The organism is Gluconobacter cerinus (assembly GCF_002723935.1).
GTDB lineage: Bacteria > Pseudomonadota > Alphaproteobacteria > Acetobacterales > Acetobacteraceae > Gluconobacter > Gluconobacter cerinus.
In genome coordinates, this window is the sequence record NZ_BEWM01000007.1 from 1 (window position 1) to 57,671 (window position 57,671).

Annotated in this window: 50 protein-coding genes and 8 pseudogenes (1 of these 58 running past the window's edge); 38 read left to right on the top strand and 20 right to left on the bottom strand. The window is 53.6% G+C overall.

Going from position 1 to position 57,671, the window contains the following annotated elements; all coding sequences use genetic code 11:
* The 3 genes from GCE01_RS14160 to GCE01_RS14170 form a co-directional block, all read left to right on the top strand.
* On the top strand, nt 1-1,360 hold a 1,360-nt coding region (locus GCE01_RS14160; protein ID WP_099213363.1), incomplete at its 5' end, for a Y-family DNA polymerase.
* Complete coding sequence (locus GCE01_RS14165) at nt 1,336-1,593, top strand: PDDEXK family nuclease (protein ID WP_244591234.1); 258 nt, start codon at nt 1,336-1,338, stop codon at nt 1,591-1,593. The genes GCE01_RS14160 and GCE01_RS14165, both read left to right, overlap by 25 nt.
* A 3-nt stretch (nt 1,594-1,596) precedes the next feature.
* Nucleotides 1,597-4,737 (top strand): error-prone DNA polymerase, encoded by a 3,141-nt coding sequence (locus GCE01_RS14170; protein ID WP_099213365.1) that lies wholly within the window; start codon nt 1,597-1,599, stop codon nt 4,735-4,737.
* Between the two features lie 190 nt (nt 4,738-4,927).
* On the opposite strand, the gene GCE01_RS14175 is transcribed toward GCE01_RS14170, so the two are convergent.
* On the bottom strand, nt 4,928-5,332 hold the full coding sequence (locus GCE01_RS14175; protein ID WP_244591235.1) for a hypothetical protein: 405 nt from the start codon (nt 5,330-5,332) through the stop codon (nt 4,928-4,930).
* 219 nt (nt 5,333-5,551) lie between these two features.
* Between GCE01_RS14175 and GCE01_RS14180 the strand changes: the two genes are divergently transcribed.
* The 5 genes from GCE01_RS14180 (at nt 5,552) to GCE01_RS14195 (ending at nt 10,169) form a co-directional block, all read left to right on the top strand.
* Nucleotides 5,552-6,496 (top strand): TraB/GumN family protein, encoded by a 945-nt coding sequence (locus tag GCE01_RS14180; protein WP_099213366.1) that lies wholly within the window; start codon nt 5,552-5,554, stop codon nt 6,494-6,496.
* Between the two features lie 278 nt (nt 6,497-6,774).
* Nucleotides 6,775-7,131, top strand: coding sequence for a hypothetical protein (locus tag GCE01_RS17165; RefSeq protein WP_244591236.1), 357 nt, complete (start codon nt 6,775-6,777; stop codon nt 7,129-7,131).
* On the top strand, nt 7,128-8,051 hold the full coding sequence (locus tag GCE01_RS14185; RefSeq protein ID WP_244591237.1) for a hypothetical protein: 924 nt from the start codon (nt 7,128-7,130) through the stop codon (nt 8,049-8,051). The genes GCE01_RS17165 and GCE01_RS14185 overlap by 4 nt, the downstream gene beginning before the upstream one ends.
* Before the next feature lie 350 nt (nt 8,052-8,401).
* Entirely contained in the window at nt 8,402-9,382 is a 981-nt protein-coding gene (locus GCE01_RS14190; RefSeq protein ID WP_244591238.1) for an MFS transporter, read from the top strand.
* Between the two features lie 391 nt (nt 9,383-9,773).
* Nucleotides 9,774-10,169: a hypothetical protein gene (locus GCE01_RS14195; protein WP_244591239.1), complete on the top strand. Its 396-nt coding sequence runs from the start codon at nt 9,774-9,776 to the stop codon at nt 10,167-10,169.
* 1,074 nt (nt 10,170-11,243) lie between these two features.
* Here the strand turns inward: GCE01_RS14195 and GCE01_RS14200 are convergent.
* The 8 genes and pseudogenes from GCE01_RS14200 to GCE01_RS17455 all read right to left on the bottom strand — a co-directional run.
* Nucleotides 11,244-12,185: a replication protein RepA gene (locus GCE01_RS14200; protein WP_099213368.1), complete on the bottom strand. Its 942-nt coding sequence runs from the start codon at nt 12,183-12,185 to the stop codon at nt 11,244-11,246.
* A gap of 365 nt (nt 12,186-12,550) precedes the next feature.
* On the bottom strand, nt 12,551-13,333 hold the full coding sequence (locus GCE01_RS14210) for a segregation and condensation protein A (protein WP_244591240.1): 783 nt from the start codon (nt 13,331-13,333) through the stop codon (nt 12,551-12,553).
* Nucleotides 13,326-14,111 carry a hypothetical protein gene (locus GCE01_RS14215; protein ID WP_099213370.1) on the bottom strand — a complete coding sequence of 262 codons (786 nt, stop codon included), beginning with the start codon at nt 14,109-14,111 and terminating at the stop codon, nt 13,326-13,328. The genes GCE01_RS14210 and GCE01_RS14215 overlap by 8 nt, the downstream gene beginning before the upstream one ends.
* 3 nt (nt 14,112-14,114) lie before the next feature.
* Nucleotides 14,115-15,113, bottom strand: a complete 999-nt coding sequence (locus GCE01_RS14220; RefSeq protein ID WP_099213371.1) for a site-specific integrase — start codon at nt 15,111-15,113, stop codon at nt 14,115-14,117.
* Between the two features lie 151 nt (nt 15,114-15,264).
* On the bottom strand, nt 15,265-15,789 hold the full coding sequence (gene scpB, locus GCE01_RS14225; RefSeq protein WP_244591241.1) for an SMC-Scp complex subunit ScpB: 525 nt from the start codon (nt 15,787-15,789) through the stop codon (nt 15,265-15,267).
* A 591-nt stretch (nt 15,790-16,380) separates the two neighbouring features.
* Nucleotides 16,381-16,688: pseudogene (locus GCE01_RS17170) on the bottom strand (transposase); the annotation flags it as partial.
* A 287-nt stretch (nt 16,689-16,975) separates the two neighbouring features.
* A pseudogene (locus GCE01_RS14235) lies at nt 16,976-17,956 on the bottom strand (aminotransferase-like domain-containing protein); the annotation flags it as partial.
* A 279-nt stretch (nt 17,957-18,235) separates the two neighbouring features.
* A pseudogene (locus GCE01_RS17455) lies at nt 18,236-18,460 on the bottom strand (GntR family transcriptional regulator); the annotation flags it as partial.
* Between the two features lie 139 nt (nt 18,461-18,599).
* Between GCE01_RS17455 and GCE01_RS14240 the strand changes: the two are divergent.
* The 12 genes and pseudogenes from GCE01_RS14240 to GCE01_RS14285 form a co-directional block, all read left to right on the top strand.
* On the top strand, nt 18,600-21,014 hold the full coding sequence (locus GCE01_RS14240; RefSeq protein ID WP_145995804.1) for a TonB-dependent receptor: 2,415 nt from the start codon (nt 18,600-18,602) through the stop codon (nt 21,012-21,014).
* Nucleotides 21,015-21,028: 14 nt separating this feature from the next.
* Complete coding sequence (locus GCE01_RS14245; protein WP_099213375.1) at nt 21,029-22,105, top strand: amidohydrolase family protein; 1,077 nt, start codon at nt 21,029-21,031, stop codon at nt 22,103-22,105.
* The gene (locus GCE01_RS14250) at nt 22,102-23,121 is read left to right on the top strand and encodes an ABC transporter substrate-binding protein (RefSeq protein ID WP_099213376.1); all 1,020 of its coding nucleotides are present in this window, start codon (nt 22,102-22,104) and stop codon (nt 23,119-23,121) included. The genes GCE01_RS14245 and GCE01_RS14250 overlap by 4 nt, the downstream gene beginning before the upstream one ends.
* A 50-nt stretch (nt 23,122-23,171) precedes the next feature.
* Nucleotides 23,172-24,407 (top strand): MFS transporter, encoded by a 1,236-nt coding sequence (locus GCE01_RS14255; protein WP_167386173.1) that lies wholly within the window; start codon nt 23,172-23,174, stop codon nt 24,405-24,407.
* Nucleotides 24,408-24,435: 28 nt separating this feature from the next.
* The gene (locus GCE01_RS14260) at nt 24,436-25,701 is read left to right on the top strand and encodes an acyl-CoA dehydrogenase family protein (protein WP_099213378.1); all 1,266 of its coding nucleotides are present in this window, start codon (nt 24,436-24,438) and stop codon (nt 25,699-25,701) included.
* A 100-nt stretch (nt 25,702-25,801) separates the two neighbouring features.
* A pseudogene (locus tag GCE01_RS17020) lies at nt 25,802-26,139 on the top strand (transposase); the annotation flags it as partial.
* On the top strand, nt 26,122-26,466 hold the full coding sequence (locus GCE01_RS17175) for an MBL fold metallo-hydrolase (protein ID WP_348537191.1): 345 nt from the start codon (nt 26,122-26,124) through the stop codon (nt 26,464-26,466). The pseudogene GCE01_RS17020 and the gene GCE01_RS17175, both read left to right, overlap by 18 nt.
* A complete protein-coding gene (locus GCE01_RS17025) occupies nt 26,466-26,759 on the top strand; it encodes an MBL fold metallo-hydrolase (protein ID WP_211516781.1) in 294 nt (97 codons plus the stop codon). Before GCE01_RS17175 ends, GCE01_RS17025 begins: the two co-directional genes overlap by 1 nt.
* Nucleotides 26,760-26,946: 187 nt before the next feature.
* A pseudogene (locus GCE01_RS17425) lies at nt 26,947-27,450 on the top strand (FAD-dependent oxidoreductase).
* A gap of 4 nt (nt 27,451-27,454) precedes the next feature.
* Nucleotides 27,455-27,886, top strand: a pseudogene (locus GCE01_RS17365) (FAD-dependent monooxygenase); the annotation flags it as partial.
* Nucleotides 27,887-27,925: 39 nt separating this feature from the next.
* Nucleotides 27,926-28,537, top strand: a complete 612-nt coding sequence (locus tag GCE01_RS14280) for an aromatic-ring hydroxylase C-terminal domain-containing protein (protein WP_099213381.1) — start codon at nt 27,926-27,928, stop codon at nt 28,535-28,537.
* Nucleotides 28,538-28,731: 194 nt separating this feature from the next.
* A pseudogene (locus GCE01_RS14285) lies at nt 28,732-28,965 on the top strand (IS3 family transposase); the annotation flags it as partial.
* A gap of 404 nt (nt 28,966-29,369) precedes the next feature.
* Here GCE01_RS14285 and GCE01_RS14290 read toward each other — a convergent pair.
* Nucleotides 29,370-30,077, bottom strand: a complete 708-nt coding sequence (locus GCE01_RS14290; RefSeq protein ID WP_099213382.1) for a hypothetical protein — start codon at nt 30,075-30,077, stop codon at nt 29,370-29,372.
* Between the two features lie 385 nt (nt 30,078-30,462).
* Nucleotides 30,463-31,359 (bottom strand): class A beta-lactamase, encoded by an 897-nt coding sequence (bla, locus tag GCE01_RS14295; protein WP_099213383.1) that lies wholly within the window; start codon nt 31,357-31,359, stop codon nt 30,463-30,465.
* A 460-nt stretch (nt 31,360-31,819) separates the two neighbouring features.
* Between bla and GCE01_RS14300 the strand changes: the two genes are divergently transcribed.
* Nucleotides 31,820-32,800 (top strand): IS110 family RNA-guided transposase, encoded by a 981-nt coding sequence (locus GCE01_RS14300; RefSeq protein ID WP_167386175.1) that lies wholly within the window; start codon nt 31,820-31,822, stop codon nt 32,798-32,800.
* A gap of 105 nt (nt 32,801-32,905) precedes the next feature.
* Here GCE01_RS14300 and GCE01_RS14305 read toward each other — a convergent pair whose 3' ends face one another.
* From GCE01_RS14305 to GCE01_RS14315, 3 genes are read right to left on the bottom strand one after another with little or no spacing between them, the layout of a single operon-like run.
* Complete coding sequence (locus GCE01_RS14305) at nt 32,906-33,646, bottom strand: NAD(P)H-dependent oxidoreductase (RefSeq protein WP_099213385.1); 741 nt, start codon at nt 33,644-33,646, stop codon at nt 32,906-32,908.
* On the bottom strand, nt 33,643-34,572 hold the full coding sequence (locus tag GCE01_RS14310) for a DMT family transporter (RefSeq protein ID WP_099213386.1): 930 nt from the start codon (nt 34,570-34,572) through the stop codon (nt 33,643-33,645). Before GCE01_RS14310 ends, GCE01_RS14305 begins: the two co-directional genes overlap by 4 nt.
* A 28-nt stretch (nt 34,573-34,600) precedes the next feature.
* Nucleotides 34,601-35,023, bottom strand: a complete 423-nt coding sequence (locus GCE01_RS14315) for a MerR family transcriptional regulator (RefSeq protein ID WP_099213387.1) — start codon at nt 35,021-35,023, stop codon at nt 34,601-34,603.
* A gap of 104 nt (nt 35,024-35,127) precedes the next feature.
* Between GCE01_RS14315 and GCE01_RS14320 the strand changes: the two genes are divergently transcribed.
* Nucleotides 35,128-35,748: a cation transporter gene (locus GCE01_RS14320; RefSeq protein ID WP_244591242.1), complete on the top strand. Its 621-nt coding sequence runs from the start codon at nt 35,128-35,130 to the stop codon at nt 35,746-35,748.
* A gap of 17 nt (nt 35,749-35,765) precedes the next feature.
* Here the strand turns inward: GCE01_RS14320 and GCE01_RS14325 are convergent, their stop codons facing one another.
* On the bottom strand, nt 35,766-36,683 hold the full coding sequence (locus GCE01_RS14325; protein WP_099213388.1) for a LysR family transcriptional regulator: 918 nt from the start codon (nt 36,681-36,683) through the stop codon (nt 35,766-35,768).
* Between the two features lie 99 nt (nt 36,684-36,782).
* On the opposite strand from GCE01_RS14325, the gene GCE01_RS14330 reads away from it, so the two are divergent.
* The 4 genes from GCE01_RS14330 to GCE01_RS14345 all read left to right on the top strand — a co-directional run bounded on the left by GCE01_RS14330 (nt 36,783) and on the right by GCE01_RS14345 (nt 39,749).
* A complete protein-coding gene (locus GCE01_RS14330) occupies nt 36,783-37,760 on the top strand; it encodes a nitrilase-related carbon-nitrogen hydrolase (RefSeq protein WP_099213389.1) in 978 nt (325 codons plus the stop codon).
* Nucleotides 37,757-38,482 (top strand): glutamine amidotransferase, encoded by a 726-nt coding sequence (locus tag GCE01_RS14335; protein ID WP_099213390.1) that lies wholly within the window; start codon nt 37,757-37,759, stop codon nt 38,480-38,482. Before GCE01_RS14330 ends, GCE01_RS14335 begins: the two co-directional genes overlap by 4 nt.
* A 320-nt stretch (nt 38,483-38,802) precedes the next feature.
* The gene (locus GCE01_RS14340; RefSeq protein WP_099213391.1) at nt 38,803-39,168 is read left to right on the top strand and encodes a PadR family transcriptional regulator; all 366 of its coding nucleotides are present in this window, start codon (nt 38,803-38,805) and stop codon (nt 39,166-39,168) included.
* On the top strand, nt 39,165-39,749 hold the full coding sequence (locus tag GCE01_RS14345; protein ID WP_099213392.1) for an HAAS signaling domain-containing protein: 585 nt from the start codon (nt 39,165-39,167) through the stop codon (nt 39,747-39,749). Before GCE01_RS14340 ends, GCE01_RS14345 begins: the two co-directional genes overlap by 4 nt.
* A 144-nt stretch (nt 39,750-39,893) precedes the next feature.
* Here the strand turns inward: GCE01_RS14345 and mazF are convergent, their stop codons facing one another.
* Nucleotides 39,894-40,226: an endoribonuclease MazF gene (gene mazF / locus GCE01_RS14350; RefSeq protein ID WP_099213393.1), complete on the bottom strand. Its 333-nt coding sequence runs from the start codon at nt 40,224-40,226 to the stop codon at nt 39,894-39,896.
* Nucleotides 40,227-40,469, bottom strand: coding sequence for an AbrB/MazE/SpoVT family DNA-binding domain-containing protein (locus tag GCE01_RS14355; RefSeq protein ID WP_099213394.1), 243 nt, complete (start codon nt 40,467-40,469; stop codon nt 40,227-40,229).
* Between the two features lie 372 nt (nt 40,470-40,841).
* Here GCE01_RS14355 and GCE01_RS14360 point away from each other — a divergent pair.
* Nucleotides 40,842-41,600 (top strand): annotated as a pseudogene (locus GCE01_RS14360) (IS5 family transposase).
* 68 nt (nt 41,601-41,668) lie between these two features.
* On the opposite strand, the gene GCE01_RS14365 reads toward GCE01_RS14360, so the two are convergent.
* The gene (locus GCE01_RS14365) at nt 41,669-43,210 is read right to left on the bottom strand and encodes an ATP-binding cassette domain-containing protein (RefSeq protein ID WP_099213395.1); all 1,542 of its coding nucleotides are present in this window, start codon (nt 43,208-43,210) and stop codon (nt 41,669-41,671) included.
* A gap of 260 nt (nt 43,211-43,470) precedes the next feature.
* On the opposite strand from GCE01_RS14365, the gene GCE01_RS17185 reads away from it, so the two are divergent.
* The 8 genes from GCE01_RS17185 to GCE01_RS14395 all read left to right on the top strand — a co-directional run bounded on the left by GCE01_RS17185 (nt 43,471) and on the right by GCE01_RS14395 (nt 51,605).
* Nucleotides 43,471-43,707: a nucleotidyltransferase domain-containing protein gene (locus GCE01_RS17185; protein WP_244591243.1), complete on the top strand. Its 237-nt coding sequence runs from the start codon at nt 43,471-43,473 to the stop codon at nt 43,705-43,707.
* Between the two features lie 102 nt (nt 43,708-43,809).
* Nucleotides 43,810-44,220 carry a hypothetical protein gene (locus tag GCE01_RS17190; protein ID WP_244591244.1) on the top strand — a complete coding sequence of 137 codons (411 nt, stop codon included), beginning with the start codon at nt 43,810-43,812 and terminating at the stop codon, nt 44,218-44,220.
* A gap of 515 nt (nt 44,221-44,735) precedes the next feature.
* Nucleotides 44,736-45,008, top strand: a complete 273-nt coding sequence (locus GCE01_RS16720; protein ID WP_145995805.1) for a hypothetical protein — start codon at nt 44,736-44,738, stop codon at nt 45,006-45,008.
* Between the two features lie 37 nt (nt 45,009-45,045).
* The gene (locus GCE01_RS14375) at nt 45,046-46,290 is read left to right on the top strand and encodes an SfnB family sulfur acquisition oxidoreductase (protein WP_099213396.1); all 1,245 of its coding nucleotides are present in this window, start codon (nt 45,046-45,048) and stop codon (nt 46,288-46,290) included.
* A 239-nt stretch (nt 46,291-46,529) separates the two neighbouring features.
* Nucleotides 46,530-47,399 carry an ABC transporter substrate-binding protein gene (locus tag GCE01_RS14380; protein WP_244591245.1) on the top strand — a complete coding sequence of 290 codons (870 nt, stop codon included), beginning with the start codon at nt 46,530-46,532 and terminating at the stop codon, nt 47,397-47,399.
* On the top strand, nt 47,392-48,390 hold the full coding sequence (locus GCE01_RS14385) for an ABC transporter permease (protein WP_099213398.1): 999 nt from the start codon (nt 47,392-47,394) through the stop codon (nt 48,388-48,390). Before GCE01_RS14380 ends, GCE01_RS14385 begins: the two co-directional genes overlap by 8 nt.
* Nucleotides 48,384-49,187, top strand: coding sequence for an ABC transporter ATP-binding protein (locus tag GCE01_RS14390; RefSeq protein WP_099213399.1), 804 nt, complete (start codon nt 48,384-48,386; stop codon nt 49,185-49,187). Before GCE01_RS14385 ends, GCE01_RS14390 begins: the two co-directional genes overlap by 7 nt.
* Before the next feature lie 93 nt (nt 49,188-49,280).
* Nucleotides 49,281-51,605, top strand: a complete 2,325-nt coding sequence (locus GCE01_RS14395) for a TonB-dependent receptor family protein (protein ID WP_244591246.1) — start codon at nt 49,281-49,283, stop codon at nt 51,603-51,605.
* A gap of 308 nt (nt 51,606-51,913) precedes the next feature.
* On the opposite strand, the gene GCE01_RS14400 is transcribed toward GCE01_RS14395, so the two are convergent.
* Entirely contained in the window at nt 51,914-52,756 is an 843-nt protein-coding gene (locus GCE01_RS14400; RefSeq protein WP_244591247.1) for a MetQ/NlpA family ABC transporter substrate-binding protein, read from the bottom strand.
* The gene (locus GCE01_RS14405; RefSeq protein ID WP_099213419.1) at nt 52,749-53,792 is read right to left on the bottom strand and encodes an isopenicillin N synthase family dioxygenase; all 1,044 of its coding nucleotides are present in this window, start codon (nt 53,790-53,792) and stop codon (nt 52,749-52,751) included. Before GCE01_RS14405 ends, GCE01_RS14400 begins: the two co-directional genes overlap by 8 nt.
* 192 nt (nt 53,793-53,984) lie before the next feature.
* On the opposite strand from GCE01_RS14405, the gene GCE01_RS14410 reads away from it, so the two are divergent.
* The 3 genes in view from GCE01_RS14410 to GCE01_RS14420 are tightly spaced (at most 44 nt apart) and all read left to right on the top strand, a layout consistent with a single transcriptional unit that may run on beyond the window.
* The gene (locus GCE01_RS14410) at nt 53,985-56,441 is read left to right on the top strand and encodes a TonB-dependent receptor plug domain-containing protein (RefSeq protein ID WP_099213401.1); all 2,457 of its coding nucleotides are present in this window, start codon (nt 53,985-53,987) and stop codon (nt 56,439-56,441) included.
* Nucleotides 56,442-56,485: 44 nt separating this feature from the next.
* Nucleotides 56,486-57,508, top strand: coding sequence for a methionine ABC transporter ATP-binding protein (locus tag GCE01_RS14415; protein WP_099213402.1), 1,023 nt, complete (start codon nt 56,486-56,488; stop codon nt 57,506-57,508).
* Nucleotides 57,489-57,671, top strand: partial view of a methionine ABC transporter permease gene (locus GCE01_RS14420; protein ID WP_099213403.1) — the beginning only. 477 nt of this gene lie beyond the right edge of the window; only the first 183 of its 660 coding nucleotides appear in the window; the start codon lies at nt 57,489-57,491; the stop codon falls past the right edge of the window. The genes GCE01_RS14415 and GCE01_RS14420 overlap by 20 nt, the downstream gene beginning before the upstream one ends.

The following is a 57,671-nucleotide window of genomic DNA, read 5'->3' on the forward strand; positions in this document are numbered from 1 at the left end:
GGGACTGCCGCTGGCACAGGCCCGCTCCCTGGTGCCGGATCTTCTGACGGCAGAGGAAGACGCAGAAGCACAGAGGGCAGCGCTGACCGATCTGTGCTCCTGGCTGATCTGGCTGTCGCCGCTGCCCGCGTTCGATGCTCCGGACGGTCTCTACAGCGACACCACCGGATGCGCCCATCTTTACGGCGGCGAGGCGGCCATGCTGGATCTCGTCAGGGAACGCCTGCAGGCGAGAGGGCATTCCTGCTCCGTGGCGCTGAGCGATACGGCCGCTGCCTCACGCGCCCTGGCCCGCTCGGGGATCGACCGGATCTGTCTCGTGCCTCCCGGTCAGCAGAAGCAGGCGCTGCATCCTTTGCCCTGTTCAGCGCTTCCGTTACCCGAGAAGACGCTGTCCAGCCTTACCCGGCTCGGCCTGACCACCATTGGCGATCTTGCGGACCTCCCTCGCGCGCCTCTGGCCAAGCGATTTGGGGCGCAGCTTCTCACCTGTCTCGATGAGGCTCTTGGGCGGCAGGCCAGCCCGCTCAGCGTGTTTCAACCTGCGGACCGCATTTGCCTGACCCGGTCCCTGGTCGAGCCCATCAGCACATCGGACGCCATTGCCACGGTGATTGCCGCACTCGTGCCGGTTGTCTGCGAGAAGCTGACGGCGCGCGGGGAGGGGGCGCGGCAGCTCGACTTTCTCTGCGTGCGCGTGGACGGATCCATTCAGGCCATCCGCGTGGGGACATCCGATCCGACGGCTGACGTGACACGTCTGATGCGCCTGCTGGGAGACCAGATCCCGCAGATCGCGCCCGAGTTTGGAATTGAAACCGTCATCCTGACCGTCAGCGCGAACGAACCGCTCGAAACCGGACCCGAGCGGTCTGTCCTGCCGGACGTCGGGGCATCCTCGGAGCGCGCGCTCCCGGCCACTCTGATCGACCGGCTGTTGAACCGTCCGGGGGTTGTTTCTGTCCACCAGCTCGCGCCCCGGTTTGCCGCCTGGCCAGAGGACGGGCAGTCTCGCATTTCTCCAGACGACATGGCAAAACCGCCTCTCGCGAGCCAGATGCTCTGGGCGCGGCCGAACATCCTGTTCGATCTGCCCGTCCGGGTGCAGGTCACTGCCCTGCTCCCGGACGGTGCGCCACGCCAGTTCGTCCTCAAGCGGCAGACGCATCGCATTGCGGCGGCCGATGGCCCCGAACGTCTGCTAGGTGAGTGGTGGCAGACGACCGACAGCTACGGCGCGATCCGCGATTACTGGCAGGTTGAGACCACGACCGGCCTGCGCCTGTGGCTGTTTCGCAAAGGCGACGGAACCCACGACTGGTCCGGGTCGGGCGCGTGGTTTCTTCAGGGGGCGTTCTGATGGAGCCCCATGATGACCTGATCCCGGCCAGCACCTCGGACGTGGCCGAAGTCCTGATGCACGCGCTGTGCTATGACGGACGCAGGCGCACGCATGACGCCGCCGAACTGATGGCCCGTCTCGTGGCCGAACGGCTGGTCGCCTATCTGGAACGCTCCGGATTTGTCGTGATGCGCGCGCCAACCAGCAACGCTCCCGACAGCAGCCGGCACCCGCATCCGCACAGACGCTGAGCCGTGAGCGCGCCTTACGTCGAATTGCAGGTGACGTCTTCGTTTTCGTTCCTGCGTTCGGGCAGCCAGCCGGATGAACTGATGTTCCAGGCGAAAGCGCTCGGGTATGGCGCCATCGGTCTGACCGACTGGAACTCTGTGGCCGGGGTAATCCGCGCCCATCTGGCGGCGCGTGAGGCCGGTCTGCGGCTTCTACCGGGATGTCGTCTAACTCTGCGCGATGGCAGTGCGCTCCTGGCCTATCCCCGCAACCGTGCGGGCTGGGCAGGTTTGTGCCAGCTCCTGACCCTCGGTCATCACCGGAGCGAGCGGGACGTTTTCCTTCTAGGGTGGGAGGATCTCGTCGCAGCAGCACCGGACCTCCTCATGATCCTGTTGCCGCCCGAGGATCTGGTAGAGCTTCCCGGGCACGTTGAGAGCCTGCTGGATCTGCCGGGACAAAGGGCAGGCGAAGAAGAGAGCCGGTTTCTCGCGCTGACCATGCTCCGGCAGCCGGGAGACCTTGCGCGGCTACACGCGCTCTCGGCGTTCAGTGCGGCACAAGGTCTGGCCTGCGTTGCGACGGGAGACGTTCTCTACCACGATGCGCGCCGACATATTCTTCAGGACGTCGTTACGGCGATCCGGGAAGGCTGCACCGTCGATAATCTCGGGAACCGCCGTCATGTCCACGCCGATCGCCATTTGAAGGCGCCAGAAGAGCAGGCACGCCTGTTCGCCGCCTTTCCGGACGCTCTGGCCAACACGCGGCGGATTGCCGAGGCCTGCGCCTTCAGCCTCGATGATCTCACTTATCAGTATCCGACCGAAACCGAGCGCACAGGCGAAAGCGCGCAGGACACCCTGACACGCCTGGTCCAGACCGCACTGCCGCGTCGCTACCCGGCCGGGGCGCCGCCTGACGTCGAGACACAGATCGCCCATGAGCTGAGGCTGATCGGCTCTCTGGCCTACGCGCCGTATTTCCTGACCGTGAATACGATCGTGCGTCATGCCCGCTCCCTTGGGATTGTCTGTCAGGGACGGGGATCGGCTGCGAACTCGGCCGTCTGCTATGTTCTGGGCATCACGAGTATTGATCCGGTCCGCTCGGGCCTGCTGTTCGAGCGCTTCATCTCGGCCGAACGGCAGGAGCCGCCGGATATTGACGTCGATTTCGAGAGCGACCGCCGAGAAGAGGTCATCCAGTGGATCTACCGACACTACGGTCGCCACCGCGCGGCCCTGTGCGCGACTGTTCAGCGCTATCAGCCCAAAGGGGCGTTGCGGGAAGTCGGCAAGGTTCTGGGCTTGCCGGAAGATCTGACCGGCCAGCTTTCCAAACATATCGCCTCCTCTCTGGCCGATCCCGATCTGTGCAAGGCCCGTGCGGCGGATCTTGGCCTGAACCTGAAGGATCGCCGCCTCAGTCTGACCTTCCATCTCGCGCGCCTGCTTCTCGGCTTTCCGCGCCAGCTTGGCACCCATCCGGGCGGGTTTGTGCTGACCGAGGATCGCCTGAATGAACTCGTCCCTCTGATGCCGACCGCCATGGACGGGCGGCAGATCATCGTCTGGGACAAGGATGACATCGACGTCCTGCGCTTCATGAAAGTGGACGTTCTGGGACTGGGGATGCTGGGCTGTCTGCGTCGCGGGTTCGAGCTGCTGCACACCGTGTATCAGACCCGGATGGATCTCGCCGCGATCCCGGCCGAGGATCCGCAGACCTATCGCATGATCCAGAAGGCGGACACGCTCGGCACCTTCCAGATCGAAAGCCGGGCGCAGATGTCGATGCTGCCGCGCATGAAGCCGCGGACCTTTTATGATCTGGTGATTCAGGTGGCGATCGTGCGGCCGGGGCCGATCCAGGGCGATATGGTCCATCCCTATCTCCGCAGGAGAGAAAAGCTGGAGCCTGTCACCTATCCGTCCGAGACCCTGCGCGGTATTTTGGGGAAAACACTGGGTGTCCCGCTGTTCCAAGAGCAAGCCATGCAGGTCGCGATTCACTGCGCAGGCTTCACGCCAGGCGAGGCGGACCAGCTCCGCCGCGCGATGGCGACGTTCAAAATGACCGGTGGCGTGTCGCCGTTTCGAGACAAGCTGGTGAACGGGATGCTGGCCAATGGCTATGAGCAGGAGTTTGCTGAACAGACCTTCGCGCAGCTCGAAGGGTTTGGCAGCTATGGGTTCCCCGAAAGCCACGCGGCGTCGTTTGCCCTGATTGCCTACGCCTCGGCCTGGATGAAATGCCATTACCCGGATGTGTTCTGTGCCGCCCTGCTGAACAGCCAGCCGATGGGATTTTATGCCCCCTCGCAGATTGTTCAGGACGCACAGCGCCATGGGGTCGAGGTCCGGCCGATCTGTGTCAACGCCTCACGATGGGATTGCACGCTGGAGCGCGGCCGGAACGGATGGCACGCGGCCGTCAGGTTGGGCTTTCGGATGGTGAAGGGGCTGGCAAACGGACACGGGGCGGCCCTGATTGCGGCCCGGATGCCGGACTATGAGAGTATTGATGATGTCTGGCGCCGTGCGGATGTGCCGGTCTCGGCCCTGGAATGTCTGGCGGAGGCTGATGCGTTTCGGGTGTTCGGGCAGATGCGCCGTGCTGCCCTGTGGTCAATCAAGGGACTGGCGGACACGGCGCTGCCGTTGTTCGAGGCAGCGGATCGGGGGCGGAACTTTCCGCTGCCGGAAGTGATCGAGCCGGAGATTACCTTGCCACTGATGTCAGAGCGGGCCTCAGTGCATGAAGATTACCGGGCGACAGGACTCAGTCTGGACGGGCATCCGGTCGCGTTTCTACGGGAGGGCTTATGGGAAGAAGGGATCGTTCGTTGCGGGGACCTCCCTTATCTGCGGGATGGACGCCGGATCCAGCTCACCGGACTGGTGTTGATGCGGCAAAGGCCAGGGACGGCCAACGGCACCATGTTCGTGACCATCGAGGACGAAACCGGCACGGCCAATCTGATTGTCTGGAAGGATGTGCAGGAGAAATACCGCCGTCCTCTTCTCGCGTCCCGTCTTCTGGCCTGTCAGGGCCGGCTTCAGAAAGAGGGCGATGTGATCCATGTCGTTGTGCTGAGCTTGGAAGACCGCACGCTATTGCTTCAGGGATCTGAGCTGCTCAAAGCACGCGATTTTCGTTAGGAGAAAACGCCGGATCGGCCGATTTTATTTTAAGAATGAAGATATTGTTGTTGGTGTTGAACCTGTGGAGTTGTGGGCAGAGCCGCGCCTGTGGTCAGCCTGCAGGGCTGTCCATCAGGACGCGAGCGACCGTAAAACGGCTGTCCATAAATCCACAGGCTTTACGCGCGTCGAAAATCAAATCAGCACATCAATCGTGCGGCTGTGACGGCCCCTCGACCTTTACGACTGAGACCCGGGCGTTCGAGTAGGGTGTAGCGGACGGATCAGGATGCGTAATGATGTCTGAACCGGCAGCGGCGGCGAGCAACGTGCCAAAATATGGATCGTTTTCTTTTGCGATCGAGAGGATCTCGTCCGCGCTGACGGGCGCGCCAAACTCTTTCCCGAGCTTGCTCAGGATATAATTGTCCAGCACCGCATGAATCATGAATGGTTGGTTCCGGAGAGACAGCAGAGCTAACAAATTCTCTGGCATGTCTTCGTGAGGTTCCGCCTCCATAACGGCGTCCACGTTATCGAGCAGAACGTGGAGCACGACACCGTAGATCGTGATCTCCAGCACACGCTGCTCACCGCTCTCTGTATCAGTCATTCCTGGCTCTCCTGTTTGGTGACAGGAGGATAGTCGGGCTGCATTGTGCGACTGAGAAGTGACGTATCAATGATAGGATGAGAATCCTGTCTCGAAAGAGACACTGTGCTCCAGCGGCGAATTGTTTCAGCAGGGCGCTATTATTACTTTTCTTCGGATGGCCTTTTAACTTTCACGAAAAGAGCGGAAATCCAGCGTGTAATTTGGGGATGACTGAATATGACTGACAAGCATACGACCATAAGGAAAATTTGCGTTCTGATCACTCTCGGCGCGATCATGGTGCTTCGTTGTTCTGTGGCGTTAGCAGGCGTCGAAGCTATTCAGATCGAAAAATCAGGTATCAAACCAAGTATTATCGTACCAGGCGTTCATGCTCCTGTCTTCGGTATCGAGGCGCCAAGTGCAGCCGTTTTCGTAGGAAAATCAGTCCTTCTTTCTGAAGGGACGGAAGCCAACCAAGACGCAAAGACCCAACCTGAGAAACTCGAACATTCCGTACCTGAAATCGTACTTAATCCTACCGTGGTCGCCTCGTGGGTCAACGGCATAGATATCGAGAAACTTAAGTCCAGACTGCAACTACATCTCGCATGTTATACTGGACAGGAAATGCTTCGAGCACGTAATACAGATATGTACTCGCGTGTACTGTTGAACATGAAGACAGCACAAGCAGCAGAATTTATTCTCGAAATGCCATGCCCGCAGCCAGCAGGTCTATCCCGTGACGACCTCGTGCGCACTGAAGCGCAAGAATCAGGCGTCACGATCAAGCGGCTTGAACATCTCAACGAGTGGGAGGCGGTCCAAAAGGAAATTCCGGATGACTACTATCGTGACTCAATCGTTGAGATGCTCAAACGACCTGAGGAGAACCTTTCGTCGCCCCCATTCGTGTCCTTCGTCCAAAACGGACAGTACGATGAATTCGACGCCTGGATCAGAAATCGTAACGTCACGGTAAGCCAGAAGAAAATGTATGAGTACGATGTCACCAAACGAACCAGCCAGATGTATCGAGCTATGACCCCATATGTACGATCTGGCGGTGCAGTCATTTTAATCGGAGCTGCTCATCTTGGCGGCCCAGATGGATTGGCGGCTCTACTGCGACGCGATGGGTATTATTTGCGTCCGATCACACTGCCCGAGCATAAATAGACTATTCACGCTAAATGGCCGCCTTCGAGCCGATTAGGGGGGTAAACGGACGGTCGGCTTTGTACAGGGCGATCGATAAAACCGGACATTCATATGGACGATACCCGCGAAAGTTTTCACTCTATTCCGATCGTTCAAATAACCCTTAAGACTCTAGTGTAAGCTGATGACATTATGGTTCTATCTTGCCGCTGTAGTATCCGACGATATCATCTAGTTTGGTCGTCGACCGTGGGCGGTGAAATTCTGCAACGCAACCCACTAACCCGGAGGCGTATATGCTGACTGTCCTGCATCCTGAAGTGAGGTCGCTTGTCGGGCAGTTTGCGGGCGGCCTGATGCCTATTCGACTTGGCACGGACGAAAAATATTCTCTGATTGTAAAAACGCAGAAAGAAGCAATATTAGCGGCGAAGATGAATGGTGGATTTGCCCTGTACCTGCCGGCACTGCCATCCACGACGGCCACGACCACTGCACTAGTTACAGCCTTTTTTGATGATGATGATCAGCCATTGATTGTCCGCTCCCCTCTGTTTAGAGACGACTCATTCTCCCGCGAGATACTTACCATCCTCAAAAGTATAATGAGGTCAATATCTACTTCTTCGATGACCAGAACTATGAGTGGATGAGCTTCAGGACGGCTCTAGAGGACGGTGGGAGCTGCCTCACAGACAAGGAGGAGATTCATCTGCTCACCTACAATCCTGAAACGGCTAAAAGCGTTCATCAGGGCTTAATAAACTGGTTCGGACAGCGAACGCGCGATGACGATGATCGTGCCATTCAAGCGGTGTTTAAGAGTGAGCTGGCGCCCAATGATATCCTTGTCCTCGACATGACGCCCGAAGTGAATGGCTACCAGGGAAGTACAGGATTCCGGCACGACTCTTTGACGCGTACTAATCCGGGCTATTTTCAGGAACGCGATATCTCGGTTTGCTTGTTACGTGCATTCAACCCAGAGAGCATCATGATGAATCCGCTACGTAAGGATACGTCCAAGGAGATACTTGACCATCTCGTGCTGACCGACTCCGTCGCCATTCTCATTCAGGCCAAGGACAGTCCGATTACAGAAGCTGGTCTTAGTCGCTCCCTTGATCGCAAGAGACGTGCGACCCGTAAGGAAGTCGACGACGCTATCCGCCAGATCAACGGTGCGGCTCGGTATCTTGGTCGCGAAGCGGTAGCGAGACTGGTCGTAGGCGGTGAAGACGTCGAAGTCTCCATCGGACAGCGTCAGATCATCGGGCTAGCCATCGTAAAGGAGCTTTTCGATGATGAGGGTGACGTCTATGCGACGGCGTGCGGGAAGCTCGCAGGGTTGCGCGGCGGCGGGCTCGTTATGGATTACAACTCTTTTCATGCTTTCACCCATCATTTCACAGCAGCGGATGCCTTTATCAGTGCGCTTCATACCCTTATCGCACGCATGAGAACTGGAACTTGGTTTCCCGTGAAGCACGCCGTGCTCGACGGAATTCTGGATTTGATTGACAATATCTCTGGACAGAAATCCGACACGCCAACGTTGCCTTCGCCAAGATGAGGGCAACTGCCGCCTCTCTGCTTCATATTCCTTGAGCCGATAGGCAGTTTACGGGGGCAAGCAGACTGTCCGATATCTGGCTTGACCTGCGCGACTTTTTTGATTGTGGCATATGTAGGTGTGACAAGAGTGCACAATGCCTTCAAAGGAATTTTCATTTGTTCTCGCTGAAAAGCCCTCAAGCCGATTCAACTCGTGCACAATATTCCACACGCATAGCATTTCTGATTGCAGGATTCGCGGGGGCCGCGTGGGCACCGATTATTCCTTATGTAAAATTTCGATGTGGTTTGAGTGATGCCCATCTAGGACTTTTACTGCTGTGCCTTGGTGCAGGCTCGATCGTATCCATGCCGGCAGCTGGAAGTCTGGCGGGGCGCTACGGTTGTCGTTGGATCATTGCCATTGCAACCCTCGCTATCTGTGCTGCTCTTCCGGTTCTGGCCTCTTCTGCTTCGATACCTCTTTTGGCGACTGCACTGGTCATGTTTGGAGCGGGCGTTGGAACCATTGATTGCGTCGTTAATGTTCAGGCTGTCATTGTTGAGCGTGCATGCAAACGAACAATGATGTCCGGTTTTCACGGCCTTTTCAGTGTGGGAGGTCTTCTTGGAGCGGTAGCTGTCAGTAGCCTGCTCAGTCTTGATTTCTCTCCAGCAATCACGTCTGTATCTGTGGCAGCCTTGTTAGTTCTGAGCGCCATTCTTGCTCTGCCAGGCCTGCTTACAGGGCGGACCAATGCAGAAGAAAGTGCTTCGTTTGTATTGCCCCATGGCGTCGTTCTCGCGATCGGCATGATGTGTTTCATTGTTTTTCTGACTGAAGGCGCAGCCATAGATTGGAGTGCTGTTTTTCTTGCGACCGCCCGCCATATTGATGTGCGATACACAGGATTAGGATATGTTGCATTTGCATGCACCATGACTTTGAGTCGACAGTTTGGAGATTATCTTGTAAATCGTGTTTCGGGGCGTTTCCTAGTTACAGGCGGAAGCTTATTAGCTGCGCTTGGGATGATCCTGATTACAGTCGTACCTATATGGCAGATCACTTTATTTGGTTACGCCCTTGTAGGAGCAGGATGTGCCAATGTTGTTCCAATCCTTTACTCAGCAGTGGGACGACAGCGTTATATGCCCGAACACCTTGCTGTCTCTGCCATCACAACCCTTGGATACTCAGGAATTCTGACCGGTCCTGCCGCTCTCGGGTTTATCGCTCAGATCACTGACCTGTCACTTGCACTTGCCATTGTGGGAGGTCTTTTGGCTGTCGTTTCTGTGATGGGAATGCTGATCCCTCCGACACTGCTGCAAAACAGGTCGTCTTAGTTCTCCGCCCGAAATCTAAATGATCCAGTCCGATCTTCATGACGATATGTCTCATTCCAAAAGTTCAGGTTGAGATCGCCAAGCGTAAATTTGGTCATTTTTGATTATCAGATCATCGTCGTGAGAAAGGTGTTCCCTTGCAAGTCTTGACGGTCTGCATCGGAACGTCGTCTCCGCGGTCTTGGTGGGCCATCTATATCCAATCTTGCAATGTCTGCTTTGCAAACAGGAGCACAGAGATTTTGTACGCCCGATATGACGGCGCAAGCGGATACGAGAGCCGTTGAGAGAATAATCGAAAGCGTATGCTAAGCTTTTCCCTCATTTGAAAAAAACGGAATATCCTCATTCTTGAGAGCATGCGTCACGCAAACGAGAGACTTTCGAAATAATGCTTATAGACAAATATGTTCCGAGCTTTCATTTCCGTGAACGGCACACGCTGGAAATAAGCGCACAGGCTTCTGATGTGTTTCGGGCCGCCATAAATTATAAGCCAGACAATGATCCGATCATTCGTGCTGCTATTGTCATTCGGGAATTTCCCAACAAGATCATTGACCGAATTGAAGGAAATTCACTTCCGGCCAAACGCCCATTCAGTCTGAGAAACTTCACTCTTCTGGAGCATTTAGAGGACCGCGAAGTGGTGTTTGGGCTCGCTGGCCGCTTCTGGCAGACAGACTACGGGCAGGCTTCCTTGCAAGACAGTGAAGACTTCGTGCGTTTTAACGCCCGTGGTGCAGCCAGGCTGGCTCTAAACTTTTCCTGTCGAAAGTCTCGGTAACAACCGGACGCGCCTCGCTACCGAAACGCGCGTTTGTTGTCTCGACGTCGAGGCAAAGCGAAAATTTACGCCTTACTGGTATCTGATACGCCCGGTCAGCGGATTGATAAGACAAAAGATGCTTGCGACCATCGCGCGCACGGCCACGGTTTCGTAGTCCGGTGGTACAATAACTGTACCATGGCCCAGATTGTAGCTTTGGCGCGGCAGTCGGCCAGATAGTTTGCTATGCCGGTTACGGTGATACATCGCCCCCACCAGCATGCGGCGGCTCTTACGTCACATAAGCGGCGCCAATTGTCCGCGCCCAAACAAGAACGCCACAGCACAGACATAATGCGACACGGAAATTGAATTTTAAATCCAACATGTCCGCAATGAGGAAATTAGCGTGGCCATCTGAACGACTGACATGAGGCGTAAGCCGACATGCGGCTAGTCCTTTCTGTTGGGGACAGCATAAGTTCCATATCCCTGTCGTAAAACAGATGTTTTCCGACAGGCAGGCTGCACCTGTGACGCGCCACTGTGTGTCCTGAGCAAAATCTTAAGGAGAAGTGGCAACAAACCCTGTCGGGTTGGCGTAAGCGGCGAGAACGTGGAAAATAGGGTTTTCCGACAGGCTTATCGGCTATATGTGCGTTTTTCTTCTGTCGATGTGCGCCAATTAGTGGACCTGCTTTCGGCTCAAGGTTAGTCGTCGGGCAAATACAACAAGTCACACTATCCTCGCACTTGGTGCTACATTTAGCCGAGCGCCGGATGTAGGCTTCACGTGGCAAGGTCTTGATAGTCTCGCGAGCTTTACTAACGTACGTTACATCGTAACACCAGAAGTGGAACCAGTGATTAACGTCCATACCCAGCAGGAATCCGTTCCCGACTCTATAGACTTTGTTAACGCCATCTCAGTGCGCGCCGATTGGGAATACCTTCTGCCGCCACTGTCTTGGATCAAGACTGCTTTTTACTTCCATCTGAATAGCTTAGAGTCCTTTTCAAATCAGGGCTAAACACCTCAAAGTCCATGCTGCAGGTAAAGGCTTCGAGCCTTCCAAATTTTCAGTGGGAACTTTAGCGACTTTCTCGCTGTCGAATTTGAGAAGATTTAGGCGTTTTTGGAGATATTGGCGGCTTTGACGGGTACAAGGTTAGTCCAGCTGATGTCACATCAGTCTTAGCATCTGGGTATACAGCTTGAGCTAATTTTAAATTATCGATGAATTTTGCTTTAAAGTGGCCCATGCGAACGACACCCGTCCCAAATTGGGCTTTAATAGCAATCCAAGATATAGGGGTAGGGCGATGTAAAACATGTAGTCGATAAGCTAGCCAGCAATAAATATCGAGGGCTTGAGAGTGCCCATTTAAAGATCTAATCGCAGCTTCCTCAATTGGAACGGGGTGGCGAATTAGTTGTTCAAAAAATACTTCTGATAACTTCACACGTTCTAAGAATTGTGTCTTATTTTGCGGATTATCATCGAAAAACATCGCTGTGTCGACAATGTTTTGATTGATTAGGCCGCTAGAGTTCCCACCATGAAATTCGAAGTTAATTCGGCATCTAGAGATGCGTTCAGCTTGTTCGCGTACGTCGGCAATGGATTTTCCGCCTTGTGGAATACCCATTCGTTTGAGCCAATCTCGGAGGCTTCGGCCTAATTCAACCTCTCGATTGTTAGTTTTTAGCGCCTCGGTTTGTAAATAGAGCATAATTAGGCGCGCTTTAGATCCGTATGGAACTCCGACATAAACTGGCTGGCCTGAGGGTGATGCCTTTCGACCAGGTTCTACAACCATCGTCACTCTGTCGGTCGTAACTTGCCATGCGGCGTCATCAGAAAGCCTTTTATGTGGTAAGCCTACGTGAGTGAAGCCGCTGTAGAGAAAGCCAATAGAGCTTTCTTCCATTGCCATATATTCCGCCGCAATTTTGATAATGCGACGGTCATAATCGAAGGAGAGAGCGCCTTGGCGGCCTTCGTTCTCGATAAGGTCATGGATAGTTCCCATGAAGCAAGTTTTACACCGTTGATCGAGTTTGTCTCCGGGAACTTTAGCGACACTTTGGCTACTAGGAAAAGATATTAGGAATTAGATATTAGTATGTGCCGCTAAAGTTCTCGGGATAAGGCATTTTTTCCGAGTCTCAGGTCGCTAATGTTCCCGATATCGGCCCCTAGAGTTCCCATAACGTCTCTAGAGTTCCCAAAGATCGCTAAAGTTCTCGGGAACGAATGTGCCGCTAGAGTTCCCGCACAGATCATCGAAGATGGGAACTTTAGCGACACCAGGTCGACTCGAGGCCCTGAACTAGTGAGCGTGCGAATAAAGAATATGTTTTTTAAGAGGCTGAAAAGAAACGTTTTAATTATCTCTTAGATGTTTTTTTCGGTGTGAAATATCAACGTGGATATTACGATTGCGATCGATGGTTCTTGCTTCTGGACATATATGTCTCCTTGTCTTTCCAGCTCCAAAATTGCTGAAAAATGAGCAGCCCACGTGGCCTTGCGCTGCATTAGGTTTTGAGGGCTCGCGCCAAGAGAAAAATGAATCACGCCTTCGACGAGGTCCCACGTGCTCCCCGGATAGTCCCGAACTTTCCGCTGCCACCATGCCAAAGCGTCCTGAACAGAAACACGCGGTACTAAAGAAGGCTGGAAGATACTCTCTGGGGGCCGCAGCTTTGCCCTCCGACGAGATGCTGACAAAAGCGCGTCCAGTAGATCTTGGGTGAGGATTGAAGACGCTGTCTCAGCAGCAGAAGGCGAGGGGGGCAGTTTCCCGCGTCCAAAAACACTTTCGCCCAGCACAGGCCGAGTTTCAAAGCACTCCACGGCTTGCAAAAGCGTGTCCTTTCGAAGCAGGACGCGTTGGAGCTGCTCGGCTGCCGAGTGGGCGGCAAGGTGCTCTTCAGTATCTTCCCGAAGCAGAAGAGCCGAGCGCATTTGAAGAAGGGTTGCAGCCAGAACAAGATCGTTCGCAGTCTGTTCGAGGGGACGGTTTTTAAGCCCCTCTTCCACGCAGATCAAAAACTGTTCGATCAGTTCTCTCAGCGGAAGCGTCCCAAGATCTATCGCACGACGACGGACCGCCTGCAGGAGCGCCTCCAGCGGGCCCTGCCAGGCACCAACTTCCAAAAGCAGTCCCTCAGACATCGTAAAGCGGGCGTATGGCAAAGGTGAGGTCGGGCCATCGGGTCGCAATGGTTTGAAGAGCCGCCCAGGGCGTCCAGTCCGCCGACCAGAACGAGACGCTCCAGCAGTTGGTGCGCTTGTTCGGATGCCCGTCCATGACGTCGACCTGCTGCAGTGGCCGCGACGTTCCCCAGTGCTCCCACAGCCACGCTTGTGTCATGGAGGAAGCGGGGCCGAGGGAGAGAAGATCCAGAGGGATGGGACAAAGGGCATTAAGGTCAAACGGAACTGAGCCCGATCCTGCCTCCCGTTCGAGAAGGACCGTCTGGCTCTGGACAATCTGGCCGATCAAAGCGGCTGTCCGGGCGTCTCCAACGGGAAAGATCCGGCTCAGATCTTCGCGGTTGGTGACATCCGGCCCCCACGATAGACTGCCAGTCCCTGCTGCTGTCGCCCGGAACTGGGCCAGCACGGCTTCTGACCCTGTGACGGTCAAGACATGTGCCAGCCAGTCCGGTTGAGGATTGAATAGCGGACGACAAAGAGGGGTCTTCCGCTCTAAAAGTTGTGACCTGGAGATTGAAAACGCCGTGCCGCTTGCCGGTGGCCTTGGGGTGTGGCGGGGGAGTGCCGGACGGGTGGAGAGACGAAAGCCGACCCCCGGTTCATCTTCGTCACTGGGGCCCGGTTCGAGATACCCGTGGGCAACGGGTCGCGCTTCCAGTTCCAGACGATAGGCTTCCAGGCGCGCGATTGTCTCATCAACGTCCGCGATGATTTCTGCCGTCGTCTGTGGCATGGGCTACAGGTCCAGAAGATGGGCGGGGGAATCCAGGTCCAGACGGGCCCGACGGACATAGCGGCGCATGCTGCGCAGGTCCCGGTGGCGGGTATGCGCCATGATCTGCTCGTCCCGGGCATTGGCCCGGAAGGCCTCGGTAACGAAGCCGGCGCGCAGTCCATGCGAGCTGAGGCGTTCCCCGGAGGGAACCTTGAGCCCGGCCACCCTAGCACGACGCAGCAGGATCTGCCGGACCGCATCCGGATGCAGGGCATCACGTCCGACCTGCTCCCAGCGATTGATCGACCGGAAGAGGGGACCATCCGTAATCTCGGCTTTCTTCAGCCAGCGCTCCAGAGCCAAAACCGGGCAGGTGTCGCGATGCTTGCCGCGAGGAAGAAACACCTCTTCGCCGCGATGCTCGGGATCCGTCTTGCTGTGGGCGATATGAAGCTTCAGGCCGGTGCCGATGATCCGGACGGCCTCTGTCGTGAGGGCGACAAGCTCAGAACGGCGCAGCGCCCCGGCAAAGCCGATGAGCAGAAGGGCCCGATCTCGCAGATCCGCCAGCGCTTCGACTGTTTTGCTATGCTCGGGGGCGACGAGTTTGCGGACTTCCTGGGAGGTGAGGGCAGCGGCCTGCTTCTGCGGCGCGCCATACACACGTCCTGCAGCGCGAAGGGTGGTGCGGATGGCCGCATGGCCGGAGCTCCACTCCAGCCCCCGCATGCGATGCTGATAGCCGATGGCAGCCAGGCGACGGTTGAGAGCCGAGCGGCTGAAACGTGGTGCCAGACTGTGCAGCCAGGCCGCAACGACGGGAGGAGCGGCCGGAAGAGGAGACGTTCCATGTTCGTCGCACCAGTGACAGAAGGCCTGCCAGTCATGGGCATACGCTCGCAGGGTTTCGGGTGCATAGGCCGCGGTCCGGGCACTGTCTTTTGCTGCGTCCAAGGCACTTTGCAGAGCAGGGGAGGACGCTTCGGAGAGACGCTCTGCGGGATCTGTCGGGACTGTCATGTCGGTGATCTTCCCTCTGAAATACCCAATGAGTCTGCCGTAGGACACCAATTAAGGCAATCTTAATTTAATACGCGGTAAGAGAACATTACCACGTGTTATGATGACAAAAAGCAGTCCTAGAATTCCCTTAGAACGAGCCCAAAAAGGCCTAAAGCGGCCCTCTGAGGCCTTCCAGCAGCGGATCCAGCTCCGCCAGGGACCTCAGGCCGTAGGTCACGAGGAAGGTCTCGGTCGTCCCCCAAAGCTGCGGCTGGCCTGGCACTGGCTTGCGACCGAGGCTGCGAATGAGATCCTTTTCCTGCAGGAGGGCCAAGGTCTTCTGCGACAGGGCGGCATCCCGGAAGCTTTCGATTTCGGGTCGGGTGATCGGCTGACGCGCAGCGATCAGCAGGAGCACTTCTAGCACGGCCCGGGGCAGGCGTTCTGGCGGTCGCTCCAATACCGCCCTCAGGGCTTCCGCCAGGTCGGGGGCGGTGCGGAACATCCAGCCGTCTCCAGCCGCGACCAACTCAAACCCCAGCCCCTCGGTGCGCCTGGCCACTTGGCTCAGGATCTGGGCAATCTCTACGTCCTCTCCCAGAGCCCGCGCCAGCATCATTCGGGACACAGGACCGCTGCAATGGAAGAGGAGGGCTTCGGCAAGACGGACCGGATCGGGGACAGAGGATGTCATGACGAGGAGGATAAGGCTGCATTGCCGCTTCCGCCAGATCTCGGGATTATGTTGGGGGTGGATCTTTTGGGAGAGATTAGAAGGCCAGGATCTGCAAGACGTCGTTTTTGTGCTAAAAAACAGAAATGCCAATCCGACCAGAACTGAAAGCGCTTTATCCGCCCAACTGGTCCGAGTTGAGCCGACAGGTGCGTTTCGAGCGAGCTGGGGGAATGTGCCAGCGGTGTGGCCGACCTCATGGACAAATCCTGCAGGTCCTTCCCGGGGGGCTTTGGAAGCATCCGGAGACGGGGCATTGGTTTAATGGAAGGGGACGACCTGTCGCGCCTCCGGATTTGATCGCTTTGCTTCAGAGCCGGCAGACTAAGGTGGTTTTGGCCGCTGCGCATCTGAACCACGACCCCACGGTCAACCGGTTGCGCAATCTTCGGGCGCTGTGCCAGCGCTGCCATCTGCTGCATGATCGCGTGTACCATTTGGCGCAACGGCGGCTCACGTTCCGGCGACGCTTGGCGCTCGGGGACTTTTTCGAAGGACCTTATCAGATAGGAATGATGCCTGGATGAAGCCAGAACGTGCTTGGCTCAGGACTCATAGCCAGAAGATTGACGGTTACGGCGAGGCAGATGGCTGAGAAGAAAACGGTGGCATCTATCGTAGCGGGTTGCGCTCCCGCGCCAATCCCTGAGCCTTCCAAACGTAATCTTGCTGCAGTTGCGACGTTTGTGTTTTTGTTGAGGTCTCTATTTTGGAATGCAGGACTTTATCCCTTGCTCTTACTGGGTATCTCTAAACCAGTCAGCATTATAGCCCCGGTCCGCCAGTATTCATTGTGCTGCAGGAATACCGTCCAACAGGGCTGAGAGACCGGTATCATCACCGATCTGTTCCGCAGCCATCAAAAGGCGGCGCAGAAATTCCTATTCAGAATCATCAATACCCGTTCGTTACACAAACAAATACGTAAAAATTTCAATCGGCACGTTTTCTATCTCTCGAAATGGTTGTTCAATGACTGGCTCCTTACTCAGGGTGTGTTACAGTACGTTTCTGTGAATGTTATTTTAGAGGAACGTCGCCATCATTGGCTGCCAAGAGCGGATCGTGACGCGTAATCAGAAAGCAGATAATGAATTAGAAAACTTTCAATGTTTTTTAAGTCATTTATACATGAAACGCTTTAGGTCTATACAGTATTAGACTGTATCATACGGTGGACAGCTTTATCGATGTCACTCTCCGCTAATTCGCCATACCCATGAGAAATAAGCCGATCAAGATTGGAGATGCTCGTGGGGGACCTGGAGTGGAGAGGATAATCCCCAGGGATATGAAGATTTAATTTTCGGGCATTATCTATATAAGCTGCACTGTCAGAAATGGGGCCAGGAAGGAACCAGCTCATTCTTGGCGCGTGACTGGCATTAAAAATCGAAAAGTCACCCCACTGACGTTTCATGGCACTTACAAGATGCTCCTGACGCCTCATCAGAGACATCCGGCGGCGTTTGAGAAAATCGTCCAGATCACCGGAATCAATAAACCTCGCCAAAGCTTCCTGCTCGAGCCACGGGAGTCCATTGTCCAGAATCAGCTTGGCATCGAGTATCGCAGGTAGAAGGGGCCATGGAACAACCATGTATCCAAGCATCATGCCGCCACCCAGGGCCGGGGCGAAGAGGCCCGCGTGTATGACATTCTGGCCGCCAGAAAGTGACAGCAGGGAAGGGATGGATTTTCCCTCCAGCATCAGCAGGTCAAACATTGATTCTTCAAAGATTGGCGTTTGGGTCTGAGCAGCCAGTGTCACCAGCTTGCGTCGGCGCGGCAACGACAAAGGCGCATTTGTTGGCACCTGACAGCCCGGATTAACGCAGATGAGCTGAACATTATCAAATGTCGCGCAAGAGAGCTTAACGCCTTTTTCATCCACCGGGAGGTTCAGGATATGAAGCCCAAGCTTCTCATACAGTAGCCTCTTCCCAATATAACACGGGTCTTCCAGCGCTACGGTCATGCCGGGTGCAAGCAGTGCCTGAGCGACCAGAGAGTGTGCCTGCTGAAGACCTGCTACGATAATGACCTGCCTTTCATCTACTGAGACGCCGTGGCGGGCCGTCAGCCAGCGGGCAATGGTCTCGCGAAGAAACGGTAGTCCAGCATTGGACTGATACTGACCACCGCGTTTCCAGTTCTCATAGTGAAACAGTTTTTGAAGGGTCCGTTTCCATTCGAGCGATCGGTATACGGGCTGATCGTTTCCGAACCCAAGGCTTATTGTAGAAGGTGAATCAATCAACGAATTATTTTCGTTGTTTTTACTCGCAAAAGCCCGATTGTGAAGAGGTTCCACTTTAAGATGGGCAGCTTCTCCGACCTCCGTAACACCAATTATGTTGGTGACTGCGCCTGCATCCCGCGGTGGCGTTCGATGCACATAAGTCCCTTGTGAAGGGCGCTTTTCCACATAGCCTTCAGCTTCCAGGTGTTCCAGCGCGTGCATGACGGTATTACGTGAAACTCCCCAGTTCGTGGCGCATTCCCGTATTCCCGCAAGGGCTTCCCCCGGCCGTAATGTGCCGTTTGTGATGGCGCTCACCATCTGCCGAACGATCTGTTTCTGCAGGCTTTCGTCAGATTGACGGTCCAGAAATGGCAGGAACATCACCATGGGATTTTCTCCAGAACTTTATATAACTTTATTAACGCGTTATATCTGTACCCATAAAAACGATACTATCTGTATCTATCGTGATATCTAAATATCACTCTATCACTTCGTTCTGTCATACAGCAAGAAAGCTCACGTCGTGGTTGGTTTCGTCCGTTGCGCTACAGTTCGTACCGTGCACTCCCTGTCCTCAGGTGCGCAGACCTGCGCTTGCCGTGGCAAGTGGAGCATGGCATCCGCACTCTGCGGGCAGACGCTTGCTTTCGTGACTGTTGCGATGGGCGTCTCCACGGCATCTGGTCATGCCAGTGACTTACCTCACAAGGAGAAAGCTGCAGGGCACACTCAGGCCAGCAAGCAGACTTCGTCGGTCGGTCGTCCGGCAGGGCTGGAGACGGTGATCGTCACAGCAAACCGCCGTTCGCAGGATATTCAGAAAGTCCCTGCCACAATCACGGCGATCAGCGCGGAAACGATTGCACGCCAGCATATGGACAGTGCAGCAGACGTCGCGGCTTTTGCGCCCAATGCACTGGGGTATAATTTCGATGGGCGTTTGCGTCCCCGGTATTATATCCGCGGAGTTGGCAACGGGAATGTCGCCAATAATGCAGTCGGTGCCGTCGCGCTTTATGCAGACGATGTTTACCTGAACAGCCTCGCCTTTCAGGGATTTCCACTGTTTGATCAGGCGCAGGTTGCCGTTTTGAACGGGCCTCAGGGTACGCTCTGGGGGAAAAACGCTACGGCAGGTGCAATTCAGTTCACGTCTCTGCGCCCAACGTTTCGTAATGACGGTCATGCACAGGTCGATTTCGGGAATTATGGACAGAAGCGCGGGGAGCTGGTTCTTAACACGCCGATTATCAAGAACGAGCTCGCAACGCGACTGTCTGTGCGTTACGAAAATTCCGACGGATGGGCCCGCAACCAGCAGACCAACAAGCGTGTCGGAAATTTTGGCGATTTCGCAACCCGGTTCCAAACTCTCTGGCGTCCAAACGAGAGGCTGGAGTTCCTGCTCAACCTGCATGTGCGGGACATGCAAGGCACGAACGTCCCATATTACAGCGCGCCCGGCACTTCAGTTTATTCCCCTTTGAAAACCGGTAGCCGTGACCTGACGAACACCAACGTCAACGGGCGGCAGGCGCTCGTCTCAGAGGGAGCCTCCCTGCATACCACATGGCGTCCGGGGGCAGGGCTTGCACTAACGTCGATAACGGCGTTCGAAAATGCCCAGCGTCGCCTTTCCGGGGATGGTGATTACACACCTCAGGAGTTCAGTCGCTCGTATGACAAACTGCACCCGACGCAGGTTAGCCAGGAATTCCGGCTGGCATCCGACGCACAAAAGCGGATTTCCTGGATTGCTGGTGCTTATTACTTTCATGAAAACCTGAATGACACGAATGCAAGCGTGACGCTTCCGCCGGGTGCAGTGACGACACCGGCAATCATTGGTCAACCGGGTTATTCAGGAACGAGCTATACGCAGACAACCGATAGCGTCGCGATTTTTGGAAACACGACAATTCACGTCAATAAATGGTTCCAGATTGCAGGGGGTGTCCGCTGGACGCACGATTACCTGCATCTGGATTTGGAGAGCAGGCAGGGGCTGTCACCAGTCTCGTTCTCGTCTAACTCTGCGAACTGGTGGAATGCGGCAAGCGTCGCATCCCCTCTCGTCGGGATTGATAGCTACCATGGTGGGCGGAGCTGGTCGAATGTCAGCTACGAAGTCGAGCCTCAGGTTCTGCTTGGCAAAAACCAGATGGTCTACGTCCGTATTGCCGATGGTTACCGCTCGGGATTGTTCAACACGCAGATTACCCCCAATCCGGTTAATCGAGGGGGAACGCCGCTACAGAAGGCCGCGCCAGTCAATCCGGAAACCCTGTCGTCCTATGAAGGAGGCTATAAGGGAAGCTGGTTTGACAAGCGCTTTACCCTGAGCGCGGATGGCTTCTACTCCAAGTACGACAACATCCAGGTTTCCTGGACGGCCACCGATGCCGCAACGAAATCGACCATTATCTCGTTGACGAATGCGGCATCGGGTATTTCCTACGGTGGAGAGTTCGCGTTTCAGGCACGCCCCCTGAACGATCTGACCGTATCCGGAAACGTCGGTATTCTGCGCACGAAGTTTACGAACTTTACGGCTCCGACAGGCGCAACGGATCTGACAGGGAATGAATTCGCCCGTGCCCCGCACCAGACGGCCAATATCTCCGTCGATTACAGCTACCATACCCGCATTGGTGATGGCTCGGTCGGCACGCGCTGGAACTACACGGGGCACTATTTCTACCTCGTTTCAAATGAAAAAGCCTCGGCATTGCAGCAATCCGCCGTTTGGCTCGGAGACGTGCATGCATCCTTCCGGCCGTGGAACAGTCGCTGGGAGTTGAGCGGAATTGTCTCGAATATTACCGGCAACAGGTACGTCGTTCAGGTTCTCCCATACTCCGCAACAAGTCAGACTTTTACATATCAGTATAGCGCTCCGCGAATGTTTCTACTTTCTGCTCGCGTAGATTTCTTTTGAGGAGGGGAACACCCATGGTTCAGTCTTTTCCAGTTATTGATCTTCACGCTCATTGGTTTTCACCTTCGACCCTCCACATTCTGGGTAAGCGTACGGAAGCGCCTCGTATTGGACAGCAGGGCGATAGTCTTGCCATCTGGCGTACCGGCGCTGGAGCAGGGAAAGGAGGGGCATTCCCCCTTGGCTCACAATGGACAGACGTCAATACGCGCCTTGCCCATCTGGATGAGGCAGGCATAGCTCACCAGCTTATTTCCTGGCCCACCACTCTTGGTGTTGATGCTGCATTGCCCGCGGCAGAAACGTTGGACCTCTGGACTGCATGGAATGACGAAACATCGTCACTGGTTCGTCAGCACCCCGATCGTTTCAGCGCCGTAGCCGCATTGAGCACGAGCGATCTCGCATGGTCTGCACGCGAACTGGCGCGAGGCCATGAGAAACTTGGTCTGATTGGCGGTGTTCTACCAGTTAATGGGTTCTTTTCCCGTGCCTCGGCAGAGCAGTTCAGGTCCCTGTTTGAAGTGGCGCAGGCACATCACAGTCACATCTACCTGCATACAGGATTTGCCAATCCCGTCATCGCAGGGCAGCCGCCGAATATCATCTACGACGATAACGAAGCGATCCGCTGGGTTATCGATAACGGCTTTCACTTCGCCTCAGCCATAGCAACACTGGCGTTCACGGATTTTCTTGATCCGTTTCCTGATGTCACGCTTCAGATTGCGATGCTCGGAGGCAGTGGACTGGGTGCGTTGGCCGCAGAACAGGCGGAGGTGTCCCCCCGTATTCAGGTCGGCTCACTGCGTCATCACTTCCGTCAGATCTGGCTGGACACCGGTGCGGCCGGGAGTGGAAGTGCTGCCGTGGCTGCTGCGATCCGTGTCTTGGGTTCGGAGCGGGTCGTGTTCGGCTCCGATTACGCGCCACTGCCAGATGTCAGATCCACCCTTGAGCGTGTTCGTGCCGCTACATCTTACGATCCGGACGGTCAGCGCTCCGTGCTTTCTTCCAATGCCCTCTCGCTGCTCTCCCGCCATGGCGGTTTTCCCGTACATCTGACGGCTTTCAAGGACACTGCACCATGATGCGCCCTGTTGTTCACTATACCCGTTGCCCCTCCGTTCCGACCGTAACGGCGCTTGCGCAGGCACAGGGCCTTTTGCAGGAAGAGTTCCGTGATGAGCCCGATGTAGATTTCGAATTCACGTCCGTCGGTTTTTCACCCAAGCTGAAATATGAGGGAGCAGACCGCCTGTGGCTCCGCAATGCCGGGCATGCACCAGCGGTGTGGAAGCGTAGTCTGGGTGTCGCCTGCAAGGTCGTTGGCCTTGCCTTCCTTGAAGGTCGTTACCCTGTACTGTCCCTTCACAGCAAAGGTGTCGCCAGTCCTGCATCACTGAAAGGCCGTCGCGTCGCGATCTTTCATAATCCGGACAGTCCGTTCGATCTGATGGTCGCACAGCAGTTCAAGATCTATCAGACGGCCCTGCAATCAGTCGGGTTATCTCTTGAGGACGTGGAGCCTGTTTACCTCCCGCGTTTTCATCCCGGTGCCGTAAAGGGCAGCTTTCTTCTCTCGCTTTTTCATAAGGGACTGGAAGCGCTTGAGGCGGGAGAAGTAGACGTAGTCGCCGCCTCAATCCCCCCAGACAGCGGCTTCTACCCGCAGCTTAACGTAGTTTATGACACGCGCCTTGCGCCAGACCGGGTCTCGCGTGTTCATCCATCTGTCCTGCGTGGTCTTGTTGTCAGTCAGCCGCTTCTCGATGAACGCCGTGATCTTGTGGTCCGGATTGTTGAGCGCCTGATTGAGGCGTCGGAACTAGCCGTACAGGCACCGTTGGAAGCCATCCGTACCCTGGCCAGTGATCTGGGACAGGCACCAGAAGCTCTGGCGGCAGTGTATGAAAATATTCCTCAAGGCGTACGTCTTGAGTTGAACGATGACTATGTTGCGTCTCTGGCGGCCCAAAAAGAATTCCTCCTGCGCCACCGTCTTATCGAACATGATTTCGATCTGGAAAGCTGGATTGATCGCTCCATCCTTGTCGATGCCACGGCTCTTCATCGCCAGCGGCAGGCACAGAACGTGAAGGTCTAGTCGCCATGTCTGATGCGTCATTGATCCTTTCTTCCGAGACTGGAGCCGCCATGTCGACAGTTGGTCCTTCTGCCCGTGCGTCGCGGGGACGGGCGCTTGCACTGCTGCTGGCGACGGGAACAGCCTGCGCCATGGATGGCATGATCCTTGCCGGGCTTCTGACACCAATTAAGGCGGATCTTCATCTGTCGGATGCTGCTTTTGGAAGTGTTGCGTCCATCTCGACGATTGCCGGTGTTGTCGGTGCCCCGCTTTTCGCGGCTCTGGCATCACGGTTCAGTCGCAAGAGCGTTCTGATTGGATCAATCATTCTCTGGAGCCTTGCATCTGCGGGGAGTGCCTTGGCATCAGGCCTCGCAACGCTGGTGTTGTGGCGTACGCTGACAAACTTCGGCATCGCGGCATATCAGGGCATTGCTCCCGGATGGCTGGCGGACTTGTATGATCGCCGTGAACGAAACTTTGTCTTTTCCTTGTTCATGCTGCGGAACAAGCTGGGATCTGCTCTGGCATTCGGGGTTGGAGGCTGGATCGCAGCCCATGCCGACTGGCATCGGGCTTTTCTGTTGACCGGGCTTCCGGGGCTTGTTTTGGCACTGTTACTGCTTCTGATCGCAGAGCCAGCGCCGGGACATGCCGATGGGCATATCGTGACCGAAAAAGTCTTTGGAGGGTGGAAGCATCAGCTCTCCGTTCTGAAGATTGGCCCGTATGTGACGCATCTGGCCGCACTATGCCTGTTTTTCTCGGGTATGATGACGGCACAGATGTGGCTTCCAGCCTTTCTGCACCGGGCGCATGGGCTGGATAACCTTCACGCCACGCGTTTTGCTTTCCTCGTTCTGATAGCCACTTTGCCAGCGGGTCCCCTCGGCGGGTGGTTGACCGGGCGTTTTCTAGCTGATCGGGTCTGGGGCATTGCCGCATCTCTTGCCGTGAGTGCGCTATTGGCAGCGTCCCTGTTCCTCGTCGCTTTTACCACATCCAGTCTGTCACTCTGCGAAGTCTTTAGTCTGCTTGCGATTGCTACGTTTGGGGCAACGGCTGGCAGCCTGACGACCTTGCTGATCGAGACGGTCCCGGTATCGCTTCGTACGATTTCCGGATCGTTTGGCGCAATGGTTGCCGGCGGCATCTCCGGATTAATCGCTCCATGGCTCCTCGGATTGCTGTCGGACCGTTTCGGGCTGGCCCACGCCATCCTCGTCGGTCCGGCTTTCTATGCTCTGGCGGCAATCTTTTGGATTGGCCTGACCCTTCACACATTCCGTACCCGCGCATCCTGATCCTTCACATCATTAAGGCTTGGACACCATGAACGCCATCAATACTCTGTCTCCGGTTACGGCTGCCCGTAATGCTCTTGTTGCGGCTACACGGCCCCAAATAGCCGAAGTATATCCTGAGGATTGGGTGGCACGCGCCCGTGAACTCGCTGCGGAGTTTCAGGTTGACGCCATCGACCGTGATCATGAAGGAAAGCGACCTGTTAACCAGATCCGCCGTCTGCGGGAGAGCGGACTGGTGAGCCTGCTCTATCCAAAGGCGCTCGGCGGTGGTGGCGGGACGTTGCAGGATGCCGCCAATAGCGTGCTGGAAATCGCCAAGGTTGACGGCTCCACAGCCGCACTTCTCGGGTTTCACTTCTATAATTCACTCGTGCCATTGCTGGCCGACTATACGGATAAAAATGCTGATTTTGTAAAACGCTCAACACAATTACGCTGGCTTTGGGGGAACGTCACGCAATATGTAAACAAAGATTTCGTGGCGCAGCACCATCCTGAAGGTGGCTTCACAATCAGCGGCATAAAGAAGTGGAATACAGGCGCTCCACTGGCAGAAATCACGACCGTTCTTGCGATTCACCCTGATCGTGACCGGTATATCTATTCGGTCATTCCCACCAATCGTGAGGGGCTAACGTTCCACGATGACTGGAATCCTATTGGTTTGCGAGGGGCTGATTCCGGAACGATTGAATTCGACAATGTCAGAATTCAACCTGAAGAAGTTCTTCACTGGTCCCATGGGCCGGGTCAGACTGGCCCTCTGCCGCTTTGGGCGAGTTTTGGAGCCATCTTTTACTCGGCCGTTTTCATCGGGCGAACGTTGGGAGCTCTGGAGCGCGTGCGCGATTACACTCTGAGCGGCCGACGTCAGGGCACGTTTGCCGGTGCAGTAGTATCAGCAGACGACCCGTTCATACAGGCGGAATTTGGTCAGTACTGGGTAGAAGCCCAGGCGGCTCGCGCCTATTTCGAAACCACGATCCAGACAGTTCAGGCTGCGTGGGAGCGTCGTCGTGAACTAACGGACGATGAACGTAGCAAAATCGCCATCGAGACGCTCTCATTGCGGACTTTCGCATCCCGAACAGCTCTTGAGATTACCCCGCGTATTTTTGAGCTCGCAGGAGGCCGGGGGACGGCATGGGCTGCCGATTTCGACCAGTACTGGCGCGATGCTCGCACTCTGTCGTCACATGATCCGGAAGTTCTGGCTCGACGCGTTATCGGGCAGCACACACTGCACGGCACATCACTGGTCTTCCCAACGCATTTCAAAAATGAAAATTAGAGCATGATCTGATCAGTCAGGGGAAGGGTTCGAAAAACCCTTTGGCTCTGAACTGTAGGCTGTGTTTCCCTACCTTGTGTGATGATTGGGGGGATGGCTCATGAAGCAGCCGGGGTTCTTTGGTGTGACGAGCGGCTTGCCCGGTTAAGCGGCCTCGGCGACCAACTCGAAGCTTTTTCCCCGACTGTGGATTTTGAGGCGTTCCGCCCCGATCTGGAGAAGGCTCTGGCCTATTCAGACCGCAGCAAAGGCGGCCGTCCCCCGTTCGATCCGGTGCTGATGATCAAGATCCTGGTGATCCAGACGCTGAACAATCTCTCCGACGAGCGAACGGAATATCTGATCAACGACCGACTGTCCTTCATGCGTTTCCTCGGTCTGGGACTGTCGGACCGGGTGCCCGATGCCAAAACGGTCTGGCTGGTTCGTCATGTTATACGGCCGGTGCTTGATCCGGAGGAGACCGCCATCCGGCAGGTCGAACGGTTGGGTTTCTACCCGACTGATGTGCGACACATCCTGCTAACGCATTTCGATATTGATCATATCGGGGGCCTGTCGGATTTTCCTCGGGCACAGGTCCATCTGAGTGCAGCCGAGGCCCAAGGTGCGATTCACCACCCATCCTTTACCGAGCGTCAGCGCTACCATCCTCTGCAATGGGCCTATGGTCCGGCCATCGTCGAGCATGTACTAGGCAATGACGTCTGGCGTAGTTTTAGCGGTGTTAAAGCGCTACTGGAGACATCGCGCCTGGTCTGCTGATGGTGCCGCTACCCGGGCATACACGCGGCCATTGCGGCTATGCCATCGACACGGGGGAGCGTTGGCTTCTACATGCGGGCGACGCCTTCTATTACCTTGGAACACTGGACGGGCTTTCAAAGGTGCCGTTGTTGGCACGTATTCAGGAAAAGTTGCTGGCCTTCGACTTCGGGCAGGTCCGGAGTAATCATGCACGGCTGGCAGCACTTTATGCTCGCGCTGAACCCGACCTCGACATTATCTGCGCACATGACCCGGCCCTGTTTTATAAATTCGCTCCAACGGGACAGTGATCGGAAGAGAAAATTTTGTATCACGTGGCGCCGGTGACGGGGGCGTAGAGCCTCGGCGCGGCGACCGCGCGTACGTTTACCGCCGCTGCTCCCAGAAGCTGCGTTGCAGATCTGAACTCCGAAAAGGCCCTGCAACTTGCGTTAGGCTCAGGACCTTTTTATTCAAAGAAAGTGAAATATGCCTATTATGACAGATCCAATCTTGATCATAGGCGCCGGTCCAACTGGCTTGACAGCAGCTTTGGAGCTATCGAGATTTGGTATTCCGGTACGCCTTATAGATCAGGCTTTGCATGTTGCGACCACCTCAAGAGCGATTGGCGTGCAGGCACGAACGCTGGAATTGCTGCAGCAGCGCGGTCTTGCACAAAGATTGATAGAGCTAGGCAACCCGTGTCTAGGGGCCCGCATCTATGGCAACGGCAAATAACTGTTCAGTTTAGATCTCAGTCAACTACAAAGTCGTTATGCGTACCAGCTTTTTGTGTCTCAGGCAGACACTGAGGCCGTACTCCGGGAGGCTGTTGAGCAAAACGGCGTTGTGATCGGGCGTGGTGTAGAATTAATCGCCCTGTCGCAGGATGCATTCTCTAGAGATCCCTCTCCTGTTCGGATGATATTACGCCACTCAGACGACCACCTCAAAGAGGTGAAAGCTCCATGGATAATCAGCGCCGAGGGCGGCGCATAGTACCGTACGCGCTACGCTCAATCTTCCTTTCGAGGGAAAAAGCTTCAAGGATCAATATTTGCTGGGCGATGTGACCGTCGATGGCAATCTGGGCAATAGAGATTTCCATGCATTTTCTTCCGCGCAAGGGCTTGTCGCGCTTTTCCCGATGGGAGGTAACAAATTTCGGGTGATCGCGAATAATCCCCTCACTCCTTCCGAAACAGGAGTGGCTCCATCACTTAACGAACTACAAAAAATTTATGATGAACGCTCACGCATTCCAGCATGTTTCCACGATCTCGGCTGGAGCTCATGGTTCAAAATCAATAGTCGGATGGTATCGCGGTTGAAAATTGGGCGCCTCTTGCTAGGCGGGGATGCCGCCCATATTCATAGCCCTGCTGGTGCACAAAGTATGAATACCGGCATACAAGACATGATCAATCTGTGCTAGAAACTGGCTTTTGTCGTAAGAGGAAAGGCGCAGCCGAGCTTGCTCGATACTTACGAAATTGATTGGCTTCCAGTAATACGCAACGTTCTTGCGAAGACCGAAGAACTTAGCAATGTTGTTGAATCTAACAACATGATTCTTCGGCACTTGGGTGATCATATCGGTCCGTTCATCGCTGGCTTCAAACAGGTGCAAGATACAGCTGCCCTGCAGATGAACGAGCTATCCATCAGCTATCGTGATACTCCGTTATCCGCGAGCAAGACGCACTCTGGAGACCTCCGCACCGGAGATCGGATGCCGGATCTTTTGGCGCGTCATCAAGACAATGGTCATTGGAAAGAGGTGCGCCTGATCGACATTCTTGATCCGTCGCGCTTCACGCTTCTGGTATCTCAAGACAATGACGAAACTGTAAATGATAACTATTTTGATACGTTGATGGAAGAGTGGGGTGACCTGATACGGATCGTCAGAATTAAGCCGCCCTCTGACGCGGATACAGCCCTTCTGTATAACAATTTGATAGGACAGAGAGAGAGTATTTTTCTCGTGAGGCCCGATGGTTATATCGGGATCATTGTCGGACGCCGTAATGCAGCAGAAGAACTCACATCCTACTACAAAAGCTGGTTTAGCCAGAAGGCATGAGCACCGCTGATCTGTATCCTTGAAGCTAGCCCGTTTCATTACCCATTCACTCCAATCAAAGTAGGAGACATGGACTCACACAGAAACAACCCCGAAAAACTCTCCAGTTTTGAGAATTGCTTTGTGATTCCATTCTTCTGCGTTGATTGGAAGGATATACACGAGCTTAAAGCCAGAGTGTTTTTCGAACCCTCCAGGTTAAGCGGATGAACCGGACAATCAAGGAAGCGACCGTCAAATGCTGCCATTACGACAGCCATGAGCAGTTGAGGACGCAACTCAATGACTTCATCGCCGCGTATAATTTCGGGCGACGGCTCAAGACACTCAAAGGTCTTACACCCTATGAATACATCTTCAAGATATGGACTTCAGAGCCAGAACGATTCATCATCAACCCAACCCATCAAATCCCGGGACTAAACACCCAGACCTATCCGGCCCGTGCGGCGAGCACACTGACGGCGGCGCAAGTGGGGGGCTACGTCGTTTTCCTGAGCCCATCCTGCCGCCGAGGGTCGCGCAGTGGCTTTACGGACTGGCACGGCGACTGTCTCAGACTGAACGCTGGATGCGAGGACGCTGTCGTAGAACGTGCCTCCCCGGACGGTCCAAAGGACTGACCGGAGAGATTGAGGGCCGTCTCACAAAACGATCCCCCAGACCAGGACCCGCCACTTATGGAAAAGGATGCGGGTGAATCGTACCCGAAAGGGACAGACCCGAGGGTCAGACTTCCGCCTGAGGGCGGCTGGACGTCGGGGCTAGGCGAAGAGCTTGGTGACGAAGGAGATAGCGCAGTAGGGCGAACGAACCCGTCAGGGCCGCCCCGTTATAGCAGTCGCTCACGAATGATTTTTGCGGCCTTTTCGATGGATTCATTGCTGTTGAGACCACCCGCGCTGCTCAGATGCGGAATCACTGCGAGCGGCGTTTCACCGGGATAAAGTCTGATGCGCTTGGTGTGATTCCCAACCTTGAACTCAGCGAGTTCGCACTTGATCTCTGGCTCTGACACGATGTCTACGAAATCCCGTTCGTGCGCCACGCCGACGCCGATAAACAGTTTTGGTTTATGTGCTTTGACCTGTGCTCTCATCGTCTTGAAGCATACATTCCTCACGTAGGCGATGTAATCGATCTTGCTTGCGAAGCCTGTGCGCTCCTGAGCCTCAATGGACCATGTATCGACCGTGAGACAGTTTTCCGGAAATAGATTTGTCAGCATGTAGTCGCAATCCGGCGATGCAAAGATGCTCCGCGCTTTTGCGAATTCGAAAGCCTCGCTGATCGGGTGCCCTTCGATGCAGCAGAGAAGCTTATGGGCCTTCTGATTGTATCCCCATCCCCATTGTTTTTCGACCGAGAACCCTTCTTCTGCGGCCAGAGCGGGGTTTGTATTTTCGGACTCACCGAATTCAATGCCACATAGCCAAATGGAAGGCTTATCAGGGGTGCCTATATTTCCCGGACCGTCAAATTTGTAGTCGTCCAGACTCATTGTGTGGCCTTTAACGAACGACGCATTTCTTGAAAGCATTATAATCTCTTCTGGAAGCTAATGCCGGCGAGATTAATGCAACACTTCCCCACGGGCAATTTCACTCTTTTATCTGCCGTAGGCCCCCTATGGCAGATAGCGCTGGAAGTATGACACCTCGCGTTTTTTCTTTTCGTTTGCCTTCCAACAAGCTCGCAGAGCATGACCTTACCCCGAACGTGCCCTCAGTTTTGAATTAGGGTCTTGTGCGTTGCTATATGACGTTTTGGCGTGTTGAGCAAAAGCCTCTGGGGTCATGCCATTGAGGCGATCGGACGGCCTATGGCGCGTCTTCCCAGTCATTTAACCGCTTGGCTCATGACGAAAGTTTCCCACTCCTCCATCTTTGATCGACAGTTTCGGGAAGAGATTTCCGCAAACGGACTCAGGGTCTCCAAGCTACGGCAACTTCACCAAACGCCTTGAGGACAGCCTCGTCCCCCGGGCGGACATCCTCGGAGAATAAGGGATTTTCGAAGTAGCCAATAACGACCAGGGAGCTGCGATCACCGGGTGGTACTAGAACAGCCAAGTCGTTCGTCTTGTTGCCGATGTTTGGGCGCATGCCCGTCCCTGTCTTATCATAGCCACGCCAACTGGCCGGAATGCCTGCTCTTATACGTTGCAGTCCACTCTGCGTTACCGCCATCCTGCCCCGCAGACGATCGCTGCTGAGCGAGCTGAGCACATCACCAAGTACGATCCGTCGCACCGTTTCAGCCATTGCTCTCGGCGTCGTACTATTTTCTTCTGTATCGGGTGCGATTACATTGATAGCTGGCTCGTAGCCATCAAGCCGACTCTTGTTATCCCCAATTTCACGCCGGAACCGTATCATCGCACTAGGCCCCCCTAGTCGACGCATGAGCACATTTGCCGCTGCGTTGTCGCTCGTAACCTGTACTGCCTCGACAAGAGTTATGATTGGTAAGCGACCCTTGGCCAGATTCCTTTCAACAACAGGAGAATAACCTACGATGTCAGCCCTGCTAAAGGTCAGGGTCTCCGCCAAGTCGAGGCGATTGGCATCGCTTTCGCGGAGTGCCATCGCTGCCAGAGACAATTTGAACGTCGAGCAATGGCAAAAACGCTCGTCGGCGCGCCAACCGACACTTTGTCCGCTGCCGGTATCAAGAACAAACACCCCCAGTCTGCCCCCTGAAGCTCGCTCGATGGCCTGAAGGCGTTCAATCGGATCGATCTGAGATGCCCGCGCAACCGCACACTTGGACAGGATTACGCTTGCACCAAAGCCGAAGGCAAAATCACGACGCTCAATCATATGATCTCGATAAGCCTAGTTTTCCCAATTCACCGTAGTTTTCGGCCGGACTGCTTACGCCTCATGCCAGTCATACATTCTCCGAAAGAGGGTTCCACATAGCCGACATCAGTCAGCCGAATCAGAGCTTGATTAGAAATGTGCGGTGGTGGGCCAGAACCACCCACAATGGTTAAGACTGTTGTGTGTTTTTGATTACAGGAATGCTGGAAACGCACGTCGGACCGTCAGTCCATGTACATTTCCAAAACAGGCTTGTCTTATGCATTTGGGGTCGCTGCATGCGACAAAGGACTGATTTTGCCGGGGTGACCACCCCGGTAAAATCAGGAAGGGGACGGGTCGGTAACAGGCAGACCATAACGGGTCGGCTTAGAGTATGACCGCGCCTTCTTTTCCTTGTGCCCTGAACGGATACCCGAGGTTCGGCCTCGGATGACAAGCATAGGGCATGGAAAAGATGACGCATAGAGTTGCGGCTTCCAAGGCCGAATTGCCACCCGCATCGATCACAATCGGGATCGACGTCTCCAAGGACTATCTCGACGCTGCCCGTCACCCCGGCGGTGATACCGTCCGTATTGCCAACACCCGCAAGGGCCAGACTGCGCTCCTGTGCTGGATCGGCAACATCAAAGCCGTTGCCCGGGTAGTGTTCGAGCCAACCGGCCCGTATCACCGCACACTGGAGGAACGCCTGGCGGCCGTTGGCATCCCGCTGATCAAGGTTAATCCACGACAGGCGCGGCGTTTCGCCGGAGCCACCGCCAAACTATCGAAGACAGATTGCGTCGATGCGTCGATGCTGGCGCGCTATGGTGCCTTGTTGGAGCCTGCTGCCCGTCCAGTCCGCACGGATCTACAAAACCGCCTGGCCGAACTGGTGGCCGCGCGCCGCAGTTTGATGCGCGACCGCACGTCAACGCTCAATCGTCTCAAGACCCTCACGATCGGCCTGCTGCAGCGCCACGCGCGTCATCGCTTGCGGCAGATCGAGGCGCAGATCACATCCCTCGACGCGGCGACAGATGCGCTCGTGGCAGAAGATGCGCATCTGTTCCGGCGCCGGGACGTGCTGGCCAGTATTCCGGGACTGGGAACGGTCACGGCTCATGCACTTCTGGCCGACATGCCCGAACTCGGCACGATGGAAGAAGGTCAGGCAGCCTCACTTGCCGGGCTGGCACCCATCACGCGCCAGTCCGGCACATGGCGAGGCCGCAGCTTCATCCAGGGTGGTCGGGCCACCCTGCGGCAAGCACTCTACATGCCGGCCATCGTCTCCATGCGGTTCAACCCCGACCTCAAACGTGTTTACGACCGCCTTGTCGCAAAGGGGAAACACCCCAAGATCGCCATTACCACAATCATGCGAAAGCTCGTCGTCCTCGCAAACGCACTGCTCCGCAAAGATCGACTCTGGACACCAAAAGAAACTTGATCACAACGGATACTCAAAGAAAATAGTTCATGTTTTAACAATCGGTTCTTAGCGCGATATTGGGTCAAACTGTGTATCACGCGAAACATCATTCATCGATTATTTTCATGTGTTACGTTGAACACCCGATCGTGCAAGCACACCAGGCTTTAACCGCTCATTGGGACCATAATCATTTTTAGGGTGAAAAAACAGATGTGGTGTGCTGTCAATTTCTAGAAGTTTCTCCTTATATTTTTCAAGTAAATAAGTTCTTTCCTGAAAATCAAGGCGACCGGGCATGTAAGCGACAAATGGTGGCAACACGTCAAAGCCTGTGTATCGAAAAATGCCGTTATGAATAGGCCACAGGACTGTCAGAATATCTCCGTCAATCCCATCGGGAGCGTAAGTATCGGCTGACGTGCCCGTTGTCGTGCATATCATTGCCAGCTTTCCATGAAACAGTCCGGTATCATATTTGCGACCTGCTGCATAAGCAAAGCCACGACTGAAAACACGGTCGATCCACCCTTTCAGAATAGCCGGCATGCTGAACCACCACAAAGGAAACTGAAAAATCACCAGGTCAGCGGTCGCCAGACGTTCTTGTTCCCGCTGAATGTCGAATGAAAGCGTGTTAGTTTCAAAAGCATTATTCTGCTCTTGCGGAATATTCAGAACATCCAAATTGACGGCTTTACCCTGAAAATCAGCCCGGGTTATTCTTGGTTCAAAGTCATTTGCGTAGAGATCACTTACCGCTACAGTATGTCCGTTTTGCTCTAGTGTTTCGATGGAGGTTCTTAGAAGTGCCCCATTGAAAGAGGCCGGTTCGGGGTGAGCATAAACAATGAGAACGTTCACTTTGTGTGTCCTTTTCCTTTAAAAAGGGATTCACCGCTGACCACCATAATGCCTCCCAAAATCATGAGAGCTCCTATAAGGAAAGAGGACGTCAGGGCTTCATGAAGCAGCAATGCGCCCGATGCCACACCGAACACCGGGGTCATGAAAGAGAGAACACCCAAGCGCGATGCCAGATAACGTCTTAACAAGGAAAACCAGACAAGATAGCTCAGTGCTGAAATGATAATGGTCTGAAATCCCAGATTAAGCAGTACAAAAGACGTTGTGTGAAAAGTGGTCTGATGCGCTAAAACTGCTACGGACAGGAGTAGAAAACCAGCTCCTGCTAGTTGGCAGAATAACGTCACAGTCGCTGGCGCATCGGCAAGGGGTGTCGTCCGGACAACAAGTGTGGTCATACCCCAGGCCATTGCCCCCATGATCCCCATCAGGTCTCCCAGCCAGACCAGATCGTGTGCATGAGCAGCCTCTTTGTGTGCGGGACCAATAAACGAAATCACAACACCAAGAAATGCCACCAGGATGCCACTCCATTGAAACAGGGAAAGGCGTTCTTCTGGCAGGCGAATATGTAGTCCGAGAGCAGCAAAAATCGGTGCTGTATAGAGAAAAATGGACATGTGAGCAGCACTGGTGAAGCGCAGACCCTCAGCGGTCAGAAGGAATTCCAGCCCGAAAAGTGTGCCTACGGAGACAATGGGCCGCAACGGAATGGAACGAAATGCAGTTCTTTCACCGCGCCACAGAAGAAGTGCTCCTACAATCGCGGCGGCCACAGCCGACCGCAGGCCGACCTGTAGAATGGGTAGAATATCCGAGGCAATGACCTTGATCGCGCTTTGCTGGAGCCCCCATATTGCACAGAGAAGGACTATGAGTAATGCGGCAGTTGTATCTACCTCCTTACGATGTGAAGTTGTCATGATCTTTCTAACTTAATTTTCTGTTTATTTATGATGAGTGATTTAGGGGCAGCTTTGGTCCCAGTGTCTCAAGAATACGGCAGTCATCGATTTTCCCTTTTTGACATTGTGCCAGAAGTTGACTGAGTTCGTGATGGAGGGACTGAAGGTCTCGAATTTTATGTTCGATGTCTTCCAGATGATCGCGGGTTATGGAGTCAACACAGGCACAGGACTGGTTCGTGTTTTTTGCAAGATCCAGCAAGATGCGGATCTGTTCGATCGAGAACCCCAATTCTCGCGCGCGCCGAATGAAGCTGAGATGCGTCAGATGATCCTGGCTGTAAACACGATAATTCCCGGAACTTCGCGGGGGCGCGGGCAACAAGCCTGACCGTTCGTAATAGCGAATGGTCTCGACCTTTGTGTCCGTTCTACGCCCTAGCTCACCAATGGAAAAAGTCTGCGTCATGAGTCTCTTGACCCTGTAGTAGCTACAGGGTGGATATGGGATGTTTCCTGAAGTTTGTCGAGATCATGAGTATGCCCCTGTGTCATAATTCCTGCTGTTCGCAGATGGGTTCCTCTTCAACGTCGCAGACAGCACGTTGGCGGCGTGCGTTGTGGATCGCGCTGATCATCAATGGCGGGTTTTTTCTGACCGAGAGTGTTGCTGGCGTCATGGCAGAATCAGCGTCGCTTCAGGCCGACGCCCTGGATTTCTTTGGAGATAGCGCCAATTACGCGATCAGCCTTGCCGTGACGGGTATGACTCTGGTCTGGCGCAATAAAGCGGCCCTTCTGAAGGGTGCAACGATGTTGCTGTTTGCCGTGTGGGTGCTGGCCAACACAGCCTGGCACGCATGGGCAGGAACATTGCCACGCGCGGAAACGATGGGCGTGATCGGTGGGGCGGCCTTGGCGGCTAACGGGATCGTGGCCTTGATGCTGTACCGTTTTCGGAGAGGCGATGCGAACATGCGCTCCGTCTGGATCTGCTCCAGAAACGATGCGATCGGCAATCTGGCGGTCCTGCTGGCGGCCCTCGGCGTGTTCGGCACGGGAACCGGCTGGCCGGATAGTGTCGTGGCCTGCGTCATGGGTGGACTGGGCCTGCATGGCGGCATCCAGATCGTACGGCATGCACGGGCTGAGACGATTGATTATTCTGCAGGCCTGTCTGAGGCTGCGGAATAAACGGATGTCGCGTTCCCCTAAGTGTCCGCTACATTTTCGGATAATGCCTCACAGAATGCTTCACTGATAATCTGGCGCATCCATGAGTTATCGGCCGTGCGCTGCCAGAGATACGCGACAGAAAACCGTCCTAAATCTACAGGAGCAGGACACACTGTCAGCTCTGATATCGTGGCCAGGCTTCTGGCGGCATGAAGCGGCAATGTGGCCACGGCGCGCGTCCCGATCAGAAAAGCAGGCAATGCCGAAAAATGCGTCAAAGCGGACTGAACGCGCCGTTCATGTCCCATCTTTTTCAAAACCTGGTCAACAATACCTTTTCGACCAGAGTAAGAAACCAGAATATGGGGCAGCGCCAGATAGGTTTCCAGCGAGAGTGGTAGTGTGATGCCGCACGCTTCCGGGTCAAGCAGGCAAGCATAACCTGAAGTGCCAATATCCTGTTGGAGTAGACCTGAGCGCAGGACGGGATTGGCCACGACCGCAAAGTCGATTTCGCCCGTTTCGAACAGAGTCTCTACCGTGTGTCGATTGGCCTGCCGGAACGTAACGGAAATATGAGGCGCCTGTGTCGCCAGACGTTGCGCAATGAGCGGCCCGCCAGCAACTTCAAAATCGTCTGACATACCAATGGAGAAATGCTGATGACTGGTGGCGGGATCAAAGACAGCCCCAGCCAGAAAGGCCTTATGGATCAACCCGGCGCCACATTGAAGCGGTTCGGCCATGGCGATTGCGCGTTGGGTCGGCTGCATTCCGTCACGGGTCCGGACAAAGAGCGGGTCTTGTGTGGCGTCACGTAGTCGGCCGAGAGCTGTGCTGACGGCAGACTGGCTCAACGACAGCCGTCGGGCGGCCTTCGATACGCTCCTTTCTTCCCAGAGCGCCAGAAAGGTAGTGATCAGATTGAAATCAAACCGGGCAATATCAATCATAGTGATTTTGTCTATCTAAACATTCAATTTTCCTGATCATGCTGGAGCCTCTATTCTGGTGTCAATTCATTTGCTTACCCTCAGGCAGGAGAACGGATCATGAGCCAGCGTCGCGTTGCCGTCATTCAGGCAGGAACAACTCTTTTCAATACGCCTCAAACGCTGGATCGCATGGAATCCCATTGCAATGAAGCCGCGGCTCAGGGGGTTGAGCTTGCTGTTTTCCCAGAAGCCTATATCGGCGGGTATCCAAAGGGGCTGACATTTGGAGCCGTGCTTGGAAGTCGTTTTCCGGAAGGGCGCGACGATTATCTGCGTTACTGGAAATCTGCCATTGATGTGCCTGGAGTTGAAACGGCGCGCATCGGCTCGTTCGCGGCGAAAATGAAAGCACATCTGGTGACGGGCGTGATCGAGCGTGATGGAGCAACACTCTATTGTACCGCGCTTTTCTTCGGCCCTGATGGCGCGCTTCTTGGCAAACATCGCAAACTGATGCCGACCGGTATCGAGCGACTGGTCTGGGGACAGGGGGATGGTTCCACCATTCCTGTGTTCGAGACGGACATCGGTCGTATTGGTGCTGCGATCTGCTGGGAAAACTATATGCCAGACCTGCGTCAGAGCATGTACGCCCGGGGGATCAATCTATGGTGTGCTCCTACCGTCGATGAACGCGAGATCTGGCAGGCCTCCATGCGCCATATCGCGTATGAAGGACGCACGTTTGTCCTGAGCGCTTGTCAGTATATGACCCGGGCTGATGCGCCGGAGCAGTATAATTGTCATCAGGGGAACAATCCTGAAACCGTTCTGATCCGTGGGGGAAGCGTGATCGTCAATCCATTGGGCGAAATCATCGCTGGTCCTATTTATGACCGTGAAGCGATCATTACGGCCGATATTGATATGGATGACGTGATCCGGGGCAAATACGATCTCGACGTCGCCGGTCATTATGCGCGACCAGATATTTTCAACCTGTATGTCGATGATACGGCACGGCAGCCGGTCCTTTTTTCTGAGGATGCCACCGTGACATCATCTCCCGCAGCGCTCGATCAGGACGCTGAATGAGCGATTGTCGTAGGATCGTTCTCATTCAGGCGGGTCAGCCACCGCAAGACCTACGCGACCGACTGGGAGAACAGTCCGACTGGTTCCGGGCGGCTCTCCCCCAAGACGGAAGTGAGATTGTAACCGTCCGCCCTTTCCGGGAGGAGGTATTGCCCGCGATCGGCATGTTTTCGCACGCGATCATCACCGGTTCCTGGTCGATGGTGACTGAGCGCGAAGATCGGAGTGAACGTACGGGCGAATGGATACGCCATGCGGTAGCGGTGCAGGCACCATTGCTTGGCGTCTGCTACGGCCATCAACTGATGGCCGACGCGCTGGGCGGGAAAGTGGACTATCATCCCGCAGGACGGGAGGTGGGAGTCCATCAGATTACGACAGCCCATTCAGCTCGGCACGATCATTTGATGAACGACCTGCCGCACCAGTTCGATGCGTTCCTAACGCATGAACAGTCGGTTCTGATGCCTCCTGCATGCGCAACCGTGCTCGCGGGGTCCAAGCATGATCCACGCCAGATACTGTCGTATGGGTCAAATGCGTGGTCGACCCAGTTCCATCCAGAGTTTACACCAGAAATTATGGCTACCTGTATTGAACAGCGTCGGGAGCATTTCCTTGCTGAAGGGCATGACGTCGATGGCATGCTCAGTCGTTTGGTTATTCCCCGGAAAATCCCTCAAACGATCTTGAGAGACTTTATCTTAAATCCCGCTTTCTAAGGATTCCATCTGATTTGTGCCCGACCTGAAGGGCAATGGTTCCAGCCCGACGCGCTCACCGGCTTGATGGCTAGAAAACGCTTCAACCCCGTCAGAGATGTGAATATCCGCTCTCACCCACCTACAACCGACATTCCGCTCCCCCCCCCATTCTGGACCTTCCTTGAATGGAGCTAGTTATTGTTGAAGAACAATGAGTGGCTGTAATCTGGCCATTTAACTCGAAATTCGTGTAACCCTCGATAAACATTCAAGGCACAAATAAAAACGTATTTCAAGATATCCTTGCATTGCATGGATATCTTCTTCATAAACCTTGCATGACAAGGAAATCAGATGAGCCGAGAGATGTAATTGCCAAGTGGGAGGTTCAGCTACGCAAAGGCGTGTTGGAATTCATCATTCTGCATTCACTTAACGAACGCGAACAATACGGTTTCGAACTCATCTCGGGTATTGCCGAACGGGCCGCAATCAATGTGCCGGAAGGAACTTTGTATCCACTCCTGCTGCGCCTGCAGAAGGAAGAGTTAATTTCGTCTCGTCTTGCCGAAGGCGACGGTGGAGCGCCCCGAAAATATTACACCCTGACGCTTCAAGGGAGGGAGCTTTTACAAGCCATGATCCCAACTTGGTCGAAACTCACCATCTCCGTTGATCGTCTTTTGCATGGAGCCGCTGTATGATACCCACTTTTACAGACCCCGCCGCAAACCGTCTTTGGAAAGACTATTTCGCCCGGGTCAATCGTCTGCTGACTCATTCTGGCGCAGACAGGAAAGAGTTGCTGACCGATCTTGAAGCGCATGTCGCTGACAGTCTGATTGCCAATGCGCAAGGGACCGAAATGGAACGGCTTCAGTCCGCTCTTGCTCGTCTGGGGCAGCCTGAGGAATACTTAAGGCCACTGTTGGCCGACGACCTAATCGATCGCGGAACGCGCACCTACGCTCCACTCACAATCATCCACGGTTTATTCCACGCTGTTCTGGCGGGATCACGTCGAGCGACGATCGCGTGCGGATTTAGTCTTGGATATCTGTGCCTTGCCATCTTCGTGGCGATCGCTGTCCTGAAGCCCGTATGGCGCGATCATGTCGGTGTATTTCAAGGCGAGAACGGCACGATTAGAGCTGGTATTTTCTCGCTATCAGGAAGCGATCACGACATGCTGGGCTGGTGGACGACGCCAATTGCGCTCCTACTCGCAGCGCTTGTCTATGTGGGTTTGACAAAGAGCTTACGTGCTCTTCGTCACCAGCCATAAACGGTTGTCCTGATATCCTGTAGAACAAGGGTTTACTACTGGTGCGCGTCCTTTGTTTTATTCACGTTGGCTTCGTAAGGCACTTGCGCATCCATCTGGAAAGATTTTGTGGCCTAGTCTGACCGGAGAGAAAAGCTACGACCATTACCCCACCAGGAGCCGAGCCCGTTCACGTACCGCTTCAAGTTCGCTGTCCAAGACCCGACCTTTATGCTTTGCACGACGAGCACGCCAGTCAAGGCTACGCACCTGATCAGAAAGAACGACACTCGCAGGCTCACCCGCCAACGGCACTTCAAAAGGATACCCTTTGATTTTTGTTGTTGTGGGACAGCAAACAATCATACCAGACTTTTTATTGTAGTCGACAGGGGAGAGCACCACAGCGGGACGATGCCCTGCCTGTTCGCGTCCTGCCTGCGGGTCGAATTCCAGCCAGACAATGTCTCCGCAATCTGGCACCCAGGAGGCTGACATTTACCAGACTTCTCCACCCGTTTCGGACCCAAAATTCACTTCACCATGACGGTTATCATCTGTGATGGCAGCAGTTAAGGCTTCGAGAGACAGTGCCGCAGGTCGAACGGGTTGAATAATAATACGTCCATCTTCTTCGCGGACATCAACGGCTTGATTCACCTGCAGGTGAGCAGCCTCAAGGATATTGGCTGGCAGACGGACGGCCGCGCTGTTTCCCCATTTCCGGACGGTTCCAAGCATTGGATCTCTCCTGTGTGTGTCTACATGGTAGATACTACTTCGAGTGACCTTACTTCAATCCTAAAATAGCCGATGTCCGCTTTTAACGGATTGGGCATATGAAGCGGACAGGCCGTTCACCCCCCTGTGCGGCCTGTCTGCTTAGGAATAGAAGCAGACAGGCGGGATATGCCTTCATGTCAGTCGTTCAGATGGCCACACTAATTTCCTCATTGGGGACATGTTGGATTTAAAATTCAATCTCCGTGTCGCATTATATCTGTCCTGTGGCGTTCTTGTTTGGGCGCGGTTAATTGGCGCCGCTTATGTGACCTAGGGCCTGTTAGGCCTTGAATGATAGAACGGACTGCATAGCTACTTATGATGAGCATGATGCAGTCTGTCTTCTCCGACACCGCCTGGTCTGTCTGGGAGCCAACTGATCGAGGAAGTCCGTCCGAAGGGCAAGAGCCCGCCGAGGAAACTTCGACGGACGATATCCGCGATTTTTTGGCGTCACCAGAATGGTGCGAAATGGCGTGCGCTGCCATCTGAGTTTGGTCCCTGGTGGATTGCAGCACAACTGTTCATTCGACGGTCGAAACGCGGTGTGTGGCAGCGCCTCTTTGAAAAGGTCAAAAACAGGGACCAGACCCTCGGCATGGTTTTTCTCGATGGCACGATAATCTGTGCCCCTCACAAGGCCGCCTGGGCCGCCAAAAAAGGGGCTACAGTTGGTCGCTCACGTGGAGGCTTTGGCACCAAAGTCTGTGTAGCCGCGGATGGACATGGCAAGGCACTGTCTTTTATCCTGTCCTGTCGCCCGGACAGGCACATGAACTGCCATCCGCTTATGCCCTGCTCGACGACCTGCCGCACCCATCGACCTATGTCGTCTGTGATCGCGGATATGCCTCGCACAAATTCCGTGAATATCTCTGGGACCGGGGATCTCGTCCTGTCATTCCGCCAAGGAAGAATAACCCGGAAGTCGCCTGTCCCAGATGGGCGTACAGACACCGGCATCTGGTTGAAAACCTGTGGGCAAGGCTCAAGGAGTGGCGGGCTGTCGCGACCCGATATGAGAAAACCGCCGCATCCTTCCTCTCCGTCATCCTCATCGCTGCTACAGTAGACTACATCAAGGCCTAACAGGCCCTAGCCTCTGAGCCTTGAAAACAAACGTAGGCATCGACCCTCACTTCCGACGATAGTTTTTGCTATAGCCCCTCAGGCCCATCATACTCGCGCAGGTGACCATTTTTGATCGCCAGCCAACGAGTGCCGACGTTTCGCACAAACTGACGGTCGTGCGAGATGATTACGGCTGTGGCACCCTGTGCAAGAAGCTCTTCCTCAAGGCGCTGCTGTCCGGGGATGTCGACATGGTTGGTCGGTTCGTCGAGGACATAGAAATTTGGCGTCTCCAGCCGGAGCTTTAGCAGTGCCAGACGCGCACGCTGACCGGGTGAAAGAAGCGCTATCGCTCTCGTCTGCGCCTGGATGTCGACTCCGGCCGATGCCAGCAACCTTGTTGCCTGTGCGTCGCCGATCCCCGTAAGCGCCGCAATGAGCCGATGCGGCGTTTGCCTTTCCGGGAGATGAGACATGCCCTGATCCATGAAGCCGGTAATGGCGGATGGGCTGACCCGGGTGCCCGCCACGCTTTCCGCGGTAGCTCGTTTTAAAAGCCGAACAAAGCTTGTTTTTCCGGTGCCATTCTGGCCTAGAAGAACAACCCGGTCGCCTTGATAAATGTCGAGTTTGTCGATCTGGAACAACGTATCGCCGATTGGCGTGGTGATTGTCACATCCCGCAAGGCGACCAGAACCTTCGCATGCGTGCTGCTGCTGGCCAGTCTGATCTCGCCCCTGCGCAGGCTCTCTACTGGCTTCAGGGTTTCCTCAAGCTTCTCGGCTCGTGCTTTCAACTGCATCGCCTTCTTCTGGAGCAGGTCACTTCCACTATTGACCCCGATATTACGCAACGATCCGGCGTTGCGGCGCAGTCGGCCGACTTCCTTGAGGTCCCTGGTATATTGCCGGTCCTGTGCCGCGTCATCCTCGACCAGAAGTTTGTGGGCTTGCGAATATGGATAAGCGTAGTCGCGGCTGATTTCCGGGCGCAGAAAGAGCGTGTGGGTGGTGCATGTATCGAGAAATCTGCGGTCATGGCTTGCGATCAGCATCGGCGTGCGTGCAGCAATGCCAGTAATCCAGTTTTCGAGAACGTTCAGCTTGTCGGAATCCAGATGATTGGTCGGCTCGTCCAGCAGCAGGATATCGGGCTCGGTCACCCAGACGCGCGCAAGAAGCGCCAGCCGTTGCCAGCCGCCACTTAACTCTTGCAGGCATCGGTCATGCAGTTCCGGCGGTGTGTCGAGTTCGCCGAGTGCGACATCTACTCTCCAGGTTTCCTGATCGCGCGCTTGGGGAGGCAAGGCACGACGTATGGCCTCGTAGAGGCTCAGACTACGCAGGTTTTCCGGAAGGTTCTGCGGCACATAACCTATGCGCAGGCCGCGCGCGAGCGTGATGGCGCCGGTATCTGGCTCCGCAAGACCTGCGACACAGCGCAGAAGGGTTGATTTACCGCTTCCATTACTGGCGACAAGGCCGATCCGCTGATCAGCGTAGAGCGAAAGGTTGAGATTTTGAAACAGCGTGCGCGGGGACGCGACACCGACGTCGCGCAGGGTAATGAGTGTCATGATGAACAAGCCTGTTGAGGCACTGACCGCACAAAGGGTCAGCGGATGCATCAAGGGCAGTCCGGCACGAAGCAATCAGCGTCAGGCGGGGCCGCCCTGCGAATAATTATCGCAGGGCAGAAACAGGGCCACGGCGGTGGAGGTAATGGCGAAATGCAGTCATGTGTCCTCCCTCCCTAAGCTAATTCGTAGCGTTCTCCACCTGTTTAGTCGAATACGCGTTCGACGACAATCGTCTGACCGGTGTCGTCTACAGAACAGTCGTTTATTTTCTATTGCTTACCTACTGAACCTCGTCGAAGATCTTCCGCATGGCAGACTGTTACTCTTCTAGTCCGGCTGAAGCCCTCGCGACAGCAACAAGCGTGTTCCGGGAACGCTATGAGGCGGCATCCTTCGCTTATGTCGCGGGCTCAATCATGCGCGGTGAAGGCACTTATCTTTCTGATATAGATCTCGTTGTCATCTACGATCATCGCGAAGCCGCATACCGAGAGAGCTTCGTCGTAGGAGACATGCCCATAGAGGCTATCGTTCATGACCGCTAAACGTTGGCTTGGTTCGTCAAAGACGACGTGTCACGAGGTCGCCCCAGTATTCTGAATATGATTGCGGAAGGCCAAATTATCGGTCCAGAGTGTGACAGAGCCGTGGCACTGCGCAGAGAGATGTCAGATCTTTTGGCAAAAGGGCCGCCTCCTTTATCGCCCACTGGTTTGAATGCATTGCGCTATGAATTAACAAATGCAATCGATGACCTTCGCGGCAATCGAATTTTGCAGGAGGTGATAGCGATCGGTGCCTCGCTCCATCCCAGACTTGTGGAACTCGCATTGCGCGGACGGGGGCGCTGGAATGGTACGGGAAAATGGGCACCACGCCTGCTCGGCGAAATAGATACCGGGCTGGCGGACAGATTCGATAAGGCTTTCCAAACACTATTCACGAATGGCGATGTCCAGCTCGTCATTGAGTTGGTCGAAGCAGAACTGGCGCCCCACGGTGGAACATTGTTCGGCGGTGACTGCCGCGTTGCGTCCGGCTCCTGGCGCGTGATTTAACGGCACCTAAAGATGGTTGCAGACCTGTATGAATTGAAATGCTTCTTACTCTTGTTAAAGAGGCAGAGACGATCGGATGGTCTTTTCCCGGGGGGCGCTTTTATCGGTGGACGAACACCGGCAGCAAACGCATCGGAAAAACCTTTGCAACTCTTTTTTTGTACCTCACCACCCGATGTCCGATAATCGGAATTAGGACCAGTTTTTGGCAAAATTCTTCTGTGTGCGTCACTGCTATGGTCTCGTATGTCTCCCGATGTGAGCTTAAAATGCCCAGGAAACCGACACAAAACCTTAGCAAGTCCAGTTTGAACCCTCTACCTCAAACGCAAAAGAAAAATTCTTAAAAAACACCATAGGAACGATTTATTGAGTCTTTTATTAACCACACAGCATAGTTGTTTGTATCGTTAAACATAGACATGAAATATATTTATGAAATGATCATTATTTTTATCATATAAAAATACAAACAATAACTACATATAATAGTACATTATGCGGCGAGTATTGCTATGCTTTCAATTCCTGTGCCTCGTATTTCAACGACGAAACAAAGCCTTGAGGTAAAAGCATATGTCTTCGCAAAGGCAACGTCATTACGACATATTTTTGCAAGTCGCGCGGCAGAGTTGACACTACAATTGCTCTTGCTCGCGGGAAATACAGGGTTGAACATGGGTAATCCACTGGAGCGATGTCATCGGGATGCATTGTGTGGGCGCATTCATGCGCCGCATAGCGACCTGATTCGCCGTAACGCTGGACAAAAATCCCTAGCGTTCTGATTTCTTCGCATAAGTAATATCACACGGATTACAATTAATGAGCATATCTCTTGTTATAGGCGATGGAGGCGTTGTTCCGCCGCCATCTGTCAGACCGGTAGCAAACGTAATCCACGATGATGCCGAGGCGGTTGCAGTCGCTCGGGATATCGCACCTCGCCTTGGGGAGGGGGCCGTGGAGCGCGATCGTAAAGATTTGTTTCCTGCGGCCGAACTGGATATTTATTCCACGTCCGGACTCTGGGGAATGACCGTTCCGCGCGCTTACGGGGGAGCAGAAGTATCCTACGTGACAGTCGGTAACGTTATCCAGGTAATTTCGGCGGCAGATTCGTCGATAGGGCAGTTGACGCAGAACCATCTTGCTACAGTGGCAGTCATCCGTTCTGCCGGCACTGATGAACAAAAGGCAGATCTGTTCGCCGAAATTCTGAGGGGAAAGCGCTTTGGAAACGCGTTCTCCGAAATTGGTACACGAACTGTCTCGGACTTGAAAACTACTTTCGTGAGAGAAGGGCAAGACGTAATCGTTAACGGCGTAAAGCACTACGCGAGCGGGGCTATTGCCGCCGATCTGGTGCAGATCGTAGCGTTGGATGACGAAGGACGAGGCTGGCTTACCATAGCCGATCGTACCGCCTCCGGACTGACTGTCATCAATGACTGGGCAGCTTTCGGCCAGCGTGGCACAGGCAGCGGTAAAGTCTTGATCGAGAATGTACGGATACCTGAGCAAAGAGTTATTGCCGCGTGGAAGGCCTATCTTCCCGAAAAGCCTACGCCAGACAGTGCGATCTCGCAATTTATTCAAGCGGCGATCGACGCAGGGATAGCGGAAGCAGCAATTGCAGCAACTGAGAATTTTGTTCGTACACGCACACGAAGCTGGGTCGACAGCCCTGCCGAAAAGGCGAGTGATGATCCATATACGATCCATGCTTTCGGTGGCTTGCATGTTCGATTGAGCGCCGCAAAGGCGCTTCTGGACATAGCCGGACGGGCAATTGATGAGGCCATAAATGAAAATAGCGCAGATTCCGTAGCTGCAGCTCAAATAGCTACTGCAAAGGCTAAGATCCTGACGACGGAAATTGCCATCGAAAGTACAAATCGTCTGTTCGAACTGGCTGGAACTGCCTCTACAAATCGCGCCTTGGGCCTCGACCGATTTTGGCGGAATGCACGCGTTCACACACTGCATGATCCGGTCAGGTGGAAATACGCAATTGTTGGCGACTACTACCTGAATGGTCGCCGACCGCCATTACATCCTTGGAGCTAAGGCGCGTCATGTCCAGATCTCCGAACAATCCAGTGTCCAACGATATTCGCGAGCCGATACCGCCCGAACAAAATACACGATGGGGACGCCGAGCTATGGTCCTGGGAGGATTGGCTAGTGTCGTCGGGGGAACGCTCCTGGCAGCCCGGCATTCGGGTGCTCATCCTCTGCCGCGCACCGCGGATGGACTGCGTATCATCAGGTTATCACTCCCGGTCAATGCACCATGCGTTGCCCCGATGATTCTGGCTGAACAAACCGGACTTTATCGCGATCGCGGTTTGAAGGTCGAGTTTACGAACTGGACTGATACGCCGAGCTTGCTGGAGGCGGTCGCGACCGGGAAAGTCGATGCGGGTGCGGGAATGATCATGCAGTTTATGCGGCCGCTGGAGCAAGGGTTTGACCTGAAGCTGGTGGCGGGCACGCACGGAGGCTGCATGCGCATGGTTGGATCGCGTCGCGCCGGGATAACGAAAGACATATCCAGCGTCCGGGGCAAAACTATCGGCATCGCGGATGCCACAGGTTTTGCATATAACACGTTCGCACTGTTGTTAAAAAGCAATGGAATTGATCCCCTACAAGACGTGGTGTGGCAGGTGTATCCGGCGCCGCTCTTGGAGGCTGCGTTAATGAGAGGGGATATTCAAGCTTACGCGGATTCCGATCCTCTTATGTATTTAGCGCAGCGACGTTCAGGTGGTGATTTGGTGGAAATTCTTTCCAACCTGGCTGTGCCTTGGCAGGGACGTGTATGTTGCGTCGTGGCAGCAAGTAATACGGTGTTGCGGCGAGATCGTTCGGCTGTTCTGGCGATGATTGATGCCATGATAGAGGCAGCGGAAATCTGCGTTGCCGATCCTATGGAGGTAGCGAAGGCCTTTGTACAATACGGAGCGATCAAGGCCCCTGTAGAGGATATTGCTGCTGTTTTGCGAATGCAGACGCATCACATGCATCCGGTGGGACACGACTTGGCGGCGGAAGTGGCGTTCTATGCGGCGCAACTCAAAACAATTGGCGTCATGAGTGCTGATCTCGACCCACAGGCATTCGCACAGAATATTGTTGATGATGTGACCAAGGGGGAGCCGATGCATGTTTGATAAAACTCAGTTCCCCGCCGAAAATGTTGCACCGACAGCTGGACATTCTGTCTTTCGTCTGTGGTGGCCAGGAGTCATTAGTGGTGTCACATGGGCAACGGCTTTTTCGGTAACCGCATTATTCCCCAACCACGTACGTACTCCCGCGGCTCAGTCGCTGGAAGCATGTGAAATCATGATTATTATTTTCTCTGGTTTCTCCGTGCTGCTTGGCAACATGAGCAGCTTCTCATCTTTGGCTCATCATGGACGACGGATTGCTGCATTAGGCGGGGCAGTGGCGGTATGGGAAGTTATGACCGCCAAGACAGGGTGGCTACCTCTACCTTTCTTTCCGTCACCTCAGGCAATACTGGATGTCTATAGGGTAGATTCCGAACGTTTGGCACAAAGTGTGTTCCATTCGTTGTTGCTCCTTATTCCTGGGTTTGGATTGGGATCATTAACGGGATTTCTGGTCGGAGTTGCGATGGGATGGTCGCCAGAGGCAAGATACTGGGGGCATCCAATTATTCGTTTGCTTGGACCGTTGCCGTCCATTGCATGGTTACCAATCGCATTATTCATATTTCCGACCATTACGGCCGCAAGCGTTTTTCTGATTGCGTTGGCGACGGCATTTCCGGTTGCAGTGCTGACGGCATCAGGCGTGGCAATTGTTGACTCCCGTTTGTACGATGTAGGACGGACGCTAGGGGCATCGGAAGGCTTCCTCATTCGCACAATTGTAATTCCTGCAGCCTTGCCGAATGTTTTCGTTGGTCTGTTTATGGGGCTCGGTGCTTCCTTTATCGTTCTGATTGTAGCGGAGATGTTAGGGGCAAAAGCCGGGCTGGGCTGGTACCTGCAGTGGGCTCAGGGATGGGCAGCTTATGCTAATCTCTACGCGGCTCTCGCCGTGATGTCGGTCCTGTTTTCGAGCGTAACAATGGTACTATTTGCAATACGCCGCCGTCTGCTGCGCTGGAACCGGGAAACAGTCGAGTGGTAAGGGCGGCGCAACCTAACACCTCGGAAACGAAGGATTTTCCCGGGGCATCAGTTCAGGTGCGATCGGTCTCACACGCCTTTGACAATGATGCGCAGGTATTACCAGTTCTCGGCAATGTGACTTTTGACGTGCCGAGTGGAGAAACATTGGCACTGCTGGGGCCGAGTGGATGTGGAAAATCGACACTGCTGCGCCTGATTGCCGGACTGGAAATGCCGAAAAGAGGGGAGATTGGCGTAGATCACGTACGCGTTGTCGGACCGGACCCTAGCCGATTGCTGGTGTTCCAGGATCCTTTGCTATTGCCGTGGCGAACGGTGAAGGAAAATGTCGCCTACGGACTTGAAGCACAGGGGATCGGCAAAGAGAAAGAGCGTGTATTGCAGGCTCTGCAAATGGTGGGACTGTCTGATTTCGCGGCAGCATATCCCCGTGAGCTTTCTGGTGGCATGGCGCAACGAGTGGCTCTTGCCCGTGTGCTGGTTAATCGTCCTCGCGTGCTGCTGTTGGATGAACCATTCGGAAAACTGGACTCACTAACGCGCATGACCATGCAAGAAGAGTTGCTGATGCTTGCGCGACGCCACACCTTCACAACGGTCCTGGTGACGCACGATGTGGAAGAAGCCTTGTTGTTAGCGACCAGAATACTGGTGTTTTCATCACGGCCCGCAGAAATCATTCTTGATCTTGAAAATAATCTATCCTTTCCGCGCTTTCGTGATGACCCAGAATTTATTTCTTTACGGCGACAAAGCCTAGTCGCTCTTGGTCATGGTGAGGAATTTTTTAGGTGAATATTACTAATTTCAGTATGCCGCATTCGGACCGATGTAGATTGCATCGAATGTAAAAATAATAAAAACACCCACCTAAAGACAGGATAAAACATGCCTTATCAAGATAAAAATAATTCTCTGTTCATTAAGAAATTACTGACGAAGTCACTAACGACTCTCCTTTGGAGTTCAGTATCCTTGGAGAGTATAGACACTGCCCTTGCGCAGTCCATGAGTATGTCAGGTCATCATCACCATCATGTAACGAACTCCCTCCCTACTAAGACGGCAGTGCAAAAGTCTCTGAAACCAGCCTCCTCAGGCAAGGCGCGTGAGGGGGCGGGGACGACAAAAACCGTACCTGCTGAGGATGACGACATGGGCGGCATGTATATGGGAGGAGCAAATGCAAAGGATGTCGAAAACCTGAACGTTACAGCTAGCCGACTGTCTCCGATCCGACGGGCAGGAGCCCGTCTGCTCTCAGTTCCAGGCGGTACCAATATCATTGACTCTGCGATGGTTCTCAAGCAGCGTAATGCAACGTCGGCCGATTTATTGAGTTACCAGCCGGGAGTGTATGCACAGGCTCCAGCTGGCTCGGACGATCTCCGCTTATCCATTCGTGGATCAGGGCTTCAGGTTGGTGCAAACGCGACTCGTGCCGGTGTTATCGTGCTGTTTGACGATTTGCCTGCAACCACGCCTATTGGCTCATTCAATGAACTCATGGAGCCTTTAGGCATTCAGTATACGGAGGTGCTGCGTGGGGGTAACGGGCTTGAGAGTGGCTCACTTCAGCTGGGGGGGCTCATCAACTTTCATAGTTTTACCGGCTATGACGCAAAAACCTATCAGGCACGTGTTGAGGCGGGCAGCTTCGGATACTTGAAAGAGCAGCTTTCTTCAGGGAAAGTAATTGGTAAGTCTGATTATTATATTAGCGTTACGAATTCATATCGTTCAGGTTACCAGGATCAGACGAAAGCCACCTCGTTCGGGATCAATTTTAACTATGGTTATCGCTTTAATGACTCGGTCGACACACGTTTCTTCTTCCGTTACCGTCAGACGTATGAAGGCAATCCCTATTACCTGACGCGTGCACAGGTCAGAGACAATCCAAAACAGGCACAATATCCTTATAATACATGGGGAACCTATACGATCGAACCAGGAACAAAGTATTTTGGTAACCGGACAACCATCCGGATCGACGATGCTTCTCGGCTCGTAATTGGAGCTACCTACATTGATGCACCAATGGATCACCAGCTTGGCAATACAGCATCGATTTATAACAATTTTTACCTTAGCGGAAGTATAAGATATACAAGGAATGATAGAGTATTTGGTCATAAATCGGATACAACCGCCGGTATTTACGCGACAGGCGACCTACCTGGTAGCGATTTTATGAATCTTGTTCGTCGCCAAGCTGCCTATCCGAATGTGCCGGTGGGCACACTCCTCACCAAGCAGAAACTTGGTGGTAGTAGCACTGTGTTCCATGTTAGCAACAATACTGAAGTATTTAGAAACTTTTGGCTTACAGCAGGAGGGGGCTTGAGTTACGATCCCCGTTCCGGGTCGGTAGTCTACCCCGTTCGTAACCACTTCAGCACGGCTCCACTGAATTTCGCGCCCCGCGGCGGATTTCGTTATCAATTCACGCCTGATATACGTATTTACGGCAATGTCAGTCGAAGCGTTCAGTCCGCCCAAGACTGGCAGTTTCTATCGGGTAAGCAATACACATCAGGTCTAGCCAAAGGTCAGACTGAGGGATGGCAGAAACTGGAGCCACAGACTGCAACGACTTTCGAAATTGGCTCGGAAGGGACGTATAAGAGCCAGCGGTGGAGCGTCTCTTACTATCATTCTGCCGTCCATAACGAGCTCCTTTCAGCAGTGACAGCAGATTCACAGCTTTATAACAGCGCGGTCTTTACAAACGCTTCTCGCACCACACATCAAGGCGTCGAAGCAGGGATCAACGGTACGCTGTTTAAGTGGAATGGGAATGCCATCACTTACATGCAAGCCTATACTTGGTCTGATTTTCATTACAACCATGATTCTGTTTTCGGTCACAATCGCCTACCCGGAGTTCCAGAACATTATTATCAGGGCGAACTGCACGCAGACTTTAAGAACGGATTTTATACTACATTTGATGTTGAGGCCGCGTCTTCAATCGTCGCATCTTATGATAACGGGGCAAGGACTGCGCCATATCATATTTATAGCTATACAGTGGGCTATCTGTGGCCAAAGAAAAGCCGCCGCGTTTATCTCCAGTTTCATAACCTTGCTAACAAGCATTACGCAATGGGGGTCGTCCCCGTTTACACATCTACGAATGGAGATGCAGCAGCTGAATTGGTTGGAGATGGGTTTGGTGTATTCGCTGGTATCGATGTTGGACTGAATTAAATCTTAAGAGATAAGAAGAATATTGTTAGTATTTTTGCATCATAATCATTAGATGCCGCGGACACTGGTTGGTGAGGCTGCCTGGCGCTGTATGCCCTGCCTGATTGGCAGGGCATCCTCAGATGTATTTGGAGATCGTTAAGCGGCTGTACTCATTCTTTAAAAGAGGGGGAAATAATTTATATCGTAAGCTCAGTAATCCAGCGCTCATCTCATCGTGAATGCTCGATTTTGACGGCATAGTTGGATTGGAAGCGGGAGACAAAAATCAAGGGTGGATTAATCGTCGATTTTAAATTGTCTGGTCACTATGTCCATGATGGTATGATTGCTCCATGATAGGCCTCGAGTAGCTTTGCGCGGACGTTCGGTTTCTGGAAAGCCCGCACGAGGGGCAGAACCCACGTGGCATGGGCATCTGGCTGGTTGACGGCGATGAAATTGATATATGGATTGTTCTCCATACTTTCTCGCGCAAGCCGTTCCGATGTAAGGTTAATGCCTGCTTTGTAGGCCCATTCTGTAATTACGACGCCTGCATCCAGATCAGCCAGGGAGCGTGCCAGGACCGGATCGTCCAACTCCTTGATTGTCAGGTTTTTCGGGTTTTCAGAGACATCAAGCACTGTTGGCATATTTCCTGCGTCAGACGAAACTTTAAGTAATCCCAGAGACTGAAGCAGTTTCAATGCGCGCCCCTCGTTTGTTGGGTCAGCGGGAACTCCAATAGTTGCGCCGTCAGGAAGTGCGGAAAGCGTCTTCCATCTTTTTGAATAAAAGCCAATTGGTGCAAAATAAGTATTTCCAACCGGGACAATATGGGATCCGAGGGCCGCATTTTGGGCTTCTAAGTATGGGCCATGCTGAAACGCGTTGGCGTCAAGGTCTCCCGCCGCCAGAGCTGCATTGATTGGATTGCCCTCGGAAAAGGTAACAATTTCAATCGTCAGGCCGTCAGCACGGGCATTGTCCTGAACGATGTGCCAGATATCTTCGTCTTCTCCCGAAAGTATCCCAATCCGAACAGGCTTTGATTCTGCTCTTGCTGATGACACAACTATAGGCGTGGCAGCTAAAATCATCAGAAGCTTCCGACGATCGAGAAGAGTATTGCTCCCTTGGGCGCGAGCATTCGTGAAACGTTTATGCATGGTGCAAATCTTTCGATGGAGCGGCAGTGAAAAGATCGTTGTAATGGCGCGCAGCGACATCGGGATGAGAACGCAGGCGACCTTTGAGGGTGTTTTGTCCGATTTGGGAAAACAAAGGATTTTCGGGGTCCTGAGTGATACCGCTGCTGGTGCCTGCGAGAGGGTCTGGTAAGGAGAAAGTCGGCATCGTGGCATCAAGTTGTGCACCAAGAAAGAACGCAGCAGAGAGCCTATTCCGTCCGGCAGCGGGGCTGATTACGCGATGAACTGCGGCTTTGAAGTATCCACCAGATGCGACTTCCAGCAGTTCTCCGATGTTGACGATAAATGTTTCCGGCTGGGGAGGTGCCTGAAGCCATTCACCGTTTGTCAGTTCTACTTCCAATCCGCCTTCATTGTCTTGAAGGATCAGAGACAGGAGATCACTGTCTTTATGGGCGCCAACGCCCTGCTTCTTTCCATCATCATGGCGACCAGGGTAATGGATCAGTTTTAATAGCTGATAAGGCGTGTTGCTGACGGCAGGATGAAAAGCGCTCGCCTGTTGCCCCAGAGAGAGGGCAAGAGCTTCAAGAAGGCGTCTTAGAACACTCAGAACCTGATCCTGCCACGACAGAACTGTTTCTTTAAAACGTGGAAGTGTTTCGGGCCACTGATTGGGGCCTTGAAGACGGAAATAAGCAGGCTTACCCGTCAAATCCTGAATGACAGGTCTCTCTGGGCCAATGTCCAGCTGTTCCCGCCAATCCGCTTTACCTCGTGTGAGTTCCCGACCGGCATGATTATAACCCCTAAAATGAGGAGAGTTGATCATGGCAACCTGCTCTTTTTGAGGAAGAGACAGAGAAAAGAAATTCTTTGCCTGCATCATGAGCTCAGCATTCAGATCTGCTGAAATTCCATGACCTTTTAAATAGAAAAATCCGTACGCGTGTGCGGCCTTTCGAAGGGAGTTGAGAAAGACATCATCTGGCGCTTTCTGATCTTTCCAAAGTGACAGGTCGATGGTTGGCAGGGAAAGTTTCTTCTGCGTCATGCGTTTGATCACTTTCAACTACGACTTTCCATAAAAGCAAAGTCGGTTTGCGGCGGCCCGGAGGAACGGGCCAATGACATATATAGCCATCATAAATCGCATTATATATTAAATCCACATGCAATATGTTGTTTGACTCCTAAAACACTATGACATAATCGAATATTGAAATTCACCTTTGGAAAAACTATTATGCGTAGTGGTTATATCGTGGCACCACTTTTGGTCAGCCTTTCGTTTTCGACGGCGGTTGCAGCTGAAAGCGAGCCCCGTCAGGATGGTCCGGAAACGCAAAAATCAATTGAGAAGCAGAATTTTATTAAAAAACCGGTTTCTACTTCCCGGACGAACACTGTTCAATCAGAGGAGCCGGAGCAGGTCATTGTTACAGGAACGCGCGATCCCTTTCAAACTGCGGCAAGAAGTGTGAGCCCCATTACGATTATTGGAGGTAATCAGCTTCGTGCGACTGGAATGACTGACATCCGGGAAGCGCTTGTCCAACTCTCACCATCTATTAGCCGAGAAGTGAATGGTTCAGATCAAGGATCAGTCATAGATGCGCTAAGTTTGCGAGGACTGAACGCTGACCAGACCCTAGTTCTTGTGAATGGTAAAAGACGACATACCACAGCAGCAATTGCAGTCGATGCTTCGTCTCAACAGGGTACAACCCCTGTTGATCTGGATATGCTACCCATCTCCGCTATCGACCATATTGAAATCCTGCAGGACGGCGCCGCCGCTCAATATGGATCGGACGCCATCGCTGGTGTCATAAACGTCATTCTGAAGTCCAATAATCACGGTATTCATATGCAGGCTACAAACGGTGGATACGCTGCGGGAGATGGTTTTACCACAGGAGAAAATCTCAATGCAGGTTTCAAACTGGGTCAACGCGGGTATCTGAATATCAGTGCAGAATTCAAGCATCAGGATCGGACCCAGAGAACCGGCATTGATCCCCGAACCGGCAAAAATAATGATCTGGCAACCGGTCAGCCTCAGGTGACAAGGGAGTCAATCGAAGCGAATTTTGGTTATGATCTGACAGACAGTATCGAGCTTTATGGTTTTGGAACATTTACACACCGGGACGCTGAGCGTTGGGCCTTTCTCCGTGCTCCGAGCACAACCGCAGCGGACGGGCTTTCCGGCATGTATCCGAATGGCTTTGAACCTGTTGAGACCATGCCCGAAAATGACTACGGCTTTACGCTCGGCTTTCGGGGAAAAAAACTTTATGGCTTTGACTGGGATTTGAGCTCCACTATTGGCGGAGACCATGACACCCTTGCTGATTACAATTCCGCCAATGCCGATGCCTACAAGGAAACAGGGTCTTCTCCCTCTCGTTTTTATCTTGGCAATTACTCCAATCAGCAATGGACGAATAATCTCGACATTCGACGGGGCGTCGACATCCCTTTTCTCTACAGCCCGTTGAACATCGCATTTGGCGGTGAGTATCGTCGCGATACATATTCAATCGGGGCGGGTGAACCTTTATCGTATTATCTGAGCGGAGCGCAGGGGTATCAGGGCGAAACGCCAGAAGACGCTGTTGACGCATCCAGACATGTCGCCGCAGCCTACGTCGATTTTTCAACGCAGATTGTTAAACGTTGGAGAGTAGATCTGGCAGGTCGCTTTGAACATTATAATGATGTTGGCAACGCCCGAACGGGTAAGATCTCCACACGCTATGACATTAATCGCTATATCGGCTTCCGGGGGACTGCAAGTACCGGATTTCGCGCGCCTACTCTTGCGGAACAGAATTTCGCAGCGTTTATCTCCAGTCCCAATTATGCAACGGGTCAAATTGCAGCCAATTCAGCTGCTGCGCGTGCTTTAGGGTCTCCTGGGCTCAGACCGGAAAAGTCCACAAATTTTAGCATCGGAATGATTTTGAATCCACTCCCTCGGCTTCATATCAATGTTGACGGTTATACGATCTCCATCAAGCATCGCATTGTTGACGGAGGATATGCCTCTGGAGCGCGTGCGGTGGAAGCCTACTCAGCCGCAGGGGTAGATACCTCCGGCTTTGCTGGAGACGAATCTGCCGTTAGCACGAATTATTTCACAAATGGCGCCAATACCCGGACAACGGGTCTTGATATTACTGCACGATATTTTTCAGATTTCGGGCAATACGGAAAAGTAGACTGGGACGCAGCAGTCAATTTCAATCATACGAACGTAAAAGATATTGCACGAACAGGGGAGGGGACACCTGTTTTGAATGCTCAGCAGATCAGTTTGATGTCAACGGAAAATCCGGCCAATAAGCTGATTTTTGGTGGGATCTGGCGTCGCGGAAAGTGGAATGTGGCCGTTCATGAAATCCGCTATGGTCATACGACATCCAATTTGACATTTGTCTCCGGCAGTAATGCTTTCTCGACGACAGATTTCTATCATCAGATTAATCGTCCGCGTTTCGTCACCAATCTGGAAGTTGGCTATCAGGTCCTCCCGCAGCTTCATCTGGCGCTGGGTGGCAACAACGTCGGAAATGCTCATCCAAGCCGGGTGCCTTCTTTCACAGCAGATTATAATAACAATCTTTACGATACTCTCAGTCAGCAACTGTCCGAAGAAGGGGGCTTCTACTATCTGCGGGCTGATCTGACGCTTTGAACATGGAATATTTAGAAAATCTGTAGGCCTGAAAGAGTCATGAGATGCTAAAAGTTGAAAACCTTTCCAAGGCGTTTGACGGGCGTATTGCACTGGAAAAAGTCAGTTTCTCCGTTCAGGTAGGCGAAATTGTTGGAATTATAGGGCGCTCCGGAGCGGGAAAAACGACACTTTTGCGCTGTTTGAATGGTGCAGAAACGCCTGATACAGGTCACGTTTTTATTGAAGGAAAGGATCTAAGCAGATTTAAAGAGCGTGATCTTCTAGCCCTTCGGCAGCGTATTGGTCTTGTCTTTCAGAGCTTCAACCTTCTGCAGTCCCGAACGGTCACAGGCAACATCTCTCTTGCACTCGAGATTTTAGGGATCCCTAAAAAAGAACGCCGTTATCGAATAGAGAAGCTGATACAACTGGTCGGACTTGAAGGGCAGGAGACAAAATATCCTACACAGCTTTCCGGAGGGCAAAAGCAGAGAGTAGGAATAGCGAGAGCTCTAGCAGGAAATCCGGCTATTCTTTTGTGTGATGAAGCAACATCTGCGCTAGACCCAGAGGCGACCACCTCCATTCTCGCTCTTCTTGAAGAAATAAATAAAGAGTTAGGCGTCACGATAGTTCTGATTACCCATGAAATGGATGTTATACGAAACCTTGCTCACCGAGTGCTTGTGCTCGATCAGGGATGCATTGTTGAAGATATTTCAACCGAGGCGCTTGCCAAAGGGCAGGCCCATCATGCGTTAACGAGATCCTTCATCAATGATGATCAGGTAAATCTCGCTGACTGCCTGCGCTCATTCGTGACCGAGAAGGCGTTTTCGGTCGCTATGCCGGTTTTGCGTTTAGGCAGTATGCGGAATGAGTTATCGTCAACACTACTGACAGATCTCTATCGGACTTTCGGTATTACGGCTTCTATCCTACAGGCTGATATTCGTGGAAAGTCTTCAGGAGGTCATGACACCCTTGTTCTGACTTTATCGCATAATCATGAGCATGCTATTCAATGGCTTTCGCAAAATGTCGAAGATCTGGAGGTTATCGGGTATGTGTCTTCAGATCTTTGAACTGTTTTGCAAAGCAACTCTGGCAACCCTTGAAATGGTTTTCGCATCTGCCGTGATCGCTGTTTTTTTTGGTTTGCCTCTCGCTATTCTTTTAACCATCACAAGGCCCGGTGGGCTATGGCCTATACGGTCTATCGGCAGGGTCTTGGGATTTGTTGTCGAT

What these genes read in the sequence shown, in the direction of transcription:
- GCE01_RS14380 (WP_244591245.1), top strand. Translation starts at nt 46,530, where the DNA reads ATGATTCTGGCTGAACAAACCGGACTTTATCGCGATCGCGGTTTGAAG.
- GCE01_RS14415 (WP_099213402.1), top strand. Translation starts at nt 56,486, where the DNA reads ATGCTAAAAGTTGAAAACCTTTCCAAGGCGTTTGACGGGCGTATTGCA.
- GCE01_RS14330 (WP_099213389.1), top strand. Translation starts at nt 36,783, where the DNA reads ATGAGCCAGCGTCGCGTTGCCGTCATTCAGGCAGGAACAACTCTTTTC.
- mazF (WP_099213393.1), bottom strand. Translation starts at nt 40,226, where the DNA reads ATGTCAGCCTCCTGGGTGCCAGATTGCGGAGACATTGTCTGGCTGGAA.
- GCE01_RS14395 (WP_244591246.1), top strand. Translation starts at nt 49,281, where the DNA reads ATGCCTTATCAAGATAAAAATAATTCTCTGTTCATTAAGAAATTACTG.
- GCE01_RS14335 (WP_099213390.1), top strand. Translation starts at nt 37,757, where the DNA reads ATGAGCGATTGTCGTAGGATCGTTCTCATTCAGGCGGGTCAGCCACCG.
- GCE01_RS14385 (WP_099213398.1), top strand. Translation starts at nt 47,392, where the DNA reads ATGTTTGATAAAACTCAGTTCCCCGCCGAAAATGTTGCACCGACAGCT.
- GCE01_RS14315 (WP_099213387.1), bottom strand. Translation starts at nt 35,023, where the DNA reads ATGACGCAGACTTTTTCCATTGGTGAGCTAGGGCGTAGAACGGACACA.
- GCE01_RS14310 (WP_099213386.1), bottom strand. Translation starts at nt 34,572, where the DNA reads ATGACAACTTCACATCGTAAGGAGGTAGATACAACTGCCGCATTACTC.
- GCE01_RS14365 (WP_099213395.1), bottom strand. Translation starts at nt 43,210, where the DNA reads ATGCATCCGCTGACCCTTTGTGCGGTCAGTGCCTCAACAGGCTTGTTC.
- GCE01_RS14255 (WP_167386173.1), top strand. Translation starts at nt 23,172, where the DNA reads ATGTCGACAGTTGGTCCTTCTGCCCGTGCGTCGCGGGGACGGGCGCTT.
- GCE01_RS17025 (WP_211516781.1), top strand. Translation starts at nt 26,466, where the DNA reads ATGGTGCCGCTACCCGGGCATACACGCGGCCATTGCGGCTATGCCATC.
- GCE01_RS17165 (WP_244591236.1), top strand. Translation starts at nt 6,775, where the DNA reads ATGCTGACTGTCCTGCATCCTGAAGTGAGGTCGCTTGTCGGGCAGTTT.
- GCE01_RS14290 (WP_099213382.1), bottom strand. Translation starts at nt 30,077, where the DNA reads ATGCTTTCAAGAAATGCGTCGTTCGTTAAAGGCCACACAATGAGTCTG.
- GCE01_RS14260 (WP_099213378.1), top strand. Translation starts at nt 24,436, where the DNA reads ATGAACGCCATCAATACTCTGTCTCCGGTTACGGCTGCCCGTAATGCT.
- GCE01_RS14200 (WP_099213368.1), bottom strand. Translation starts at nt 12,185, where the DNA reads ATGGGAACTATCCATGACCTTATCGAGAACGAAGGCCGCCAAGGCGCT.
- bla (WP_099213383.1), bottom strand. Translation starts at nt 31,359, where the DNA reads ATGATTGAGCGTCGTGATTTTGCCTTCGGCTTTGGTGCAAGCGTAATC.
- GCE01_RS14400 (WP_244591247.1), bottom strand. Translation starts at nt 52,756, where the DNA reads ATGCATAAACGTTTCACGAATGCTCGCGCCCAAGGGAGCAATACTCTT.
- GCE01_RS17185 (WP_244591243.1), top strand. Translation starts at nt 43,471, where the DNA reads ATGGCAGACTGTTACTCTTCTAGTCCGGCTGAAGCCCTCGCGACAGCA.
- GCE01_RS14340 (WP_099213391.1), top strand. Translation starts at nt 38,803, where the DNA reads ATGACAAGGAAATCAGATGAGCCGAGAGATGTAATTGCCAAGTGGGAG.
- GCE01_RS14245 (WP_099213375.1), top strand. Translation starts at nt 21,029, where the DNA reads ATGGTTCAGTCTTTTCCAGTTATTGATCTTCACGCTCATTGGTTTTCA.
- GCE01_RS14300 (WP_167386175.1), top strand. Translation starts at nt 31,820, where the DNA reads ATGACGCATAGAGTTGCGGCTTCCAAGGCCGAATTGCCACCCGCATCG.
- GCE01_RS16720 (WP_145995805.1), top strand. Translation starts at nt 44,736, where the DNA reads ATGCTTTCAATTCCTGTGCCTCGTATTTCAACGACGAAACAAAGCCTT.
- GCE01_RS14375 (WP_099213396.1), top strand. Translation starts at nt 45,046, where the DNA reads ATGAGCATATCTCTTGTTATAGGCGATGGAGGCGTTGTTCCGCCGCCA.
- GCE01_RS14190 (WP_244591238.1), top strand. Translation starts at nt 8,402, where the DNA reads ATGCCGGCAGCTGGAAGTCTGGCGGGGCGCTACGGTTGTCGTTGGATC.
- GCE01_RS14325 (WP_099213388.1), bottom strand. Translation starts at nt 36,683, where the DNA reads ATGATTGATATTGCCCGGTTTGATTTCAATCTGATCACTACCTTTCTG.
- GCE01_RS14195 (WP_244591239.1), top strand. Translation starts at nt 9,774, where the DNA reads ATGCTTATAGACAAATATGTTCCGAGCTTTCATTTCCGTGAACGGCAC.
- GCE01_RS14180 (WP_099213366.1), top strand. Translation starts at nt 5,552, where the DNA reads ATGACTGACAAGCATACGACCATAAGGAAAATTTGCGTTCTGATCACT.
- GCE01_RS14215 (WP_099213370.1), bottom strand. Translation starts at nt 14,111, where the DNA reads ATGCCACAGACGACGGCAGAAATCATCGCGGACGTTGATGAGACAATC.
- GCE01_RS14405 (WP_099213419.1), bottom strand. Translation starts at nt 53,792, where the DNA reads ATGACGCAGAAGAAACTTTCCCTGCCAACCATCGACCTGTCACTTTGG.
- GCE01_RS14220 (WP_099213371.1), bottom strand. Translation starts at nt 15,113, where the DNA reads ATGACAGTCCCGACAGATCCCGCAGAGCGTCTCTCCGAAGCGTCCTCC.
- GCE01_RS14355 (WP_099213394.1), bottom strand. Translation starts at nt 40,469, where the DNA reads ATGCTTGGAACCGTCCGGAAATGGGGAAACAGCGCGGCCGTCCGTCTG.
- GCE01_RS14210 (WP_244591240.1), bottom strand. Translation starts at nt 13,333, where the DNA reads ATGTCTGAGGGACTGCTTTTGGAAGTTGGTGCCTGGCAGGGCCCGCTG.
- GCE01_RS14185 (WP_244591237.1), top strand. Translation starts at nt 7,128, where the DNA reads ATGAGCTTCAGGACGGCTCTAGAGGACGGTGGGAGCTGCCTCACAGAC.
- GCE01_RS14410 (WP_099213401.1), top strand. Translation starts at nt 53,985, where the DNA reads ATGCGTAGTGGTTATATCGTGGCACCACTTTTGGTCAGCCTTTCGTTT.
- GCE01_RS14320 (WP_244591242.1), top strand. Translation starts at nt 35,128, where the DNA reads ATGGGTTCCTCTTCAACGTCGCAGACAGCACGTTGGCGGCGTGCGTTG.
- GCE01_RS14250 (WP_099213376.1), top strand. Translation starts at nt 22,102, where the DNA reads ATGATGCGCCCTGTTGTTCACTATACCCGTTGCCCCTCCGTTCCGACC.
- GCE01_RS14175 (WP_244591235.1), bottom strand. Translation starts at nt 5,332, where the DNA reads ATGACTGATACAGAGAGCGGTGAGCAGCGTGTGCTGGAGATCACGATC.
- scpB (WP_244591241.1), bottom strand. Translation starts at nt 15,789, where the DNA reads ATGACATCCTCTGTCCCCGATCCGGTCCGTCTTGCCGAAGCCCTCCTC.
- GCE01_RS14345 (WP_099213392.1), top strand. Translation starts at nt 39,165, where the DNA reads ATGATACCCACTTTTACAGACCCCGCCGCAAACCGTCTTTGGAAAGAC.